Source organism: Spirosoma pomorum (genome assembly GCF_054776615.1).
The window spans coordinates 1-57,671 of sequence record NZ_BAAHBP010000003.1 but is presented as its reverse complement, the minus strand read 5'-3'; the positions used below and the strand labels follow the sequence as shown (position 1 = coordinate 57,671).

The 57,671-nt window shown below is 52.0% G+C and carries 47 protein-coding genes and 1 pseudogene (1 of these 48 running past the window's edge); 19 read left to right on the top strand and 29 right to left on the bottom strand.

Annotation, left to right across the window (positions count from 1 at the left end; genetic code table 11):
• Window positions 1-2,537: the 5' portion of a DNA polymerase I gene (gene polA, locus ACYVAD_RS08310; RefSeq protein WP_461139031.1), read on the bottom strand. The gene continues 562 nt to the left of window position 1, outside the view; the window shows 2,537 of its 3,099 coding nt (coding positions 1-2,537); the start codon lies at window positions 2,535-2,537; its stop codon lies off the left edge, out of view.
• A gap of 221 nt (window positions 2,538-2,758) precedes the next feature.
• On the bottom strand, window positions 2,759-3,808 hold the full coding sequence (locus ACYVAD_RS08305) for a fasciclin domain-containing protein (protein ID WP_461139030.1): 1,050 nt from the start codon (window positions 3,806-3,808) through the stop codon (window positions 2,759-2,761).
• Between the two features lie 314 nt (window positions 3,809-4,122).
• On the opposite strand from ACYVAD_RS08305, the gene ACYVAD_RS08300 reads away from it, so the two are divergent.
• Window positions 4,123-4,488 carry a hypothetical protein gene (locus ACYVAD_RS08300; protein WP_461139029.1) on the top strand — a complete coding sequence of 122 codons (366 nt, stop codon included), beginning with the start codon at window positions 4,123-4,125 and terminating at the stop codon, window positions 4,486-4,488.
• Window positions 4,489-4,503: 15 nt separating this feature from the next.
• Here the strand turns inward: ACYVAD_RS08300 and ACYVAD_RS08295 are convergent.
• A pseudogene (locus ACYVAD_RS08295) lies at window positions 4,504-4,764 on the bottom strand (recombinase family protein); the annotation flags it as partial.
• Window positions 4,765-5,600: 836 nt separating this feature from the next.
• On the opposite strand from ACYVAD_RS08295, the gene ACYVAD_RS08290 reads away from it, so the two are divergent.
• The 3 genes from ACYVAD_RS08290 to ACYVAD_RS08280 are packed head-to-tail and all read left to right on the top strand — an operon-like array spanning window position 5,601 to window position 9,762.
• Complete coding sequence (locus ACYVAD_RS08290) at window positions 5,601-6,395, top strand: 2Fe-2S iron-sulfur cluster-binding protein (RefSeq protein WP_461139028.1); 795 nt, start codon at window positions 5,601-5,603, stop codon at window positions 6,393-6,395.
• Between the two features lie 22 nt (window positions 6,396-6,417).
• Window positions 6,418-7,422, top strand: coding sequence for an FAD binding domain-containing protein (locus ACYVAD_RS08285; RefSeq protein ID WP_461139027.1), 1,005 nt, complete (start codon window positions 6,418-6,420; stop codon window positions 7,420-7,422).
• A gap of 54 nt (window positions 7,423-7,476) precedes the next feature.
• Window positions 7,477-9,762, top strand: a complete 2,286-nt coding sequence (locus ACYVAD_RS08280; RefSeq protein ID WP_461139026.1) for a xanthine dehydrogenase family protein molybdopterin-binding subunit — start codon at window positions 7,477-7,479, stop codon at window positions 9,760-9,762.
• A gap of 405 nt (window positions 9,763-10,167) precedes the next feature.
• Here ACYVAD_RS08280 and ACYVAD_RS08275 read toward each other — a convergent pair whose 3' ends face one another.
• The gene (locus ACYVAD_RS08275; protein WP_461139025.1) at window positions 10,168-11,535 is read right to left on the bottom strand and encodes a sensor histidine kinase; all 1,368 of its coding nucleotides are present in this window, start codon (window positions 11,533-11,535) and stop codon (window positions 10,168-10,170) included.
• A gap of 266 nt (window positions 11,536-11,801) precedes the next feature.
• Here ACYVAD_RS08275 and ACYVAD_RS08270 point away from each other — a divergent pair, with 266 nt between their 5' ends.
• Window positions 11,802-12,230, top strand: coding sequence for a response regulator (locus ACYVAD_RS08270; protein WP_461139024.1), 429 nt, complete (start codon window positions 11,802-11,804; stop codon window positions 12,228-12,230).
• 372 nt (window positions 12,231-12,602) lie between these two features.
• Here the strand turns inward: ACYVAD_RS08270 and ACYVAD_RS08265 are convergent, their stop codons facing one another.
• Window positions 12,603-12,794 carry a cold-shock protein gene (locus ACYVAD_RS08265; protein ID WP_461139023.1) on the bottom strand — a complete coding sequence of 64 codons (192 nt, stop codon included), beginning with the start codon at window positions 12,792-12,794 and terminating at the stop codon, window positions 12,603-12,605.
• 289 nt (window positions 12,795-13,083) lie between these two features.
• On the opposite strand from ACYVAD_RS08265, the gene ACYVAD_RS08260 reads away from it, so the two are divergent.
• Complete coding sequence (locus ACYVAD_RS08260; protein WP_461139022.1) at window positions 13,084-14,067, top strand: tyrosine-type recombinase/integrase; 984 nt, start codon at window positions 13,084-13,086, stop codon at window positions 14,065-14,067.
• A gap of 112 nt (window positions 14,068-14,179) precedes the next feature.
• On the opposite strand, the gene ACYVAD_RS08255 is transcribed toward ACYVAD_RS08260, so the two are convergent.
• Window positions 14,180-14,731, bottom strand: coding sequence for an RNA polymerase sigma factor (locus tag ACYVAD_RS08255; protein WP_461139021.1), 552 nt, complete (start codon window positions 14,729-14,731; stop codon window positions 14,180-14,182).
• 747 nt (window positions 14,732-15,478) lie between these two features.
• Here ACYVAD_RS08255 and ACYVAD_RS08250 point away from each other — a divergent pair.
• From ACYVAD_RS08250 to ACYVAD_RS08230, 5 genes are all read left to right on the top strand, one after another.
• Window positions 15,479-16,057, top strand: a complete 579-nt coding sequence (locus ACYVAD_RS08250; RefSeq protein ID WP_461139020.1) for a Crp/Fnr family transcriptional regulator — start codon at window positions 15,479-15,481, stop codon at window positions 16,055-16,057.
• Between the two features lie 113 nt (window positions 16,058-16,170).
• Window positions 16,171-17,034: an alpha/beta fold hydrolase gene (locus ACYVAD_RS08245; RefSeq protein WP_461139019.1), complete on the top strand. Its 864-nt coding sequence runs from the start codon at window positions 16,171-16,173 to the stop codon at window positions 17,032-17,034.
• 12 nt (window positions 17,035-17,046) lie between these two features.
• Window positions 17,047-18,015 carry a zinc-binding alcohol dehydrogenase family protein gene (locus tag ACYVAD_RS08240; protein WP_461139018.1) on the top strand — a complete coding sequence of 323 codons (969 nt, stop codon included), beginning with the start codon at window positions 17,047-17,049 and terminating at the stop codon, window positions 18,013-18,015.
• Window positions 18,016-18,166: 151 nt separating this feature from the next.
• On the top strand, window positions 18,167-18,727 hold the full coding sequence (locus ACYVAD_RS08235; RefSeq protein WP_461139017.1) for a hypothetical protein: 561 nt from the start codon (window positions 18,167-18,169) through the stop codon (window positions 18,725-18,727).
• 213 nt (window positions 18,728-18,940) lie between these two features.
• Window positions 18,941-20,443 carry an alpha/beta hydrolase-fold protein gene (locus ACYVAD_RS08230; RefSeq protein WP_461139016.1) on the top strand — a complete coding sequence of 501 codons (1,503 nt, stop codon included), beginning with the start codon at window positions 18,941-18,943 and terminating at the stop codon, window positions 20,441-20,443.
• Between the two features lie 249 nt (window positions 20,444-20,692).
• Here ACYVAD_RS08230 and ACYVAD_RS08225 read toward each other — a convergent pair whose 3' ends face one another.
• Window positions 20,693-22,015, bottom strand: a complete 1,323-nt coding sequence (locus tag ACYVAD_RS08225) for an amidohydrolase family protein (RefSeq protein WP_461139015.1) — start codon at window positions 22,013-22,015, stop codon at window positions 20,693-20,695.
• A gap of 286 nt (window positions 22,016-22,301) precedes the next feature.
• Window positions 22,302-23,759 carry a S41 family peptidase gene (locus ACYVAD_RS08220; protein ID WP_461139014.1) on the bottom strand — a complete coding sequence of 486 codons (1,458 nt, stop codon included), beginning with the start codon at window positions 23,757-23,759 and terminating at the stop codon, window positions 22,302-22,304.
• Window positions 23,760-23,937: 178 nt separating this feature from the next.
• On the opposite strand from ACYVAD_RS08220, the gene ACYVAD_RS08215 reads away from it, so the two are divergent.
• Entirely contained in the window at window positions 23,938-24,402 is a 465-nt protein-coding gene (locus ACYVAD_RS08215; RefSeq protein ID WP_461139013.1) for an Lrp/AsnC family transcriptional regulator, read from the top strand.
• 200 nt (window positions 24,403-24,602) lie between these two features.
• On the opposite strand, the gene ACYVAD_RS08210 is transcribed toward ACYVAD_RS08215, so the two are convergent.
• The 5 genes from ACYVAD_RS08210 to ACYVAD_RS08190 form a co-directional block, all read right to left on the bottom strand.
• Window positions 24,603-25,610, bottom strand: a complete 1,008-nt coding sequence (locus ACYVAD_RS08210) for a ligand-binding sensor domain-containing protein (protein ID WP_461139012.1) — start codon at window positions 25,608-25,610, stop codon at window positions 24,603-24,605.
• Window positions 25,611-25,901: 291 nt separating this feature from the next.
• Window positions 25,902-27,380, bottom strand: coding sequence for an arabinose isomerase (locus tag ACYVAD_RS08205; RefSeq protein ID WP_461139011.1), 1,479 nt, complete (start codon window positions 27,378-27,380; stop codon window positions 25,902-25,904).
• Window positions 27,381-27,400: 20 nt separating this feature from the next.
• A complete protein-coding gene (locus tag ACYVAD_RS08200; RefSeq protein ID WP_461139010.1) occupies window positions 27,401-28,933 on the bottom strand; it encodes a family 43 glycosylhydrolase in 1,533 nt (510 codons plus the stop codon).
• A gap of 44 nt (window positions 28,934-28,977) precedes the next feature.
• The gene (locus tag ACYVAD_RS08195) at window positions 28,978-30,468 is read right to left on the bottom strand and encodes a RagB/SusD family nutrient uptake outer membrane protein (RefSeq protein ID WP_461139009.1); all 1,491 of its coding nucleotides are present in this window, start codon (window positions 30,466-30,468) and stop codon (window positions 28,978-28,980) included.
• A 5-nt stretch (window positions 30,469-30,473) separates the two neighbouring features.
• A complete protein-coding gene (locus tag ACYVAD_RS08190) occupies window positions 30,474-33,650 on the bottom strand; it encodes a SusC/RagA family TonB-linked outer membrane protein (protein ID WP_461139008.1) in 3,177 nt (1,058 codons plus the stop codon).
• Window positions 33,651-33,911: 261 nt separating this feature from the next.
• Here ACYVAD_RS08190 and ACYVAD_RS08185 point away from each other — a divergent pair, with 261 nt between their 5' ends.
• Window positions 33,912-34,814: an AraC family transcriptional regulator gene (locus ACYVAD_RS08185; RefSeq protein WP_461139007.1), complete on the top strand. Its 903-nt coding sequence runs from the start codon at window positions 33,912-33,914 to the stop codon at window positions 34,812-34,814.
• 201 nt (window positions 34,815-35,015) lie between these two features.
• On the opposite strand, the gene ACYVAD_RS08180 is transcribed toward ACYVAD_RS08185, so the two are convergent.
• From ACYVAD_RS08180 to ACYVAD_RS08165, 4 genes are all read right to left on the bottom strand, one after another.
• Entirely contained in the window at window positions 35,016-38,744 is a 3,729-nt protein-coding gene (locus ACYVAD_RS08180) for a beta strand repeat-containing protein (RefSeq protein WP_461139006.1), read from the bottom strand.
• Window positions 38,741-38,887, bottom strand: coding sequence for a hypothetical protein (locus tag ACYVAD_RS08175; protein WP_461139005.1), 147 nt, complete (start codon window positions 38,885-38,887; stop codon window positions 38,741-38,743). The genes ACYVAD_RS08180 and ACYVAD_RS08175 overlap by 4 nt, the downstream gene beginning before the upstream one ends.
• Window positions 38,888-39,147: 260 nt before the next feature.
• The gene (locus ACYVAD_RS08170) at window positions 39,148-39,540 is read right to left on the bottom strand and encodes a hypothetical protein (protein WP_461139004.1); all 393 of its coding nucleotides are present in this window, start codon (window positions 39,538-39,540) and stop codon (window positions 39,148-39,150) included.
• Window positions 39,541-39,680: 140 nt separating this feature from the next.
• On the bottom strand, window positions 39,681-39,950 hold the full coding sequence (locus tag ACYVAD_RS08165) for a helix-turn-helix domain-containing protein (protein ID WP_461139003.1): 270 nt from the start codon (window positions 39,948-39,950) through the stop codon (window positions 39,681-39,683).
• Between the two features lie 447 nt (window positions 39,951-40,397).
• On the opposite strand from ACYVAD_RS08165, the gene ACYVAD_RS08160 reads away from it, so the two are divergent.
• From ACYVAD_RS08160 to ACYVAD_RS08145, 4 genes are all read left to right on the top strand, one after another.
• Window positions 40,398-40,784, top strand: coding sequence for a VOC family protein (locus ACYVAD_RS08160; protein WP_461139002.1), 387 nt, complete (start codon window positions 40,398-40,400; stop codon window positions 40,782-40,784).
• A gap of 287 nt (window positions 40,785-41,071) precedes the next feature.
• The gene (gene parS, locus ACYVAD_RS08155; RefSeq protein WP_461139001.1) at window positions 41,072-41,482 is read left to right on the top strand and encodes a type II RES/Xre toxin-antitoxin system antitoxin; all 411 of its coding nucleotides are present in this window, start codon (window positions 41,072-41,074) and stop codon (window positions 41,480-41,482) included.
• Between the two features lie 18 nt (window positions 41,483-41,500).
• Complete coding sequence (locus ACYVAD_RS08150; protein WP_461139000.1) at window positions 41,501-41,989, top strand: RES family NAD+ phosphorylase; 489 nt, start codon at window positions 41,501-41,503, stop codon at window positions 41,987-41,989.
• A 246-nt stretch (window positions 41,990-42,235) separates the two neighbouring features.
• Window positions 42,236-43,519: an amidohydrolase family protein gene (locus ACYVAD_RS08145; protein ID WP_461138999.1), complete on the top strand. Its 1,284-nt coding sequence runs from the start codon at window positions 42,236-42,238 to the stop codon at window positions 43,517-43,519.
• Between the two features lie 82 nt (window positions 43,520-43,601).
• On the opposite strand, the gene ACYVAD_RS08140 is transcribed toward ACYVAD_RS08145, so the two are convergent.
• The 4 genes from ACYVAD_RS08140 to ACYVAD_RS08125 form a co-directional block, all read right to left on the bottom strand.
• Entirely contained in the window at window positions 43,602-44,822 is a 1,221-nt protein-coding gene (locus tag ACYVAD_RS08140; protein ID WP_461138998.1) for a M43 family zinc metalloprotease, read from the bottom strand.
• 12 nt (window positions 44,823-44,834) lie between these two features.
• The gene (locus ACYVAD_RS08135; protein ID WP_461138997.1) at window positions 44,835-45,152 is read right to left on the bottom strand and encodes a hypothetical protein; all 318 of its coding nucleotides are present in this window, start codon (window positions 45,150-45,152) and stop codon (window positions 44,835-44,837) included.
• Window positions 45,153-45,405: 253 nt separating this feature from the next.
• Window positions 45,406-47,781 carry an ABC transporter permease gene (locus ACYVAD_RS08130; RefSeq protein ID WP_461138996.1) on the bottom strand — a complete coding sequence of 792 codons (2,376 nt, stop codon included), beginning with the start codon at window positions 47,779-47,781 and terminating at the stop codon, window positions 45,406-45,408.
• 177 nt (window positions 47,782-47,958) lie between these two features.
• Window positions 47,959-48,624: a recombinase family protein gene (locus tag ACYVAD_RS08125; protein ID WP_461138995.1), complete on the bottom strand. Its 666-nt coding sequence runs from the start codon at window positions 48,622-48,624 to the stop codon at window positions 47,959-47,961.
• Between the two features lie 141 nt (window positions 48,625-48,765).
• Between ACYVAD_RS08125 and ACYVAD_RS08120 the strand changes: the two genes are divergently transcribed.
• Together ACYVAD_RS08120 and ACYVAD_RS08115 are read left to right on the top strand one after the other, a co-directional pair.
• Entirely contained in the window at window positions 48,766-49,194 is a 429-nt protein-coding gene (locus tag ACYVAD_RS08120) for an antitoxin Xre/MbcA/ParS toxin-binding domain-containing protein (protein ID WP_461138994.1), read from the top strand.
• A gap of 3 nt (window positions 49,195-49,197) precedes the next feature.
• Window positions 49,198-49,665, top strand: a complete 468-nt coding sequence (locus tag ACYVAD_RS08115; RefSeq protein WP_461138993.1) for an RES family NAD+ phosphorylase — start codon at window positions 49,198-49,200, stop codon at window positions 49,663-49,665.
• A 313-nt stretch (window positions 49,666-49,978) separates the two neighbouring features.
• Here the strand turns inward: ACYVAD_RS08115 and ACYVAD_RS08110 are convergent, their stop codons facing one another.
• The 8 genes from ACYVAD_RS08110 to ACYVAD_RS08075 form a co-directional block, all read right to left on the bottom strand.
• Window positions 49,979-51,103, bottom strand: a complete 1,125-nt coding sequence (locus ACYVAD_RS08110; protein ID WP_461138992.1) for an LLM class flavin-dependent oxidoreductase — start codon at window positions 51,101-51,103, stop codon at window positions 49,979-49,981.
• A gap of 89 nt (window positions 51,104-51,192) precedes the next feature.
• Complete coding sequence (locus tag ACYVAD_RS08105; protein WP_461139170.1) at window positions 51,193-52,104, bottom strand: aldo/keto reductase; 912 nt, start codon at window positions 52,102-52,104, stop codon at window positions 51,193-51,195.
• A gap of 165 nt (window positions 52,105-52,269) precedes the next feature.
• Window positions 52,270-53,112: an aldo/keto reductase gene (locus ACYVAD_RS08100; protein ID WP_461138991.1), complete on the bottom strand. Its 843-nt coding sequence runs from the start codon at window positions 53,110-53,112 to the stop codon at window positions 52,270-52,272.
• A gap of 27 nt (window positions 53,113-53,139) precedes the next feature.
• On the bottom strand, window positions 53,140-54,048 hold the full coding sequence (locus ACYVAD_RS08095) for an NmrA family NAD(P)-binding protein (protein ID WP_461138990.1): 909 nt from the start codon (window positions 54,046-54,048) through the stop codon (window positions 53,140-53,142).
• Window positions 54,049-54,142: 94 nt separating this feature from the next.
• Window positions 54,143-54,889 carry an NADPH-dependent F420 reductase gene (locus tag ACYVAD_RS08090; RefSeq protein ID WP_461138989.1) on the bottom strand — a complete coding sequence of 249 codons (747 nt, stop codon included), beginning with the start codon at window positions 54,887-54,889 and terminating at the stop codon, window positions 54,143-54,145.
• Between the two features lie 71 nt (window positions 54,890-54,960).
• The gene (locus ACYVAD_RS08085; RefSeq protein ID WP_461138988.1) at window positions 54,961-55,755 is read right to left on the bottom strand and encodes an NADPH-dependent F420 reductase; all 795 of its coding nucleotides are present in this window, start codon (window positions 55,753-55,755) and stop codon (window positions 54,961-54,963) included.
• Between the two features lie 126 nt (window positions 55,756-55,881).
• Entirely contained in the window at window positions 55,882-56,133 is a 252-nt protein-coding gene (locus ACYVAD_RS08080) for an ArsR/SmtB family transcription factor (RefSeq protein ID WP_461138987.1), read from the bottom strand.
• Between the two features lie 406 nt (window positions 56,134-56,539).
• Entirely contained in the window at window positions 56,540-57,331 is a 792-nt protein-coding gene (locus ACYVAD_RS08075; RefSeq protein WP_461138986.1) for a hypothetical protein, read from the bottom strand.
• Window positions 57,332-57,671 lie beyond the last annotated feature (340 nt).

Sequence of the window (57,671 nt, the reverse complement as noted above, 5' to 3'; positions counted from 1 at the left end):
AAGACCTTGCTGGCCGTTTGCGTGTGAATATCAACGCCATTGTTAAAGGCATCGAGCATCGTTTTATCGCCACTGAAAGCGGCCATAATCCGCAGCTCAATTTGCGAATAGTCAGCTGACATGATCAGGTACTCCGGTCCCCGCGGCACGAACGCTTTGCGAATTTCCTGACCACGAGGGGTCCGGATCGGAATATTCTGCAGGTTGGGATTGGCCGACGACAGTCGCCCCGTAGAGGCCACGGCCTGATTGAATGACGTATGAATCCGGCCATCGCGCTTGCTAATCAGCAGCGGTAGCGCATCAACATACGTGTTCTTGAGCTTGATTAACTCGCGATAATCCAGAATCTTCCGGGCGATCTCGTGCTCTTCTTCGAGTTTGGAGAGAATCTCCTCCCCCGTCGCATATTGCCCGGTTTTTGTCTTTTTAGCGTTTTTGTCCAGCTTCAGTTTATCGAACAGGACTTCGCCCAATTGCTTTGGCGAACCGATGTTAAACGACTCACCAGCAATCTGGTAAATCTCCTGCTGAACTTGCCGCATATCGGTCTCCAGCGTCGCGGAAAGTTCGGCCAGCGCATTCGTATCGAGCGCCACCCCTTCCAGTTCCAGATCGGTCAGCACCCGGACAAGTGGCATTTCAACCCGATCAAACAGCTTGTGCAGGTTATCTTTTTCCAGTTGAGGTTCAAACGTTTGCTTGAGCTGCAACGTAACGTCCGCATCTTCTCCGGCGTAATCGACGATCTTCTGGATATCGACATCGCGCATCGTTAGTTGCCCTTTCCCCTTTTTCCCGATCAGTGATTCGATTTCAACCGGCTGGTAGTTCAGGTACGTCATCGCCATCATGTCCATATTATGGCGCATTTCCGGCTCAATGAGGTAGTGGGCAATCATCGTATCGAACAGCTTTCCCTGTACATTCACGCCGTACTTCTTCAGCATCAATAAGTCGTACTTCAGGTTCTGTCCGATTTTACCAATAGCAGGGTCTTCGAGCATTGGTTTGAACTCATCCACTACGGCCTGCGCTTCGGCACGATCAGCGGGAATGGGTACGTAAAACGCTTCACCCGCCTTGTAAGCAAACGATAACCCGACCAGATCCGCTTCAACCGGGTCAATCGCGGTCGTTTCCGAGTCAAAACAGACACTTTCCTGGAGATTCAGATACTTGAGCAGACTGGCACGTAGTTCGGGGGTATCGATGAGCCGGTAATCATGCTTCACCGACAGAATCGTTTTCCGGCGTTCGGGCTGGTTTTCGTCGATTTCGTAGTCGGGATATACGTCCAGGAAAGCAGGCGTTTCGGTTACTTCACCCCCGACTTTGTCATCGGTCGAGATCGTATTCGTTACCGCGTCCGGCGTCGCTTCGGCACCCGAGGAAGCGGGGACTGTTACAGCAACTGCTGCCCCCTTCGTCCGCTTTGCTTTAGTTTTGGCCGCTGGTTCTGCGGGGGTAGCCGCTGGCGTATCGGCGGAATCGAAATCGAACGGCAGGTCGTCGGCGCCCGACGGATTACTCATGCCCATGTTTGGAAACGGCAGAAAGGCCGGTGCCTCTCCACCGGGGGAGTCGAACAGATTCATCTGCCCCGAACCAGTACCACCAGCACGGAATGCTTCCGGCAATGGTGTTTCATCGTAGTTAGCGCCGAGCAGCCGGGTCTTCATCTGCCGGAATTCCAGTTCATCCAGCAATGAAGCGAGTTTCTGCTTGTCGTATTCGGTATGTCGTAATTGCTCCTCATCGAACGTCAGCGGTACGTCCAGGTGGATAGTCGCCAGTTGTTTTGAGAGCATTCCCTGCTGGCCAAAATTAATGACGTTCTCCCGCAGTTTGCCCTTGAGTTGATCCGCGTTGGCAATCAAATTCTCGACCGAGCCAAAATCAGCGATAAGCTTCTGCGCCGTCTTTTCGCCAATTCCCGGAATTCCTGGAATGTTATCGACCGAATCTCCAACCAGGCCCAGCATGTCAGTTACCTGGTCGATCCGTTCGATCTGCCAGCGCTCCAGTACTTCCTTTATACCCTGCTTCTCAGCGGGTTTCCCCATGAACGCAGGCTTATAAATATGCACATGTTCTTCTACCAGTTGCCCGTAATCTTTATCGGGCGTCATCATGTACACCTCAAAATCGGCCAGCGCGGCTTTCTTGGCCATCGTGCCAATGATATCATCGGCCTCGTACCCCTCCAGAATCAGAATTGGGATATTCATGGCCTCAATGATCTTCTTGATGTAAGGCGTCGCTACGCTGATGTCTTCGGGCTGTGACTGACGCGTGGCTTTGTACTGAGGAAATTGCTCGTGACGAAATGTCTTTTTCGACGAATCAAAGGCCACCCCGATATGAGTTGGCTTTTCTTTCGTCAAGACCTCGATCATAGCGTTCATGAACCCGAAAATGGCCGAGGTATTTACCCCCCGCGAAGAAATACGGGGCGATTTGTTAAAAGCAAAATGAGCGCGGTAGATCAGCGCCAGCGCATCTAATAAAAACAGTTTTTTCTGTGGTTTGGCCATTCGTCAGTAGTCGCAAAATCGAGTCCCAAAGGTCGACAGTCTTGCCGATAATCGGAGCGGTTCCTATTGATTAGTTTGTGTTGATTTTATGTTAAATCAGGTCTTTTATAACGATTTTGGCGGCTTTATGATTCCTCTTGTTAGCAACGGCACCCGTCTAAAACAGACAAGAGCCACCCATCAGGGCAGCTCTTGTTATGGCCGAATAGGTCGATCTCGTTTTACTGACCAGGAAGCAATAGGCGGTCAATGATGTGTATAACGCCGTTGGTGGCCGATATATCTGCCCCCGTTACGTTTGATGCGCTTGTTCCATTTCCCCGGCCAAGTACCGTTACACTGGTCGTACTGGTTCCTGCTGTGAGAACACTACTGGGCAGCGCTGTTGTCAGACTGGCACCGTTTGTGATCAGTGGTGTGTAAAGCCGGTTGTTAGGAATAATGTGGTACGCCAGAATTTGCTGTAGTTGAGCTGCCGACAGGGCGCTTACGGCCGCCACAGAGGTTAGGCTAGGAACCGATGCGGTAAAAGCCGCGTCAGTCGGAGCAAACACCGTAATACCGCTACTTGACGTTCCTGTCAGCGAACTGGCGACTCCCGCTTTAGCTACAGCAGCTGTCAGGTACGAGAATGAATTCGCCGATACTGACTGCGGTGCAGTTAATGCCAGTATTGTTGGAATAGCCGCAATAGTTGAAGCAACATTACCAAATATGGGGGGCAGCATAACGCGGTCGATAACGTGAATGATCCCATTGCTGGCCGGTATGTTGGCTTGCACAATACGAGCACCATTTACCGAAATCGTCGTTGATGTGGCTGTCGTCGTTGCGGGCTTGGTAATGTAAATGTTGGCACCGCTCAGCGTTGGTTGGGCAATGTTGACACCAGTAGCAATTGACGTAGACTCAAGCTTGGTGCTTAGAATATGGTAATTCAGGACCTGAGTCAGTAGATCGACCGGTGCGTTATTGATGGCCGCTTCCGTTGTGAAGCCGAGAAGCGCAAAGGCGGTGTTGGTTGGCGCGAATAATGTATAGGTTCCTGCTTGATTTAATGCCCCATTTAACTGAGTCCGTGCTAATGCTGCGTTTAATAGTGAGAACTGGTTCGTCCCACTTCCGTTCCCGTTAGCAATTGTTGACGCTATGGTCAGGCTGGTTGGGGTATTGTCGTCATTGGGTTTGCAGGATAATATACTGATGCCCAGCGCAATAAAGAGGGCGAACAATGTCCCCCATGAGGACAAAAACTGGCGGAGGTGATGCATGGATCGAGCTTGTTTATTTAGACTATAATCTGGCAATGCTATTGAGATACAAGATTACACAAATGGTAACAGGGGTTTATACGTTTTGTTGGTGATTATTTACCAAACGTCAACGTCGCCACCAGGCCAGATTTCGTTTTCGCTCTTCTGCTTAACTCATTTTGTTATAACCGAAGTCCCTAGATCGCAGTTAGTATACCAACTAGTTACATACAATGAAAGGTGTTCAGACCATATTATTCTTTCTATTGCTTAGCATGAGTTGCCAGCCTCGAAGGACTCAGGATGCCCCTTCAGGATCGGATGATTCAAGTATGTCAGTGCGGCCCACGGCTGTCCCAACCGATACGCTCTGCTTCCGGCAGGTCATCAAACGGGATACAACCACATTGAAACTAGTTGTTAAAGGATCAACCGTAAATGGCTACCTGGACATAAACCCGTTTGAGAAGGATCGGGCCAGAGGACCACTTACCGGAACGATGCGAGGTAATCAGATTCAAACCAACTGGCAGCGGTCGGGCGAAGGTGTTACGCAGCCCTACACGCTTACGCTGACACTCAACCCTGACACGGTAACCTGGCCCGAGGGTGAGCGTGTCGAAAAGAAAGGGCGCTGGGAGCTCAAATCGCCGATGGGTAACTACACGTATGCGCTGGCTAAAATTTCGTGCCCTTAGCGGACGGCACGAAACCAGCCCTACTCCCTGGTCTTCCAGATCGCTGACTAATTTTATCAGGTGTGCCAATGACCTGCCTAACCGATCCAGCTTCCAGATGACAATGGTATCGCCGGTTCGCAGATGATCGATGAGCCGGAGTAGTTCAGGCCGATCAGCATTACTGCCACTGGCTTTCTCCTGATAGATACGCTCGCAGCCGGCCGCTTTTAAGGCGTCAAGCTGCAGATCAAGGTTCTGTTCATGGGTAGATACCCGGGCGTAACCAAACTTCATGGGCATTGACGAAAACAAGGGTTGACGTAACAAGGACTGCCAAGCTTTTCCTAAGCAGTCATGTGATAGCTCATTAGCTCATTCATGCTGTATACAACACTTTGTAGTCTAATCATCGATTAGCGAATACAAGTGGGCAGAAAAAGCAGTTGGCATACTTATCAACTGTACAAGAAAATTGAACGGGTTTTCTAACCGTCAAAACCTACTTTTTGCTTTTTCTCTCCCACGCCGAGTTGAGTTCATTTAAACGTCCCTCAAGTAGTAGCGCCTTTGTTTCAGATGGAAGCATCTGTCGAATGAGGGAAAGGGTTAGTGTAAAGGAATAAGGAACTGAAAGATGAAGCAAGGGACGCCCCAAAGCGGTATGAGCGAATTTTGACATACTTAACCCATAAAGGGCCTTTTCTTATTTATATAGGGGTACGATCGTTACAATTTAGACGTAGTGCCAGCCGCAAGTAGATTGACGCCCAGAAGCGACGAAATAAACCCTCATTGAATGAGTAAACGTCTTTGTGGTTGTGCATTTACAGACTTGAATAGAACACATTAGCCAGAAAACGGCTTCAAAGGAAATGGGATAAGTAACATAACGATTCTATTATGTACAAGATAGCCCGGATAATGGTAAAGTACTATTTTACAAACAACACACTTTCAGGTTTACATAATAACTAAATGCAATTTTAGGCTGGGCATTTCCCTTAGTGATAGTGGCGTAGGATAAACGTAGCTCATTGAAGATTATCGTTACGAATAAAGTCCGTCAGACAAGGTCACTAAGGCATTGTTAGGTCTAATAAAGATGTATCTTTAGCTTTCAACCATACATCATGCAAGACCAACCCCAGTTTCCGGATCTGACCGACGCCGAACGAAAGGTGCTTGAAGATCTGATGCCCGATGAGATGAGCGAGATCATCACCGCCGGACTAAAGCGACGTCATTTCCTTAAACTCATCACCTATACCGGCACCAGCCTGCTGGCCACCCATCTTCTGGGTATCGAGCAGCTAATGGCCCGAACTACCACCGGCGCGCCACTTCCCCCGCCCCCGACTGGGATAGAGAACGGCGTCAACGTAACGGTCAACGTAAATGGTCGTGCGCAGAAACTGCTGGTGGATTCACGCATGACGTTACTGGATGCCTTGCGGGAACGCCTGGCCCTGACGGGTTCCAAAAAGGGGTGCGATCATGGTCAGTGCGGTGCCTGCACGGTACTTATTGAGGGTCGACGCGTACTGTCCTGCCTGACTCTGGCTGCTACCTGCCAGGATAAGGCCGTGACAACCATCGAAGGGCTGGCGAAGGAAGATACCCTTCACCCCATGCAGACCGCGTTTATCAAGCACGACGGTTTCCAGTGTGGCTACTGCACGCCCGGGCAGATCTGTTCGGCGGTGGCGCTGATGAGTGAAGCCAAAAACGGTGAAGCCAGCTATGTCACCCCCAATGTGCGCCAGACCGGCAAGTCCGTAAAACTCTCCGACGAGGAAATCCGGGAACGCATGTCGGGAAACATTTGCCGTTGCGGAGCCTACCCCAATATTGTGGATGCCATTCGTGAAGTGCATGGCGATAAAGCCGTTGCGCAAGTCTGGCAATTTGCCGACGGTACGATCTGATCCAACTTAGCAATCGACAAGCATGAGACCATTCAACTATTCGAATGCCAGTGAGCCAGCCACGGCAATCACCGCCGTGTCCGCAAATCCCGGTGCAAAATACCTCGGCGGGGGGACCAACCTGGTCGACCTGATGAAGGAAGATGTCATGCGTCCTTCGGCGCTGGTGGATATCACCCGGTTAAAACTCGCCGACGTTGAAAAGACGGCAGCGGGTGTAACCATCGGCGGAACGGCTACCAATTCATTCACCGCCAACCACGAACTTATCCGTACGAATTACCCGCTGCTTTCCATGGCCATTCTCGCCGGTGCCAGCGCGCAGATTCGAAATATGGCGACTAATGGCGGCAACCTCAATCAGCGCACCCGCTGCCCGTATTTCTACGACGTAAATATGCCCTGCAATAAACGCGAACCAGGTTCCGGTTGTGGCGCTCTGAAAGGCCTTAATCGTACCCACGCGATTTTCGGCTGGTCGGAAAAATGCGTCGCGGTTTACCCGTCCGATATGGCCATAGCCCTGGCAGCGCTTGATGCGAGGGTGCATGTAGAAGGTAAAAACAACGTGAAGCGCACGATCGAATTCGCCGATTTTCACCGTCTGCCGGGCGACACGCCGGAGAAAGACAACAACCTGAAACCGTGCGAACTGATTACGTCGATCGAATTGCCGGCCAATGATTTCGCCGAACGCTCGTATTATCTGAAAATCCGGGAACGCTCATCCTATGCCTTTGCGCTGGTATCAGTCGCTGCGACACTAGCCCTGGACGGAAACCAGATCAAACAGGTTCGGATCGCGTTGGGTGGGGTGGCCCATAAGCCCTGGCGGGCCTCGGTGGCTGAAAAATGGCTGATCGGTAAGGAAGCCACGGAGGCTAATTTCCGGGCAGCTGCCGAAGCCGAACTCAAAAACGCCAGACCGCTGGAGCACAACAAGTTTAAAGTAGCAATGGCCAGAAATGCCATTGCGCGTGCCTTACAGGGGGCCATGCAGGGCGGGGTCTACGGACTTGACGGCTAGCCGCCGATAACCGAATGGAAAAAGACTATCCTTCAACAGACAACGGATCCGATCATGAGTGAAATAGGTAAACCCATCAGCCGTATCGATGGCCGCCTGAAGGTGACGGGCAAGGCAACCTACGCTGCGGAATTCAACCAGCCGACTATGGCGTATGCGTTCCCGGTTCGGGCAACGATTGCCAAAGGACGAATTACGGCCCTTGATGATGCGGCCATCAGGAAAGAACCCGGCGTAATCAGCGTGATTAGCTATAAGAATGCCCTTAAGCTAAAGCCCCTCGACATGAAAGCGCAGGCGAAGGCGGGTGCCGCTTTCCTGGGCGAGAATCTGCCGCCCCTGCAGGACAATAAAGTGCATTACCCCGGCCAGTTCATCGCTGTTGTTGTGGCCGAGAGTTACGAACAGGCCCGCGCGGCTGCCTACAAACTTAAGGTGCGTTATGCCGCCGAGAAAGCGGCCACCGATCTGAAGACGGAACTGCCGAACAGTAAGAAGCCAGCGAAGTTGATGGGGGATGAAGCCCAGGTGAATGGGGGGAAGACCGCGACTCCGCTAGCCCAGTCGGCCCACCGGGTGGTCAATACATATTCGACCCCGGTCGAACATCATCACCCGATGGAGCCCCACGCCACGGTAGCGGTCTGGGAAGGAGCCGACAAACTCACGCTATACGATGCTACCCAGGGCGTAGGCCTTACCGGCGCTATTGCAGCTTATTTCCTCGGTCTACAGCAGGAGAACGTCCGCGTGATTGCTCCCTTCGTGGGGGGCGGCTTCGGTAGCAAAGGGCTTTGGCTGCACACACTGCTGGTCGCCATGGCCGCCAAAGCTGCGGGCCGCCCGGTTAAACTGGCGCTCACCCGGCAGATGATGCAGACCAACGTCGGGCATCGCGCGGCAACCATCCAACGCGTCTCGCTGGGTACGGATACGGCCGGGACATTGACCGCCGTTCGTCATCATACCGATACGTACAACAACCTGACCGAATTTTTTGAACCAAGCGGGAAGCAATCGCTGGTGCTCTACAAAGCTCCGGTGCGCGAGGTCACCTACGGCCTGGTCAAATTAGATCGGAGTACCCCGACCTTCATGCGGGCACCCGGCGAGACGCCGGGCACCTTTGCGCTGGAGTCCGCCATGGACGAGATGGCGTATCAACTTAAGATGGACCCGGTGGCGTTTCGGATTGCCAACCATACCGCTCAGGACCCGATGAACGGGCATGACTTCTCGAGCGAGTTTCTGGTTGACTGTTACCGGATCGGCGCCGAGAAATTTGGTTGGTCGGCCCGCAGTATGGAACCGAGGCAGAAACGAAATGGGAAATACCTGGTGGGATACGGCATGGCGACTGCCACGTATCCCGGTGGCCGGAGCGCGGCTTCGGTAAAGGTGTCCATGACCGCCGGCGGGGACGTAACGGTGATGACGGCATCGATCGACATCGGGACCGGAACCTATACCGTACTGGCGCAAACAGCGGCCGATGCCCTGGGGGTACCCGTTAACCGGATTCAGGTCAAGATTGGCGATTCAAGTTTACCGGCTGCACCGCTGGCCGGCGGCTCTCAAACGACGGCGAGTATTCATCCGGCCGCTATGGAAGCCTGCGTCCTGTTGCGGAAAGAGCTGACCGCGTTGGCGATCGCCGACTCCTCGTCAAAACTCCATGGCCGTACCGCTAACGAGATTGGTTACGGGGATGGTAAACTTTTCATCATCGGCGATGAGAAGAAGACCGACGCCTATGCCGACATCATGAGTCGGGCTAAACGGGCCGAGATGGACGCCTGTGCGACCACCCAACCGGTTTCCGGGGCGGGACTAACCGTACCCAGCGCCTTTTGTACCCCCCGGGAGCTTCCCGCCGAGCAGAACAGCGACGATAAACACTATGCGTTCCATTCCTTCGGTGCTCAGTTTGCCGAGGTTTGGGTGGATGAAGATTTGGGAACAATCCGGGTAAAACGCTTTACCAGCGTGCAGGATGTCGGTCGGATCATGAATGAAAAAACGGCCCGGTCTCAGATAATCGGTGGGGTAATTTTCGGCATTGGGGCCGCCCTAATGGAAGCCACGGAATACGATAAACGCTGGGGCAACCCGGTCGTGCGAACCCTGGCTGATTACCACGTGCCCGTCAACCTAGATGTGCCACCCATCGACGTTCACTTTATCGGGAAACCAGATCCCCATATTTCCCCCATTGGCGCCCGCGGCATCGGGGAGATCGGCATTACTGGTGTGTCGGCCGCCATCGCCAACGCGGTGTTCAACGCAACGGGTAAACGAATAAGGGATTTGCCCCTGACGCCGGATAAATTGATGCAATGAAGATGATGAGGGCGCTCATCCAGGGCGACTACGCCAGAGGAAGACAAAACACAAAAGCCCGGTTTGCAACCGGGCTTTCCAGATTTCTTTTTTTAACGTTGAGTGATACAGTACCGATCTATATTAAAACTGCGCATCAAGCAGTGAACAACTGAAGCTAAGGACATGTCCACTTTTCTACTTAGCGCAAATCATACCGATTAATTACAAAACTGATAAAGCTCTGACAGTCAGTTATTATAACTGTGACCTCACCTTTTTTAATGATATGAAACGGTGATACCGTTACTCAGTTTTGTGGGCAAAAACCCTCACCTTCCCTTAATTTATGAGCCATTCTCCTCACTAGTGTGCTACTTCGTTTTGAAAACAGCGCTTAGCCACACCGGGACCGCCCGGCCCAGGCTAGTTCGGTAAAAAGATACTGAAGGTGGCCCCCCGACCGGGCTGACTGGTCGCGCGGATGGCGCCCCCGTGATTCAGCACCACTTTCTCGCAGATGGCCAACCCGATACCCGTGCCGGCAAACTCGCGCTGACCGTGTAACCGCTGGAACACTTGAAAGATCCGGCTGGCCTGTTTCTGCTCAAAGCCAATACCATTGTCGATCACGTCGATCCGGTAGTAAAGCGGGGCCGACAGCGCCGTCCGCACCGAGGTGGGTAAGTCCCGGGCCAGAATCGTCTGCACCCGAACCTGAATGAAGGGGGCACGGGGCAGAACCGGCGGTAAACGCATAGACGGCATCGCCCGGCTGAATTTCAGGGCGTTACCCAGCAGATTCTGAAAAAGCTGACCCAACTGGATGGCATCCCCGACGACCTCGGGTAAAGGGTCTACCTCGACCAGGGCCCCCGTCTCGGCAATCACTAACTCCAAATCCGTCAAAACCGCCTGAACCACGGCTGAGAGCGGGACCAGTTGGCGACGTTCCTGGAGGGCAGTGATGCGCGAATAACTTAACAAATCCCGAATCAGTGCTGACATGCGGGTAGAGGCCGACTGCATCCGCTCCAGATAGGTACGGCCTTCGCCCAACTGGTCCGCATACTGGTCCTGCAGGAGCTTGCCGAACGATTGAATCTTACGCAGGGGCTCCTGTAAGTCATGGGAGGCCACCGAGGCAAACTCCTGCAAGGTATCATTGGCCCTGACTAGTCGTTCGTTCGCGGTTTGAAGCGCCTGGTTAGCCGCTGTCAGGGCCTGCGTGCGCGTTTCAACCTGCTCTTCGAGGGCGGCCGTCAACGTTTGGTACCGCTGTTCGCTCAGCAACAAAGCCCGGTTGGCTTTTCGCAGGGCCAGCAGCTTGACCACCTGGTTTGTCAGGCTGCCCAGGGCCGTCAATTGGCCCTCGCTTAATTGCCGGGGTTCGACATCCATCACGCACAGGGAACCCAGGGCAAAGCCGTCGGCATCCACCAGGGGTATGCCAGCGTAAAAAACAATGTGGGGCTCACCCGTCACAAAGGGATTGGTGGCGAAGCGTTCATCCTGCCGGGTATCGGGAACCAGGAACGGCTGGCTGGGCTGGCGGATCGCGTGGGCACAAAAGGAAAACTGGCGGGGCGTTTCGGCCACCGCCAGCCCCTGGGTAGCCTTGAACCACTGCCGTTCTTCATCCACCAGACTAATCAGGGCGATGGGTGCCTGACAGAGTTGGGCTGCCAGACTGGTGATTTGATCGTAGTCAAGCTCGGGAAGGGAGTCCAGTATCTCATACTCCCGTAGGGCTTGTAGCCTACGGGATTCCTGGGACGGTTCAGGCGGTAGCATAATTGGGGGTAGACTCAGTAGATAAGTTAACGATTTAACCCGTGAACAACCTGTAGGGGTAAGTTTGTTTTGTTCAGCCAAACGGATGTTGCCAAAGCCGGCTAACTTCCCCGAGCTTCCGGGCGGAAAGGCAAGCAGGCGGGGGCTCCTGATGCTGACCTTATTGTACTATATTTGACGTATTTGACGTCGCTGCTAGATTTGCCGCTGAACGACAGCGCATTATTTGCCACCGTAAATCATAACCCTACATCCGGTTGACTGCTATGACCAGTAAAGCGCCCATTGTGGTGATCGAAGACGATGCTGATGATCAAGTATTTATCGAACAGGCCATGGCTGACTTAGCCATTGAGAATCCAGTCGTCTTTTTTAGCAATGGCGTAGAAGCCATTGCGTACCTACTGGCTACCCCCGAGGCGCCTTTAGTGATCCTGAGCGACGTGAATATGCCCGCTATGAGTGGGATCGAACTGCGTCAGCTGATTGATTTGAACGAGTACCTAAAACTCAAATGTATTCCCTTCGTCTTTTTGACTACAGCGGCTGATCAACACCTGGTCAATACGGCGTATCGAATGACGATTCAGGGGTTCTTCAAAAAGGAGCGAACCTTCGCTGGGCTGACCGACCAGTTGCGTTCGATTCTGGATTACTGGGATAAATGTTTACATCCGAACAGTAGCTTTGATTAGCCGAACGAGCCACTCCTGTTGAGGACAGCTTGGGTTGACTAGTGGCAAGCAGTGGGTAGAAGTAATGAGGGAAAAATTACCTGACTCCCGACCTAAACGGGTATTCCGCTCATCGTAGAAATATACTATTTTAGAACCAATAGATTTTGCCAACTGATTTTGTCTATTTTCCAGTTTTAGTACAAACGATGCCTTGATTCTACTTATGGCGGAACAAGCTGATTAGCCTGGAATAAATAACTCAAATTTATCGCTACCAGTTGAGTACTCTCCTCATGTCAGCAAATAGTTTAGTCAACGTATAACTTGTCAGGCAAGAAAGACATGCCCTATCAGCATGTCTTTTGTCATTGAGTATAGCTGAGCTGCTTGCTAGAGCCGTTTGACGTTGACCGCGTTTAAGCCCTTCTTACCGCGTTCGACGGTGTAGTCCACTTTGTCTTTTTCCCGCACTTCATCTTGTAGTCCGGTAACGTGCATGAATACATCTTCGCTGCCGTCATCAGGCGTGATGAAGCCGAAGCCTTTCATATCGTTGAAAAATTTAACCGTTCCTGTTGCCATTGCTTATGTAAACGTTTTAAGCGAAGAACGAGCCAACTGCTCAGACCTTCTGGTTTATACTAGTTTTTGGAAAGGGGAATAAACGACGTTTCTACCTCCTGGTTCCAACTAGTGATACAAATCTGGTCGAGTTTGTCAGAACAAAGACAGTTTGAAAACTATATAACTAGTTAAACTAATTATATAGTTACTCGTGATAACATTTAATTATCACGAGTAATCCTATCTTTGTCAAAATAGCCAAGGTTTGCTGCTTTTCGTCAATGTATAGTACTCGTTCCCCTTTCCCATGAAGCGACCCGCCACTGAGCCAAACGCCGTAACCATCATGCCAGCCCAAGAGCAGCGCCTGTCGTTACGCATCGACGAGCAACTTCACGGGGAAGCCCGGGAGTACCTGCGGGCCGGCCTGCAGGGATCGGCCAACTCGCAACGGGCCTTTACCACGGACATCCGCCAGCATGGAGATTGGTGTGAGCAGAACGGGTACGAGCCAGTACCCCTCTCCGCCGTGGCGCTGGTCGAGTACGTCACCTTCCTGGGACGCACCCGCTCGTTCTTCACTATCCAGCGACACCTGGCTAGTCTGGCCAAACTCCACCGCCAGCAGGGATTCCCTTCGCCGACTACTGACGAGCAGTTCAAGGTCCTTATGAAGGGTGTCAAGCTCAAAAAGACCGTGCGTCAGAAGCAGGCCCCCGACTTTTCCGTCAAACAGCTGCGCCAGGCCATCGACAGCTTGCCATCGACCCCAACGGGGATACGCAACCGGGCCATTTTACTATTGGGCTTCACCGGCGCTTTCCGACGCAGCGAGCTAGCCAGCCTCGACGTGAACAATATCTTAATTGATGAGGCCGGCCTGGTCATCCGGCTGGATCGCTCGAAAACCAATCAGTTTGGGGAGGTCGAAGAAAAAGCCATGGCTTACGCCAGTGAACCCGAGTATTGTCCCATCGGCGCCTTGCAGCAGTGGTTAGCCGTGATTGACCGGCAGCAGGGGCCTTTGTTTGTCCGCATTCGCAAAGGAGAACGAGTGACCCAATCGCGTTTGTCGGATGAATGGGTGAACGTACTAGTTCAGCAGCAGTTGGGGGAATCCTTTACGGCGCATTCGCTCCGGGCCAGTTTTGTGACGGTGGCCAAAGCCAACGGGGCCGACGATCTGGAAGTGATGAACCAGACCAAGCATCGCACCACCGTCATGATCCAACGCTATGACCGACGGCGCAACATCCGCAAGCACAATGCGTCGGGTAAGCTGGGCCTGTAAGTAGGGAGCCGACGAACTAATCCCAGCTGTCTGGAGCCAGGAAAAGTAGTAGAGCGTTATTTATCAGTATTTAGTAGCTACTTATCGAACCATTTTCAACTAGGCTGCCTCGTTACCCAAAGTAAGCGGTATGCCGTTCGTAGAGCTTGTCGCGCGTACGCTTCAAGCGCATCTTGACGTTGCTTTCGGTCAGGTGATACAACTGAGCAAGCTCCTTGATGGACATATTCTGCTCGTACTTCAGCCGCAATAGCTCCACTTCCTGAGTGGGTATGCCGGCTAGTAACCGTTCAAGATTACTTAGTTTTTCTTCTTTCGAATCATCCTGGTCCAAATCCGCGAAGCGCTCGGGCAATTCGTCATCCAGTGATTGGGTCGGCAGTCGTTTGTCGATCTGTAAGCGGTCGTAGCAATAAAAGCGGGAGATGGAGTAAAGCCAGGTCGAAAACTTAGACCGCTGCTGAAAGGTGCCCAGCTTACTGAAGACTTTTATAAAGATATCCTGGGTATAATCCTGGGCCGCTTCCGAATCTTTGGTGATGGCCAAACACTGTTGATATACTTTACCCACGTAACGAGCGTACAGCTCCTCAAAGCAGCCCTCGTTGCTGGTTTCTTGGTATAGAGTGACGAGTTGCTCGTCGGGAAGTACCCGTTTTTTCATGGTAAAGGCGGTAGTGCGGTGGTGTTTGCTGAAGGTGAACGCAAAATTAGTTTTTTAACCCAATATGTAACTATATGTTTACAAATAAGTGTATATACACCTATTTTTTTTAACGTGATATTAAGAGTAGTACATGCTACCTGATGAGGCTGCTGTTTCTACCTGGGGGAATGGTCATTAACGAACGGCAGCTTGTTTGATAAAGCTATTTGGCTGAACCTACGGATCTGAGAGTCGTCTGATAGTGGCCGAGCAGGGGTGGCTGGTAGTACGGAAAGAGACCAGAAGGACGTTGTGTGGGGGCAAAAAGGGGATTAAGTTGTTTCATACGGTCGTTCCTACCCTGAGCGATCAAACTAAGAACGACCGTTGTTAAAACGTTATAAGTATGAATGGTAAATCATATTTACTATGAGTATGGCTATTCTCTCAAATGCAACCTGTCTGAGTAACTGATTACGACCTCAGGGTAACTAGTTCGAATCATGGATCTAATTGAGTAAGGTAGGAAGAGCGGAAGGGGTTAATGGCTATGTATGCTAAACTCATCTCCGTCTTTGTTTTTGAGATGTTGATTCGCGAGACGGCAATTTGAGAATGGATGGAGCTAGCGCCGACGCGTTCTGTATAGGTTTAGCCATTGACGCCAAACCGGGCGTTCAGAGCGACAAGAAGAACTCGAGGATAATACTTCACTTTTCGTTTAGCTTTGTGGCTTAGGTAACCTCCTGCCTCTCCTAGTTTGTAATGTCAATACAAATACTGATTAGCCATTTTGAAAGCTACATTCCACTTGAGGAAGCGGAGAAGAAAATACTGGAAGGCAGAGTTACTCAGCGGCAACTGAAACGAAAACAGGCGATCTTGCAGGAGGGCTTTCCCTGCAAACACTATACGTTTGTCGTTGAGGGTTGTTTGCGCATGTTTGCCCTCGATCACAAAGGCAGTGAGCACAACATGCTGTTTGCCCCCGAAAATGATTGGATTGCTGACATCAGTAGCTTTCATTCGGGTAAGCCAAGTAGACTATTTGTTGAGGCTATTGAGCCAGCCAATGTCCTGCAAATTGAACAGCAGGATCTTTACGTTCTCTATACCAACATTCCCAAGCTCGACCGAATATTTAAAGTCATCATCGAGAATAAGTATGTAGCCCTCCAAGATCGATTGCTACAGACAATCAGTTCGACGGCTCAGGAGCGATACCTTACTTTTTTGGCGCAATACCCCGATTTGGCCTTGCGATTACCTAACACACAAATTGCTTCGTACCTGGGCATCACCCCCGAATTTCTAAGCAGAATTAGGAAGGATTTAGCTTCCTAGCGGCTAACCGAAACACCGGTCCGATCTTAAACTAGTTTAAGCCTATATCTTAAACTAGTTTATTCCCGGTTAACTCGAATCAACGCAATTTTGGAGGATACCAAGACGCAGTAATGAAACTCCGATTGCTCTGTTTAGCGCTGCTTATCAGCGTAGCCGCATTTTGCCAAACGCCCAAGGAAATGCACGCATTCATGCAGCAGGCCCCATCTCCACAAGGGGCGATCCCCTACGGCAATAACCCTAGAGCGGGTCAGTATGTCAAGGCGGGCGATGCCCGAATTTATTACGAAATATATGGAAAAGGAAAGCCTTTCGTAATCCTACACGGTGGCGGAGTAGGTTCTACGTATGAAATGGCTCAATTTATTGACAGCCTTACCAAAAGCTATCAAGTCATTGCGATCTCGACGCGTGGACATGGCAAGTCTGAGATTGGTCATTTCACTATAACCTATGAGCAGAAGGCCAATGATGTGTACACGGTGATCCAGACCGTTACTAAGGATAGTGTTATTGTTCTCGGGTTTAGCGACGGGGCTTATACGGGCTATAAACTAGCCAGCATGTATCCGGCTCGGGTCAAGAAATTGGTAGCGATAGGGGCTGGTGAGCAGGTGCCTGGCTTGCGTAAAGTTATCTTGAACGTCAGGGAAATGTATGCGTTAGATAGCCTTTACTTTGAGCAACAATTTGCGCTAATGCCTGAACCGGGAAGACTACAGGAGTATTGGACAAACCTGGCCCATTTTTATAACACCATGACCGCCAGCAAAGAGCTGTTTACTAGTATTCATTGTCCGGTTCTGGTCTTATCGGGAGAGCGTGATTTGAACGCACCTCTGGCAACCATCATTGCGGCCTACCAGATGATTCCCAACAGCCAGCTTAGTATTATACCCAATGCCCCCCATCCGGTGTTTCTGTTCAATTTTCCAGCCGTATGGGCAAGTATCAAACCCTTTTTAAAGCCTTAACTCGTCCCTGCCATGAAAGCGGCTGTTATCTATCAACCCGGCCCTCCCGACGTATTCGTTCTGGAGGAACGAGTCATTCCCTCACCTGACGAAAATCAGGTGAGGGTCAAAGTCAAGGCGTTTGGGCTGAACCGTTCGGAGCTAATGACCCGTAAAGGTTACTCGCCGGGTGTTCAGTTTCCGCGTGTGCTGGGTATCGAATGCGTTGGCGAAGTCGAAGCTGATCCCTCCGATCAATATACTAAAGGCCAACCGGTTATGGCCTTGATGGGGGGCATGGGCCGGGATTTCGACGGTAGTTATGCTGAGTATACAGTCCTGCCCAAAAATCTGTTGCACCCTTTTGAAAGCGCACTATCCTGGGAAGTGCTTGGCGCAATCCCGGAAATGTTTCAAACGGTGCATGGTTCGCTGAATCTGGCCTTAACGATTCAAAAAGGAGAAACCTTATTGATTCGAGGGGGAACCTCTTCGGTAGGGATGCTGGCGGTTCAACTAGCTAATTTGGCCGGTCTGACTGTCGTTGCGACAACACGCAATCCAGCTAAGGAAAGTCTACTACGTGCCAACGGAGCCGCGCACGTGTTGATTGATACCGGCACGCTAAACGAATCCCTACGGGCTATCTTCCCCAATGGCGTGGATAAGCTGTTAGAATTAGTCGGCACATCGACCCTGCACGATTCGCTAAGTTGTCTTAGGCCCGGTGGTACGGGTTGTATGAGTGGGATGCTGGCCGAAAGCTGGACGATTCCTGATTTTGCGCCGATGGAGTTCATTCCTCCTACCGTTCGGCTCACCACCTATGATAGTGGTCAGATTGGTAGCCCGACGAACGCCTTTCAAGATTTCGTGCGTCAAGTTGAAGCAGGGCGGGTAAACCTAGCCATTAACCGAACCTTTACGCTAGATCAGATCGTAACTGCCCACCAGTTTATGGAGAGTAACCAGGGAGCCGGTAAGCTGGTAGTACTCCCTTGATTAAACGCACTAATTTCTTGCCATGAATCAATCAACTACAATGCAACGTAGCTTACTCGCTTTATCTGTTAGCCTATTATTAAGCTTATCACTGGTCAACGCGCAGACGATCAAGTTGGAGAAAAACAGGCTTTTACCTAATCAAGTGTCTATGTCTTTTGAACGAGTCGTGGGCAAACAGGCACTTAAAGTTGTCAAAGACTCGACCGTTCAACAAGTGGACGAACCTACCTTCGTGAAGATTAAAGGCGTAAATTTCACCAACGGTACTATCGAAGTAAAGGTATTAAGCCGACTGCTTAAAAACGCACCTGCATCGGCGCGTGGCTTTATTGGCATTGCTTTCCGGATTGACGAGGCTAATTCACAATACGAAAGCATCTATATCCGTCCGACCAATGGCCGAGCCGACGACCAAGTACGTCGTAACCACTCGATTCAGTACTACGCCTACCCCAATCATAAGTTCGATCAGCTTCGGATAGAGTCTCCCGAAAAGTACGAATCCTATGCGGATATGGGGTTGAATGAATGGATTACGATGAAAATCGTCGTCAATGGGCAGGAAGCCCGGTTGTATCTGAATGATACGAAACAACCCTCGCTGATTGTGAAGGATATGAAGTATGGCGCAACCGGATCGGGAGCTGTTGGTCTTTGGGTCGAAGTAGGAACGGAAGGCTATTTCGCAGATTTGACGATTAGCCGATAGGTATATGTCGTTGAAAAAACTATAAAAGGCTTATTCTCATAAATCCCTCCAAAGGGAGACAAGAGGAATTGTCGTATTCTTGATCCAGGCATTTGAAGAGACAATAAACAAGAAAGAATTTGATTAAAAACAGGCAGTCATACTTTTGTTGATCACCAGTAAAGGTCTACCCGAAGACGCAACCCAACCCCAATAATCAGCAGCATTGACTAGATGACATTGATGAAATACATATCCGCCTGGCTACTCATCCTCACTCTACTGGGTCGTGAGGGGAGGGCTCAACAGCTCCCGGGCCGACGGGACTCCCTTCAATCAACTAGCTTAAAGCAGAACATGACCTTTCGGGTCATCCTGCCTACTCAGTACAAGCCAGGGGCGGCCGATCGGTATGACGTGCTGTATGTGCTGGATGGAGATTACAATACCAAGCTGGTGCTGCCGCTTCAGGCCTTTCTAGAAGCAGAACAAAAAATGCCCCCTACGATCATTGTTAGTGTTTACAGTTCAGATCGTAATCGAGACTTTCTGCCTACCGCGGTGGCCGAATACCCCAACTCCGGCGGTGCGGACCTCTTCTTAAACTTTCTGGCCAATGAACTCCTTCCCTATATCAATACCCATTATCCCGCTACGGGCGATAATACCCTGCTGGGCCATTCATTTGGGGGCTTATTTACTACCTATGCCTTGCTGAAAAGGCCAACCCTGTTTAAATCCTACCTTGCGATTGATCCCAGTTATTGGTACGATCATGACTTCTTGCTAAAACTGACGGCGGATAAAGTGGCTGGTTTAACCAATTCGCAGACTACTTTCTTTGTCTCTGGAAAGGGAGAAACTGGCATGCGGGTTCCCGATATGGAACGGCTTCTGAGCACGCGAGCTCCCAAGGAGTTGATCTGGCAGGTGATGACCTATCCCAATGAAACCCACAGCTCCGTGCGGCTTAAAAGCATCTATGATGGGCTCAAGTTCAGCTATGGCGGCTATAAGAGTTATCTACAAGTGTACCCAGAAATTGGTATTCTGCTCAAGGAAAAACCCATCCACTTGTGGTATTTTGGGGATACGACGCGGGTCAGGTATACCCTTGATGGGACACCGCCGACGCTCAGCTCACCAAGGGTAAGTCCTGAAATTGAGTTGAATCAGGGGGCCAACGTGCTTATTAAGCACTTTACCAACCGGTCCCGTTATGATCATACGATTGGGGGCTCTTTTTCGACGGAGGACTATTTGCCAGCCAGTAAACGGATTCGGTCCCTGTCACCGGGCGGATTCGATTACGCTTACTATGAAGGGGATTGGGATCAGCTACCGGATTTTACGCGCTTGACTCCTGTCAAAATAGGCCGGGTTGATTCCACCTTCAGCCTGGATAAGCTACCGCGTCAAGCTAAGTTTGGTTTAGTGCTATCGGGGCAACTCGAAGTTCGGGAAGAAGGCTATTATTTGTTTGTAGCCGATAGCGATGATGGTTCCCGCTTTTATCTAGCCCATCGCTTACTGGCTGAGTTTGCGGGTATCCAGCCGATGGAGCATCCCAATAAATCGTTTATGGTTCCTTTACAAAAAGGCTTTTATCCAGTACGGATCGAATATTTTCAAAAAGAAGGGGATCGCAAATTGATGCTCGAGTACATTCTACCTTCGTCAATGGCCTCGAAACAGACAGTTCCCATCCCCCTGGACTTACAGTATGGCACCCGTTAAGGCGATCATGGCGATTCTATCAGCCATCTAGCCCTCTTATCGTTCTGAGAACGACTGGCTATTATTCTCACAAAATACTCCCATCAGCGATAGATAAAAGTCTCCGTATTCTCAATCTGGGCGTTTCAAGGTACTGCACCAGCATATAAACCAGAATGGCTTAAATGATCTGATTTCTTAGTCTACATTATAAAATGAACAATGGGCCTAATCACAGTAGCCTGATCACCCACTTAGTTGCCTACACCATCACTTAGAACCAGTTGGAAGATTCTTTCGGCCAGTCGATCTATCAGCAGGTGGATAAACCAGATGCCCGTCTTTCACAATCAGCTTGACGCTGAATAGCGATTGAGCAAAGTTATGCTCTAAGTCTCCGCTGAAAAAGACGATATCCGCTTGATGGCCTGCCTTGATGAGGCCGACCTTGTCGGCTATACCTTGGGCTTTGGCAGCATTATAGGTTGCATAGCGCAGTACATCACCCACTGGAATACCCGCTTCGTGGTAGGCCAGCAGTACATCAACCGCACCTTTGCCCCGTTCTATCAAAGCAATATCACCGTAGTAATCCGAACCGGCCACAATGGTAACTCCCTTCGCCACGGCCCTTCTCAGTCGATTGTGTATGGACTTGAGAAAGTTGTTGGCGTAGTCTTCGGCTTCTTTGCCAACCATGCCAATGCCAGCCACTTTTATATCAGCTGTTTGCTTTGATACGTCTGTGGGTACTAGATAAGTGCCCCGCTGAGCCATCAGCTGTAAGGTACTGTCTGACAAGCTATAGCCATGCTCAATACCATCCACGCCCACTAAAACAGCGTCTCTTGCCGACTCGTCATAGGTGGCATGAGCGGTGACTGAAAGACCCTGTTGATGCGCCCGCTCGACAATGGCTTTGATCTCCTCAGGGGCTAGTACGCGCTTGTCGTTGTTCATGCAGACCTTGATGACGTTGACCCCCCTCTGGATGTGTTCTTCCACAGCCGCTTTCGCATCGAGAGCCCCTTTCACCACCCGGTATTCCTGGTCGATTAAAAAACTGTCTGCGGCAGCAGGTTTGTAAAATTGGCCACCAGGAGGGCTGATGATGGGGCCTGAGACATACATGGTAGGGCCACTTGTGCGCTCATGGGCTAGCCTCTTCTGCAACTGTAGATCTAAGTATTGTCCCGAGTTGCCCAAGTCACGAACTGTGGTAATACCGGCTTCTAAGTTGAGTTTGGCAAACACTAGCCCTTGTCGAATGCGTTCATTAGGGGGCACCTTTGAGGCCATTTCCAGGCCATCTTTCCGCTGCTTTTGGTGGATCAACAGATGCGTATGCATATCCATTAGACCCGGCGTTGCAGAGCATTGACCCAGATTGATCACCTTGGTATTAACGGGCTTAGTTAAGTTTGGTCCAACCGCTTGGATAATGCCATTGACGACCAGAATCTGTTGATTAGTCAGAAACGTTTTATGCTCCGCATCATAGAGCTTACCGACTTTGAACAACCATTTTTGGGATGGTTGAGCCCAAAGAGAAATTGAGGCCAAAACCAGCAGGGAAGTCAAGAGAGGGCGCATAGAGGAGGGATTAGTGGAGAGAGATACTTACAGATTTAATCAAGTTGCTTGGAGGTACCTATCACAAAGAACTTGGTGATATTATTGCGTTGCCCAGTACTATGCAAAGCCTAATACATAAACGGTATTTTTTCTACACAAGAGGAATATGTGTAGATTCTTGGCTATCCGTCTATCAAGAGTAACAACTTGAAAGCAAGTGGTCTAGTCAACCAAGTCTCGACAACAAGATCACATCTTTGATTTCGCTAAACGCTCTATTATTAGAATAGATCTTCAAGGCCACTTACTTACGGTCCTTCTTAATTAAAGCGAAGGTAAAGCTCATTTCGACATCTTTACCACTTAAAAAGTCACTGATAGTTGGCTCAACCCAATAATCCGGCAGCGTTCCGTGGCCCGGATTGGCAGGACTTGCTACCGCCATGACATATTTGCGCATGGGTATCAATAGTTTGACTTTCGTGTTGGGCAGGATCATTTCCATCATATCGCCCCCGTTGATGCAGGAGTACCCGCCCCCGGTCTCTTCCCCAATAAACGTAGCTCGTTTATTAGAACGAGCTACCGCGCAAAACTCCGCCGTGGTGGAAAAGCATTTCCGACTAATTAGTATATAAACGGGTCCGTTAAAGCGGTTGGGCTGAGGATGCTGGTGTTTCAGATTGTTGTGAGCCGTCCACCGATATTGACCAGAGGGCGTTTTAATAATGTCTTTTACGTAGTCTCGATACTCGGTCTGCTTCCAATCCGTGTATTGAATAAACGGTAAATCTTGATCGGTTGTGACAACCGCTTCTTTGTAATAATGGAAAGGCTTCTCAGCCAGATAAGCGTATAGCCAAGCCCCCCAGGTGCCGTACCCCCCTGGGTTTTTCCGTAAATCAATGACTAGGTTTCTCACCTGTTTTTGCTGGATGAGCGTGAAACAGGAATCTAAAAACTGTTTGTACATGGTTTCTTTCGATTTATCATCGTTGAGGGTGATATAAAACTGATCTATTGTCAGCACAGCCGTTTCAGCGTTTGGTAAGCTGATGGAAAACGGAAGATCGCGTTTGGGGGAACCAGGGGATGAACCGCTGATTGATCGGGTAACTCGCTTGGTTGTAGCGGGTAGACTAACTACCTTACTAGGCTTGTTGCCCCTCCTGATGAGCAGTTTAAAGGTGTCGGGTTGGGCCATATGCAGGCCGTAATACTGATCAAACTTGGTATCTAAGTTCATATACCGGTGAGCCGAATTGATACCATCGGTGCTGATATGTTTGAACAGTTCGTCCGTAATGGCGGTCATTGATTGACCATTGATGCTTAACACCTCACTGCCTAATAGATTCGGATCATGGTCCTGGCTGGCAATAATGTAGGCTTTCCCTCTTAAAAACTTTACTTTGACGGGTACATAGCGGTTGATGTATTCCCGCTCCGAAGTGGGCAGGCCAACGGCGGTGTGACCACAGCCTAATTGAGAAATGATTGGGGACAACAAGGTAAAAAATTCAAAGGCCGTTAGATTATGGTCAAGTAGCCTACCGGTGCTGTCCCACAGGTGATCAAGCTTCTCTTTAGCGACCACGTCGTATAGGGCGGGATGCATTGTCTCAAAGAGTTGCCGGGTCAAGCCCAAGTCTTGCTGTAGCTGTTGCGGGGTAAACGAGTGTTCAGGCGTAGTTTTAGGCGTTTGTGCATAAGTGGGAAGCAGCGTCAATAGAATGACTAAACCGGTAAGTGCTGACTTCATTTGTACAGGCAAGCGCATAGGATACATAGTCTAACAAAGGGTAGGTCATCAATTGGTTAGGTACTAACCATATCAGAGCACCAGTGCAAAATTATTACACAGATTACGTTTTTTCCTTTCTACTTTCTGATCTAAAACGCAATTTTGTTTCATTCTCTTCACTCACTTTTTTCCTTTTATGGAACTGGATTCGTTTGATCGCCATATCCTTACCATTCTACAAGGGGCCAATACGACCCCACAGCGCTTGATTGGTGAACAAGTCAATCTGTCAGCCGCTTCGGTTCATCGCCGAATTAAAAAGATGGAAGAGCAAGGTGTCATTGAAGCCAATATTGCCGTGGTTGATCCGGCCCAGGTTGGGCATCGGATTACGATCATCGTGGAAGTGGAGCTAGTTAGTGAACAAATTGCGTTGATTGATGAAGCCAAGGAGAGCTTTTCTTCGGTCTCCGAAGTGCAGCAATGTTACTATGTAACGGGAGAGACTGATTTTATTCTAATTATCAGCGTAAGCAGCATGGACGACTATTCGTTGCTGATGAGACGACTTTTTTTTGGTAATGCCAACGTGAAACGCTTTCGTTCGTTTGTAACGGTGGATCGAGTGAAAGTGGGTTTATCGGTGCCCTTACCTGGCTAGTTAGTAGATAGCGTCGATGTTACGGTTGGCCTTAGTTTCCCCTAGCTCTATAAATAGCTGGTTATCGGCAAACAAGTTGTTGATAGCGTTCATCGCAACTTGTAGCCACGAGGCTGCTTAATCTCACAAAATGCTCCCGAGTGACAGATTCTAATGTCTGTAAATGGGGGGTTTACCGAAACAGCTACATTTTTAGTTCTTTACTTCTTAAAGTTGGTAATGCTCTTTCCATCATACCGATACGCCCCACCTGAACCGAACCAAATACTACCATCGCTTGCCTCTAAAATCCCAAATAGCATCCCTTTCGTATCATCAAAATCTAATTCTAGCTCGGTTACCGTGGCAGTTTTGTTGGCTAACGTTTCGCCATCATACCGGAAAAGCGACCACCCCCAGTTTGTTAGTGAACTCGTCCAGATATTGCCCTTTTTATCTTCATAGACATACGCCACACTACGCTCACTGAAATTGGTAAAGCTATGGCCGTCATAGCGCCAAAGCCCATACTGCCCCCCCAGCCAGATATCCCCTTTTTTATCTTCAATGATTGTACGAATATTCATAAACGGGGTGCCATCATGGGTTAAAACGGTAAATGTTTTTCCATCATACGTACAGGCATTGCCCCTGGTGGCAAACCAAAATTTCCCGGTTTTATCTTCAATAATCGAGTTAACATCATTATCATCCTGATTGGATAATCCCAGTAATCCTTCATTCAGTCTATAATTTCGAAAGGATTTTCCATCGTACCGGCTTGCTCCGCTTAGCGTGCCGAACCAAATCCTACCGGCTTTATCTTCATAGATATCAATAACCTGGTTATTGGCAAGTCCCTGCTGGGTGGTAAAGTGTTGGAAGGATTTCCCATCATAATAGTAGACCCCTTCACCAACCGTACTAAACCAGAAATTTCCTTTTCTATCTTCTAACACCGAAAAGAAACGGGCTGAACTTACTTGATGGGTAACATTGGTAAACGTTTTTCCGTCATATCGAAAAACACCCCCAAATGTCCCCATCCAAATGTTGCCCTTTTGGTCTTGCTTTAGGGTACGGGTGATATGGGAAGGTCCGTAGGCTGTACTTAGCTCTTTGACTTCGGCCTTGATTGTGTCTTTTGGCAGGTCGGTTTTGGCCAGTGCTTTTGCGGAAGTGTACAAAGTCACCAGCAAGACCAATGCATATCCGAGTACGTATCTCATGTCTATTTATTTTGTGGCTAAGGGTTTCGACAAACCTAATCATTATTGAGCTGAGCTTTTGTTAAGGGCTTGTTAACGAGAGGAAGCAACTCCAAAATGTACACTGTCTGATCGCACTTAAGAAAAAGCCAGCATTTTACAAGGTCCCACGATAACGCTCCCTGAAATAAGAAAGTACTTTATATAAATTTGTCTAGATAAGTGGGTATTTTAGGACCACAACTATAGTAGTGCTATCATTGGTTTTTGCTTGGAAAGATATCTGTTAATTCGACACGCGTCAGCCGACGGCTAAGTCACCTGAATCGTTTTGATTTGCAATAGATCCCCTATCTTTTTGATTTTAGATGCGATGTGCCCCACGCCGATTGCACAGTGGTGGGCAGGCCCATGACTATTCCAATCCGTTACAAACTGCCGTGCTCCCATTAGAAACCGGTACCGGCTGTTGGTGTTGCCAATTTCTAGGATAGGGCCCCCAACGGACTCGCCTTCGGCTACCAACAGAAACAATCCCCCTTTACCATCTTCCACGACCGACAGTAGGGTAACGGGGCCGTTTTTAATTGACATTTCAACCGATAGCCCCGCCCCAACTTTGCCGTGATATACTTGAAGGGGGCGCACTTTTGTTTTTCCTTCCGCAATGCCCATGTGCCCCGGTCCGTCGTGCCCCATCAGCACAATATCATCGCGATAATCCATTGCGTAGTATTCGGTAAATGATCCGCCAGCTCCGAGTGAATCAAGAATTTTCATGGCTTGAACATTCTTGATTTCGTATTCACCGGCTACCGGTATTCCTCGCCCCGTTAGCCAGGACGTACCCAGAATAATAGAGCTCATCGTATCCGCATTGGCCGGATTACCCGTGCCTTTATAATAATAGGCCAGTGAACCAAGCCCGTATTTTTCCACCAGTTCATCCAGTGCAACCGATGTTCGAGCCGCCCGTTCTAGTTCGAACTGCGAACAGTCAGCCTGTACGGCGAACACTTCATGAAAGAAATCAATCCGCTGGTGAACCGCCTGGCCACTCACTTGCTCCTTGAGGGCCGTCAACTCATCCACTTCGAGTAGGATAAGTTGCCCGCCGAAGGTTGTCAGCTGCAAGGTCGGGTCGGAGTAGATATCGAGCATCCCGCTGTAATAAGTACCCATCAGTCCGAGCTTATTATGGGCCATGATCTGGGTAACGTAGGCCGCTTCTAACCATTCGTTAATCTCCTGCCAGCAAACCGGATCGTCGTGGAGCATACCCGTTACCTGTTCATACGCTACGTCCGCCCGTCGGAGTACGTTGGTCAGCTCCGGCACTGAACAAGCCGAGCAGTGAGCCAGCCACTCCCCCGTCATCCGCGTACGGTCACCCAGCTGATTGATGTACGTGTAGTCAATGGCGGCTGCGGGCGCTAGATTAAGCAGAATAACCGGCACTTTTGTTCGTTGAACCACCGGGAGTACGGTGGCTGAGAGTGCATACGTGGTTACGTAAATAAACAGGATATCAACGTCCTGCTGGCGAAACTGATGACCCGCCTGCATGGCTTTATCGGGCGTATCGATCAACCCCAGATTAATTACCTGGGTGAAAGGACGCTGTAACTGCTCGGCGACTACCTGGACATAACCCAGCAGGCGTGACTGGAGTCCGTCGAACTGGGGCCAATACGTGTCAAGTCCAATACCAAATAACCCTACCTTTAGCTTGACGGGAATGGTAGTCAAGGAATTGTGTGCTGGAGGAGCGACGAATGGATAGGTAGTCATAAGTACGAAAAATAAGGAGGCTACTTCGTTTTCTGGATGGTTGTCTGAAAACGTACTGACGGCTTTTCAACTAGCCCACCTGAAGGGGTATTTTGCTTAGGCGTAGGGGATGGTCCCTCAGCATACGCTAGGCCATAGCAACCCGCCGACGTTGTCGAACTGATTTGCAAGGTATACTCTTTTCCAGCCTGAACCCGTACATTCGGATGAACCAATCGGCTCTTGGGGGACCAACTAAGTATATCTGCCGGTAAAGTCCCCTTGTACAATGGAGTAGCCGCTGAAGCAGCGCCATCCAATGCATATAAAGTTAGCAGAAGCGGGGCGTTGGGGTTATCTCTCTTATACGCCGTAATGGACAAGCTTTTCAATTGGCCGGTTTGTGAAGCCTGGAATACCTGCTGTTCCGAATGCGTACCGGTTATAGCGCAGCGGATCGAATAAAGAGGACCTGGAGCAGATGACCTACGCAACTCGGGCGTGGAGCCTCTACGGATGGTCAATTCAGGCGTTTTTGAACAGTCAATCGGTTTGATGGAGCCATCGGCATCAAATTCTAATGGCGTCCAGTAGTAGTTGGCGAGCGCTTCATTACGAGCGGCATTATTCCACAGATCGCTCCCGTACAAAAACAGTGAATCACGCCCTAGTTTAATAGTAGAGACAAAAGAAGGCTGCCCACCGCAGGAATTATCGCTGATCCGGCGCCCTTCCGACCAGGGGCCCAGGGGGGACCGAGCAGTGCGGTAGGCTGTACCAGTACCCGAGCAGTACCCACAATTAGGATCGGAATAGGTAATGTAATAAAGCCCCCTACGCTTGAAAAGGCCCGGTGCTTCCGTCTTGTCTTTTGTTACGGCGTTGATATGCTGACCCGTGCCCGATAGGTAATCAGCTGTCAGCTTTTCGATGACGATCGCGCCCTTGGCCCGCCAGTCGGTGTAGGCCAGATAAGCCGTACCATCTTCGTCCACGAATGTGTCATGATCGCCATTATTCAGCCCCGCTACGGGCGATGTACTGTTGACGGCCAGCGTCGGTTCAGCCACTTCGGTAAAGGGGCCGGTCGGAGCCGAACTAGTGAACACCCGAAAACCAACCCGGTTATCATACACATTGATCCACAATACGTACTGCTTGGTCTGCTGGTTATAAATCACATGGGGGCGAAAGCATCCGTACGTATTGCCGTTGCAGCGGGATTGCCAGACCGGCGTTTTGGCATCGAATAAATACCCCCGATCAGTCCAATTGATCAGGTCCGGTGAGGCATATACCTTGAATCCGCAGAACGGCGCTTGTTTGTTCTGCCACTCAAAGCCACAGTCGTAGCTGGTGCCATAGAGATAATACGTTCCGTCGAAGTACGCGATCTCACCATCGTGCGCGTCAATAGCGTCACCCACGGCATCGAACCGGGTAACCTGTTTCCCTGTTTCCGTAAAATTTCGTAGGGAAACGGGCGTTACGGGTTGCGCAGTCACTAGCTGGCGGCTGATCGACGCCAAAAAGAAAAATAAAACTAGGCAGGGTATACCTCGGAATAACTTCATATTTCTTAAATAAGCGTACATGTTGGTAGGTTAGCTCATTATCATTAGTACCCAGCATTTTGGGTCAGCTTGTCGTTGATCAGAATCTGGGGCGCTGGAATTGGCAGATAATATTCATACGAACTGTAGACGTAATCCTGCGCCGTAAACGATACGCCGTTCCGCGACACAGTTGGGTTGGCTTTTTCTTTAGTGCCGTACGCATTCATGAAAGCCGCCCATTCGGCGGGCGTCATGGTGCGTTTAAGATCAAACCAGCGATGGTTTTCGAACGCTAATTCGATCCGACGCTCGTTGAGAACGGCTGCTCTAAAAGCGGTTTTATCCAGACCGGAAACTTCCTTCAGGCCCGCCCGTTTTCGAACCTGATTCAGGTACCCATACGCATCCGTAGTGGGACCTGCTAATTCATTAATCGTTTCGGCCAGCATCAACAGCACATCGGCGAAGCGAAGAACAGGCCAGTTGTCGTCTGTACGACCGCTGATGGTATGAGGATGGGTGTATTTGATGATATAGGGGAGATTAACCACCACGCCGTTTAGGGTATAGCTTGTTTTTAATGACACATCCCGGCGCGAATCTCCCGCTTCGTAGGCAGCAATCAAGTCGTTGGTAGGAATATTTCGGCCGCCGGGCGGTGTACTGGCAAAACCCGTGATGGCACCCGCCGACGCGCGTGGAGCAAAAACGTACGCAAAATTGCTCCACTCGCCCAGATCATTGCCACCCTGGTACTGTACTTCAAAGATGGACTCAGGGCCGTTCTTCCTGGCGGGGTTGAAATTGTCAGCGTAAACGGGATTGAGCGTATAACCAGTCACCTGTTTCAACGTCGCTAAAGCATCGCTGTATTTTCTCTGGGTCAGGTACACCTTGCCCAGCAGACTTAGCGCGGCCCCCTTAGTGATGCGTCCTAGTTGGGCCGATGGATACGAGCTGGGTAGTTGCGGAACCGATTCGCCGAGGTCTTTTTCGATCTGCACCCAAACGGCAGCCTGCGGGGAACGAACCAAATCAAAGGCCTGACTTGGGCGCTCCAGGGTTGAGGTGACCAGTACGACATCGCCGAAATACTGCACCAGATGAAAATAAAAGTACGCCCGAAGAAATTTCAGTTGCCCTTCGATAGGTGCTTTTACCGCCGATCCGAGCGTACTGGCAGCTAGTTTCTCCAACGTATAGTTCGTATTGTAGAGCGCTGAATAGTACTGGTTCCACAAGTTGGCAATTTCCGTGTTGCCGGGGTTGACCGTCGAAAACTCGAACGCTTCCCAACGAACCGCATCGCCCCGGTCGAGGGGGTTGATGTCCAGCGTAGTGTTGTCGGATGGAAATTCCTGAAAAATGTACGCCGAGTTGGTAATCGTCTGTAATTGGCTGTACACACCACTTAGCGCCTGTTGAAACTGCACTTCGTTTTGGTAAAAAACATCCGTACCAATTCGGGTGGGATCAGTGGTCGTTAAAAAGTCCTCCCGGCACGAAAACTGACTTAGGACCAGGAGTGTTAGGAGCAGAAATTTAGGGTTCATCAGCCTTAGAAGTTAAGTTTAATGCCGGTGGCAATGGTTCGGGGGATCGGATAAGCCTCGTCGTCGATGTTGGGCTCAGTGGTGCTGCGGGTGCTTACTTCGGGATTGTTGCCGGGGTACTTAGTGAATAGAAACAAGTTGTTACCCGTAACAAACACCCTTGCGTTGCTGAATACCGAGGTAAGCTTAGGCAGCGTATACCCGATAGTAATGGTTTTGAGCCAGGTATAACTGGCATCGTACACGTAGCGATTGCTGCTCTCACGCGACCATTTAAAGTAGCTGGTTCCACCCTGCGCGTGCACATCAGTGGGATTTTGTCCGGGATTCTCGGCCGACCGCCACCGATCTTTAGCTTTGGTCTGCACGTTGAATACACCATCCATGTTCATCGTCGCCGATTCAATATTGCGGTAGATGTCAAAGTTTTGAGCACCCAGGAACAAGATGTTCAGGTCAAATTTTTTGTAGTCAGCCGCTATCGTCCAGGCCCAGGTAAAGGCCGGGTTGGGGTTACCAATCTCAACCATATCCTGCGTATCGTAGGTAATCACGCCATCGCCGTTCGTATCGTCAAAGCGCATCCCGCCGGGAATGACACCGTCCTGTTTTGGCGCAGCATCAATCTCCGCCTGGGTGTTGAAGATGCCCAGTTTTCGGTAGCCGTAAATCATGCCAACCGGACGACCGACTTTCTGAACGCTGTAGCCCGAATAGAACTCCCCGTAATACAGGGCGTCATTGGTTCCCTTAATCGCCAGAATTTTGTTTCGATTGAGGCTCAGGTTGGCGTTGGTGCGCAAATTTACCGGACCGAGATTGGTGCGAAACTCGCCCCCAATTTCAAATCCGTGGTTCTCGACTTTGCCAATGTTATCCAGGCTGGTCGTAAAGCCCGACACGGACGGGATCGACACCGGCAGGAGCATGTCGTTGGTAATTTTACGATAGTATTCCAGCGTAAAGACAAGCTTACTGTTAAACAAGGCTACGTCCAGACCTATATCGAGCTGATTCGACTTTTCCCACTTCAGATCCTGGTTGGCAAAGGAGCTGACAAGTTTACCGGGGGAGAACGTGTTGCCCAAGATGTAATTACTGGGGCTCACGAACGCCAAACTCGGGTAGTTACCAATCGCATTATTCCCCGTGACTCCCCAGCTAGCGCGCAACTTAAGATCGTTCAACCAGGTCGTTTTGGGCATAAACGGTTCGTCACTGATGCGCCAGCCCGCCGAAACGGCCGGAAAGTCACCGTACTTGTTTTGAGCACCAAAGCGCGAACTGCCCTCTCGTCGGTACGAGGCCGAAAACAGGTATTTATCTTTATAAGCGTAATTGATACGGCCCAAAAAAGCAAGTAATGACCAGCCGTATTCGGAGGAGGAGGCCGACCGGATGGAAGCCGACCCCAAAAAGGGAACCAGGTCGTCGGGATAGGTCGTACCAGTGCCGGTCAGTCCCCGGACCCGCTCCTGCTGAGCCGTATAGCCCACTAATACATCCAGGCTTTGGTTGGCCGGTAGCTGCGGCTTGTAGGTCAGGAGCTGATCAAGCGAATAGTTGGTCAGCTCTTCCGTTATATCTGTTTCAGTAGCATTGCGGGGCGGGGCTCCTGAAGAGCCGGGCGTAACGGCCAGACCAATGGTGGAGGGAATGTATTCCTTATACGTATTGTTGGTTAGCTTAACGTTGGCGGACGTTTTGAACTTGAAATCTCGCAGGAAGGAAAACTCCACAAAGCCGTTGGTTAGCAGATCCGCAACCGTGCGTCGACGCAGTACATTTTCTAGTACGTAGAGTGGATTAGGAAAACCAAAAACGCCATCTACACCCGTAATGTAAGGCACTAGCGAACCATCCGCATTGTAGGGGGTAGCCCGGGGATCCATCAAGAGCGCACTACCTACGACCGAGCCACGTCCCGTGGTATTGGCCAGATTCTGACGCGTGTACGTACCATTAATGTTCAGGCCAATATTGATGCTCTTTGATACCTGTCCACCCAGATTTGAGCGAACCGATATCCGGTCGTAGTTAGTGTTCTTGATGACGCCATCTTCCTTATAATAACCCACTGATACAAGTGCTTTGAGGGGACCCGTTCCTGACGATGCCGTCAGGTTAACATCTGAGTAGGGCGCATTCTCGTGCAGAATCAGGTCGAACCAGTTGGTGGAGTAGGGCGTCTGAGCCGGGTATCGGTAGCCGATCGGCACCTCATCAAGGGTTGGCTCACGCTTTTGGAGAATTCGGATTTGATCCTCAAAAATTTCTTTTTTAAACTGCGCAAAATCAACCCCATTCAGCATGGGCGTCCGGCGCGACCGGGGCAGTGTTTGAATACCATAATCCAGGGCCAAATTAACGGCTACTTTGCCATCTTTGGCTTGTTTGGTCGTAATTAAAACAACGCCGTTCGAGCCCCGGGCCCCGTAAATAGCCGTTGACGCAGCATCTTTCAATACCGAAACACTCTCGATATCATTGGGATTCAGGTTCTGCCCGACCGAGGTACCCACCACAAAACCATCAATGACGTAGAGCGGATCACTACCCGCCCCCAGGGAGCCGATGCCCCGTACCCGCACCTGAAATTCACCCCCTGGGGTACCACTGGTTTGTTTGACGGCAACCCCCGGCGCCCGGCCCTGGAGAACCTGGTTTGGATTACTAGCGGGTTGTTCGCCCACATCCCGCAGATTGATGACCGACACCGCCGAGGTAATATCCTGTCTGCGCTGCGAACCATAGCCCACCACCACGACTTCATTTAGCGTCTGATCGTTGGGTGAGAGGGTTATAGTGAGAGTAGTCTTGTTACCTACGGTCACCTCCTGTTTGGCATAGCCGACGAAGCTGAACACTAGAATCGTTGACGGATCGGGTATACTGATTCGGAAGCTGCCGGTTCCATCGGTCGTTGTTCCTTGGGTGGCTCCCTTAATAATAACACTTACCCCTGGTAAGTCAGCTCCTTTTTCGTCGGTTACCTTACCGGTGATGGCTATATCACTGGCAAGCATACCGGCTCGAAGCTGAGCCTGTTCACCTGTCCGGGGCAATGTAGATTTCCCCGTTGAATACGCCATTTGGCGGGGCTTTACTGGACCGGGTTGGCCAAACGAGTGGGCGAAAACGAGTACCACAGCAGCGGTAAAAATCAGATCATTCTTTTTCATCTTTTGGTAAGGGAAGGTCAATAAGTCAGCGTTAGCTAAGTCTATTTATAGCCCGTTAGCTCTATTTGTGCTATTGGTACAGCGTATCAAAAAAGACAAGCCCATTTTGATTTCAGGGAAAAGCAATCGACCTGTATTAAAGAATACGAAATAGTATTACTTTAGATGCATACTACTTAATTGCATAATTCTCCACAAAAGTAAAACTCTACCAATCCCCCTTTCAATAGCAATTTTGATTCATTATTTGGCTATTTTGATATGAGCAGTTACCGGAAATACTTTGATGACGACCAATTGACTAGTCTGGCTACGCAAACGCCCAGCTGGGGAGTTGATATTTTGACCGTGGGCCATAATGTTCATCAGGCCCGAAAGAATTATCCTGACCAAAATCACCCGAATCAATACTACTTCGACTGGGCGGAGGGGCGAACGTTAAATGAGTTTCAGCTTGTGTACATCGCCAATGGACAGGGCGTATTTGAGTCTCAACTGATACCGCCCACGCTGGTTGAAGGGGGGATGGCACTTCTCCTGTATCCGGGTTTATGGCACCGATTCAAACCCTCGCCGGATACGGGCTGGGAAGAGTTTTGGGTGGGCTACCGGGGGCATTATGCTGAATACTTAATGCGCCAAGAGTGCTTCGATCCGCAGCAGCCTATGATGCGTATTGGTTTTCGGGCTGAGCTGATTAACGTGTTTACCCGGCTCATTGATACGCTTAAACACGAAGGCATTGCCTACCGGCAGATTGCTACCTGTCAGGTCATTCAACTGCTGGGTTTGGTTTATTCATCGGCTCTGCTAAAGGACGTAGGTCGCAACCGGAAAGAACAGCTTGTGCACCAGGTACGCTATCACATCCAGGGGGCCTGGAATAAACCAATTGACTTCGAGTTGTTAGCCAAGGAAATGAGCGTCAGCTACGTGTGGCTCAGAAAGGTCTTCAAGGAGGTAATGGACGTAGCGCCGGGGCATTATCAGTTGAATTTAAAAATTGAGAAGGCAAGCCAACTACTCGTTGAAACGGACTTATCTGTATCCGAAATAGCGTATCAATGTGGATTTGAATCGCTTTTTTATTTTTCGAGGCTGTTTCGTAAAAAAAAGGCCCAGTCTCCCACCGAATACCGAACAAACAGTCAAACTAGCACTTGAGCGCAATAGCTAATTAGGCTCTCACTTGAGACAAGAAGAATTTTCGTGTTCTTGATATGGGCGTTTAAAAAGATGGGCAACCCAGCGTCCTTGGTGCGCGAAGTGACTTTCTGCCGCGGCGACCAATGGCCAAACCAAACAGTCAAGCCCGAATCAGTGACGATGCGGGCTTGACTAAACTATAACCTGATCTTCCTGTCGCTAGGGCCGCACCAGCTTGAGCTGCTGATGCTGGCCAGGCGTGCTGACCCGCAAAAGCAGTACCCCGCTGCTAGCACCCAAGGGCAAACGCACCCGTTCCAGGCTGCTCGCCTGATCAATCCGCTGCCCGGTCACTGACTTGCCCTGCATATCCACCACATCGAGCTGTAGGGGTTGGCCGCTGGCCCCGCTGATCTCAACCTCGGCCGTGCTTCCTTCCACCGGATTGCCCAGTACCCGAACCTGCAAGCGATTCCCCGCTTCGCCACTACCCACTCGAGCCGCTGGGTTGCACCCGGCTAGCCAGTTGTAGCGGAACGTGCTCACCGCTGTCCCCTGTTGGGCGCTGAGCGTAATGCTCGGATTGTCGGTGTACAGCCTTAGGCTGTAGGGACCCGGATTCGTGGTGGGGGCCAGTTCGTTAACCACCGAGAAGCTGATGGGCGCCCCACTCACCCCCCCGTACTGGGGGGTGAAACTCAGCCGACGCTCGCCCGCACTGAGCACCTGACAGCTCACCGTCGAGACACCCACGATGGCAAAACCCGTCGGCGGGGTCACCGGCATGGGACTCACCGTTAATTGAAAGCTGGTGCCAACCTGCAGACCACCCGGATCCAGCGCCGTCACAGTGACGGTGCTCACGCCGGTCTGAGAAGGTGTCCCGCTGATCACCGAGCCCGTTAGCCCTAAGCCCGCGGGCAAGCCCGAAGTCTGAAAGCTTAGCTGCTGGCCGTCGGGGTCCGAGAAATAACTCGTCAACGCTAACTGATAGCCCTGGCCCTGCACCAGGGTCTGATTAGGAATACCCGTGGTGGTGGGGGGCTGGTTGGGGCTGGTGCCGCTCTGGCAGGAAGCCAGCCAGTTGTAGGCGAAGCGGGCCTCCCCGTTCCCCGCCTGAGTCGCCACCAGGGTGATCACTGAGTTATCGGTGTACAAGCGTAGCGAGTAGGGGGCCGGGACCGTCGTGGGGGCCAGCTCGTTGACCACCGAAAAGGTAATGGGACTACTGGTCTGGCCCGTATACTGGGGGGTGAACTGCACCTGGTACTCGCCCCGGGCGGGATTGGTCAGCTGGCAGTTGACCATACTCACCCCCGTGATGGCAAAGCCCCCGGGCCGGATCTGCACGCTCAGCGGGGTGGACGAGCTGCTGGTGCAGCCGTTCAGGGTACAGGTGGCCGAGAGGGTATAGTTACCCGGCTGGGCCAGGGTGTAGGTGTTGCCGTTGGCTTGTCCCGTTCCGCCTAGGGCCGTCCAGTTGATCACTCCGCCCGGGCAGCCACCAGCTGTGACGGTAACGGGCTGGTTGGTGGTCGTCGGGGCGGGGCTAGCCGACAGGGTGGGCGCCGAGGGGGCCGTGGTGGTGCCGCTCACCGTGGCCATAGCCATGGCCACACAGCCGTTGGCACTCGTTGCCGTCACCGAGTAGGTACCCGCCACGCTCACCGAGATGCTGGTGGTGGTCTGGCCCGTGCTCCAGGTCAGGCTACTGGCCGACGAGTTGGCCGTTAGCAGCACCCGGGGGGCAGCGCAGGTCAGCGTGGCCGTGGCGGGGTCGATGCTCAGGGTGGGCTGGCTATTGTCCTGCCCCACCACCACGCTGGCGGTGCTGGTGCACCCCGTAGCGGTATTGGTCACCGTTACCGAGTAGGTACCCGCCAGGTTCACCATGGCTGCGTTGCTTGTTCCTAGCTGGGTGGCCCCGCTGCTAAAACGGTAGCTCAGGTCGTTGCCCGGGTTGGCCGTCAAGGTCACACTGGTGACCCTACAGCTCAGCTCGCTGCTGGCGACCAGCGTAGCGGGGGGCGTCGTCTGGTTTGATTCGATCAGAACCGGGCTACTGGTGGCCGAGCAGCCGTTGGCCCCCGTGGCCGTCACCGAATAGGTGCCCGCGGTGCTCACCGTGATACTGGGCGTGGTCGCTCCGTTGCTCCAGCGCAGGCTAGGCGCACTGGTGTTTGCCGTTAGGGTTAGGCTTGGATTGCCACAGGTGAGCGTACCGCTGGCAGGACTGATTGATACCGAAGGGGGCGTCTGATCGCTGCTCACCAGGGCGCTGGCCGTGGCCAGGCAGCCATTGCTGCCCGTCAGCGTCACCGAGTAGATGCCGGCCGTGGTCACCGGGATGGTGGCCGTTTGTGCTCCCGTGTTCCAGCGGAAAGAGCCGGTGCCTATCGCCCTCAGCGTGGCGGTTGGACTCGCGCAGGTCAGGGTGGCACTGGCCGGATCAATGCTGACCGGGGGCACGCTTTGGTCACCGGTGACGGTGGTGCTGGCGACACTAGTGCAACCGTTGCCCGCCAGTACTGTCACCGAGTACACACCCGCCGTGGTAACGGTGGCCTGGTTGGTGGTGCCCAGCTGCGATGCCCCCGGGCTGAACCGATACGCCTGCCCGCCGGGACTGGCCGTCAGCGTGACGCTGGTCAATGAACAACTGAGCGTACCACTGCTGGCTAAGCTAGCCGCGGGAGTCGTGTTGTCCTGGCTGATGGCGATACTCGTCGTGCTGGTGCAGCCCGCACTAGTCACCGTCACCGAGTAGGTTCCCGGTGCATTCACCACGGCCTGGTTACTGCCCTGACTGACAATACCCGGTCCGCTGAAGCTGTAGCTGGTGCCGCCCCCCGCCGTGAGCGTCAGGCTGGTCTGGGTACAACTGAGCACCGGCGAGGGGGAAGCCGTCAGGGTGGCTACCGGCTGGGCATTGACCGTTAGCTGGGCGCTGGCGGTAGCCGAGCAACCGTTGCCAGCAGATGTTCCCCGCACCGAGTAACTAGTGGATTCGTTGGCCACGACGCTGATGCTAGCCGTAGTAGCCCCCGTGTTCCAGGTGTAGGCGTCAGCCCCTGAGGCCGTGAAGGTCGCCGTTTGCCCCTGGCAGAGGGTCTGATTGGCGGGATTGATGCTTACACTGGGAGCGGTGGTATTGCTCTGTACCGTGGTGGTGGTGAAGGACGAGCAGCCGTTGGCACTCACCGTCACAGTGTAGGTACCCGCCTGAGTGACGCGGGCCGTGTTGCCGCCGTTCACTTGGGTAGCCCCCGCACTAAAGACGTAGCTGCCGCCCCCGCCCGCCGTCAGGGTCACACTGGGTTTGGTACAGGTGATCGGGCCGTCATTGCCCAGGGTGGCCGTAGGGGGTTGGGTAGCGGTGATCACCGCCGACCCTGTCATCGTCTGCTGGCAGGACGTACTCGTGTTGGTTGCCCGCACCGTATAGGTGCCGGCGGGTTGAGGGCCAAAGGTCAGGGCACTACCCGTACCCGGCAGGGGGCTGCCCAGGGGCGTGCCGCTTTGTAGGAGTTGGTAGCTGACCCCACTCTGTGATCCTGACAGACCCACCGCTTGTCCCGTAGCATTAGCGCAGTAGGAGCCGCCACCGGTCACGTTGTACTGGGTAGGCAGGGCATTGATGGTCACCGTTCTGGGGCCGGCTGTAGCCTGCTGACCGTTGCTGACCACTCGTAGCGAATAATTTCGCACCCCAGGGGAATCGTATGCGAAGCGAATAGCCGCCGGGTTATCTGACGTGGTTAACCGGTAGGTATCCCCCGAGTTGGTCTCGGTCAGCGTGTAGGAGTAGCTACCCGAGACGTTACCAACGGTGAAGCTAGCCGTGATGGCATCCCCTACGCAGGCGGAAGCGGGGCCAACGGTAAAGTTAGTAATGGTAGGTGGTGGTGGTGTATAGCTGATGACGACCAGACCGTTCCCCGTATTCACACCCGCAGTATTGGTTTGATTCGTGCCAGCGTTGTAGGAACCACCACCACCACCACCACCGGAGTAGCCACCCCCACCCCCGCCAGAGCCTGTGCCCGTACCGCTACCACCGCCCCCAAAACCGCCCAGACCAAAAATATCATTGTTGGTTGAGCCAGCTCCTCCATTAATGAAAGCTTTGCCACCCTGAGATGTTTCTGAGACCCCGTTTCGATTACTACTGCCTCCGTCGGTTAACAGCCCCCCACCCCCGGCAGCGGCTCCATTGACGGCGGGTCCACCCTGACCACTGCTTCCCCCATTGGCTCCACCTGTGCGACCGGCCTGACCATCTTTAGTGGCGAGATCGTTACTGGTCCCACTACCGCCCCCACCGCCCGCGATAATAAGGGGCTCGTTTGCGTCAGTAGTAACAAAGGAGCCGCCCGCCCCCGCCCCCGTTGCGGTTAGGGCTTTTTTGACCCACCAAGATTTTAAGGGTTTGTCCAGCGTTCACGGGAATAACACCGGCGATAAAAGCTCCTTTACCCGCCGAGTAAATTGTAGGATTGCCAAATTGAGAAGGCCCGTAACCGCCTTCTCCTCCTCGGGCGGTTATAGTCAATGAGGTTACACCCAAAGGTACCTGCCAAGTCACGATCTGACCGGTATAGGAAAAACTCTGCGTCGTGGTTACCGCCCCGTTCTGAGCCAGTAACCGAACTGACATAATCAATGTGCAATAGAGCAACCCACTTAACCGCAGCCAGCCCGGCCGGGTAAGGTGAAACGTCGCGTACGTAGTTGTTGAGTCCATAGAGTACCGGGCAGGGGGTTAGTCAACCTGCCGGGGCAAAACTAGGCTTAAACCTGGCCGGGGGGTTAGTACAAATGTTACATCGACTAGTAAAGATGTTACCTTGACCCAAAAAATGGGGCTTTTTTTGCCCCCCAGGGCTACTTGGCGGGTGTAGGCTCCTGGCCCCGCTGGTAGGCAGTGGGCGTCAGGCCGTATGGCTCACGGAAGCAGCGGGCAACGTAGCTGGCGCTCTCGAAGCCCACCGCGTCGGCCACATCGGCCACCGACTGGCCCGCACGCAGGCGCTGGCGGGCCAGTCCCAGTCGGTAGTTGCGCAGCAATTCGGTGACGGTGTATCCGGAGAGGGCTTTGACTTTTCGGTAGAGCTGCACCCGGTTCACGTGCAGGGCACTGGCCAGCTCGTCCACGTCAAACTGGGCGTTGTTGAGGTGTTGATCCAGTACCTGCTGCAGCGCCGTCCTGAACGGATCATCCGTCCCCGACCAGTAAGCAACCTTACCAACTGGGCTAGAGTCCGCAGGTCCACCCGTAAAGCAGGGTTGACCTATACTAGCAAACCGATTGTCTCTTTGTCTCTGGAAAACGCTCCAAAGCGGGACAAGAGGAGTTTTCGTGTCTTTGATCCGAGCATGTCGGTAGACTGCCCTTTAGGCCAAAGGCTATCAATCAAATTCGATAGCTCCTTTATAGTGGGCTAGCAGTTAGCGTAGCTTCCTTATACCACAAAATGAACCACTCGCTTTGATCAGTGAGGTAATAGCGAATCAGAACCGGCTAATGCAGCATCTAACTTCGGCCTGGCAACGGCCTAACTTTGCCATCTTTAACGACTATCGCTGACATTTTACTAGTTTATGAAGGCCGATCACTGTGGGTTCCAGGTTAAGAATATGGATAAAGCCATCGCGTTTTATACCGACATGTTAGGCTTTCAGCTTGATCATCGAGCGGTCAATCAGGAAGAGCAGGAAGAGTATGCCTTTTTATCGTTAGGGACGGCTCGATTAGAGTTAATTCAGGATTTAGTGAATGAGTATGTTCTTCCCGAGATCAAAAAGCCATTCTGTCCTCATTATTGCCTAGAAATCAGCGACATGGAGACTTCCTTAACTGACTTAAAAACTAAAGGTATTCCCATTGTTAAAGGCCCCTTGCTGATTGAGCAGGAAGAGACTTGGGTCTATTTTGCCGATCCTGACAATAACATCTTGGAGTACATTCAGTGGTTCAACAAGAAGTAGGTTCCACCCGGCTGGCAGAACGTTGGGGCTGCTGGGTTCATAGAGCAGCTAAATTATTTGTTGTTCCCTCAGTAATCGGTAGTATACGTTCTATCTCTGAGAACAGCCAGGCTGTAAAAACTGCTCAAACGTTAGTTAATCATCTTTTCAAACGCTCCTGTTCGAGAAGAAAGAGGGATTATATCTCTGCTATTAAAAGGGGAGTATGTTATGTCAGTTCGCCTGACCAAGCTGAACTTTGTGCGCCATATTGCGGTTATACCACCGACATAGTTCAGTGATCTCTTATGGCTTATATAACTCTTCCCGCCCATACAGCTGTTTACCCGCCCTACACGGTGATTGATAAGTCCCGCCAAGGAGTGCTTCGGGCTGAAGCGGACCAAGTGGCGGCTTTGGTTGGTTTGACTGATCTAGAAATGGCACGTATCCTCAACATGTCTGATCGTAATCTGCACCGGATCAAGCCGCAGGATCGACTATCACGTGATGCCTCTGAGCGGTTACTTTTATTGACGAATCTGCTCCGGCATGGCTTAGCGGTCTTTGACGAGGATGCTCAGACACTAGCCGACTGGTTACATGCCCCGATTCGAGAGCTCAACACGCAATCTCCTCTGCAACTGCTAGACACGACGACGGGCTTTGGCCTGGTTGATGACGTGTTGGGCCGAATTGAACATGGTATTGTTGGCTAAACTAGCCACTGACCCGGCATGCTCACTGTTTATCGAACCGTAAAAGCAACATACAGCAACCAACCGCTGGCTACCGAAGGAGCTCGTTTGTTCGGTGGCCGCTGGAACCCCAAAGGCTTTCCTTTACTATATACAACCTCCTCGCCGGCTTTAGCGTTGGTTGAGTCGTTGGTCCACCAGCCTCAGGTAAGATATGCGAAGCTGCCTAAACTGCAGCTGTTCACCTTGAGCATCCCCGATGATGTAACCACATATCCTGTAGAGGAACTCCCTGCCTACTGGCACGAGCAGAGCTATGAGCGCACCCAATGGATACTGCGCGAGTGGTTGGCTAACCCTACAACTTTAGTAGCGGCAGTACCATCGGTGGTGGTACCAATGTCTTACAATTACCTGCTTCATCCGTCACACCCTCGTTTCAAGGAGATTGAAGTCGTCAAGCAAGAATCATTTCCTATTGAGCGCCGGCTATGGCGCGATGAGGAGCAGAGCACCGAATCAGACTAGGCGTCAACGTGGAGACGATGGCTATCCTTAAAACGATTCTGCTAGCGGAGGCAGGTCAGTTTACCCGCTCAATCCGCCCGCCAATCTAGGGTTATCTATGTTGGATGGAAGTAAATGAAGGAGGAGCAACGAAGGAGACTGTGTCATAAATGGGGCGTTTTACAAGTCGGACTAAACACTACTACCAGCAAGGGAAAGATTGTATACTTTAGCCAGCCATAATTAGACGGAATACCGCTACTGCCCATGAGGAAAGCCCTAATCCTACTTTTTTCGCTCACTATAGCTATTGCCTGGGGGCAGCAGCCAACCCGATATGTCATCAAAACCGGCAAACTTTTCGACTCTGAAAAAAAGCAATTTCTCCGCAATCAATTCATCGTTGTCGAAGCTAATAAAATCATTAAGGTGGGACCCTCGGCAGATGACTACCGGCCAACCAGTCAATTTATCGACCTTTCCAAGTCAACGGTCATACCCGGGCTGATAGATTCCCATACTCATCTGCTCTTTATGCAGAAAAGTGGTACCCCTATGGAAAACGATCTCATTGAGCATTCCGATGGGGATCGGCTACTTCGAGGAGCTGGTATCGCCAAATCCTATTTAGAGGCTGGTATAACGACCGTCAGGGACCTAGGCAATTCGGGTCAATACTTAGATGTAGCCTTAAAAAGGGCAATCGACAAAAGCTGGGTTTGGGAGCCGCGCATGTTGGTGTCAGGACCCATCATCAGCCCGCCCAATGGGCAATTTGGCAAACTGGCTTACCTGCATAAAGCACTGCCTGCCCAGGAATACTCCATTGTTAAAAGCGTTGATGAAGCCCGCAGCGCTGTCAAAGAGCATCAGCTCAACGGAGTCGATATCATTAAGATTTGCGCCACCAACGATAACGGATTGGTCCTATCGCCTGAGCAGATGCGAGCGATTGTGGAGGTGGCCCACCAAAACGGTTTAAAAGTAACCGCTCACGCAACCTACGATGAGATCATTCGAGATGCCGTTGAGGCCGGAGTGGATGGCATTGAGCATGGCTACGGGATATCGGACAGCACCTTACAGTTGATGGCTCGAAAAGGCACGTATCTGGTTCCAACCGATGGCTCTTATGCGGGCTATAAAGGCATCGTTGATTTGGCCAAGAGTAACATATCCGACCAAGATATCCGGCAAGTTGTGGCCACCAACAAAGATCGCTTACTACGAGCCGTCCGAGCGGAGGTCCGCATTGTATACGGTTCTGATCTATACCTGTATACTCCCAGGGCCGTCGGGTCGGAAGCCAAGAATACGCTTGTTTCGTATGTAGAGGCCGGTCTACCGGTTGTCGATGTTCTTCAGATTGGCACCTACCATGGCGCTTCAGCCATAGGTAAACAGGCGTTAGTAGGCGTCCTAAAAGCAGGGGCTCTGGCGGACATTGTCGCCTTTGATGGCGACTTGGAAACGGACTTTGCGAACGTGCTCTATGACAAGGTGCATTTTGTGATGAAAGACGGAGTGATCTATAAGGGAGCCAACAAGTAAGCGTATTGAATAACGCTCCCTATGAGACAAAGGAGCGTCTGCATGACTGCCGCCTCGTTGGTGCCACAATACGCCAACGAGACTAACGTACAATTGACCCCGCTGCTGCCGCCGTTGACCCCACCCGTCCCCGCCGGCTAGAAGCGGCCCCCTCTGAGTGAGTCGGAAGGTAGTGGCCCCTGTCCAACATCAGCCGCATGAACCTTACTTGATCCTGGGTAAAGCTACGCCAGCCAGAAGCATAATCCATCAAATTATCCGCCACAAATACCGCCCCCTGGCAGCTGTATTTCTGCCCATGTTCGTCCCGCAAACTGCCCACATATTGGGGCACATCCTCAAACACACTACGGCCCCCACAGCTGGGCCGATACGTATGGGGGAGCCCTAAAAAGTGACCCAGCTCATGGGCAAATGTGCCATTGTCAACCACCCACGAGGAACGGGCTAAATGGATGGCCGGCAACTGATTGACTGACCAGTTGAGGGCCGCTAACTCGTCACACGTGGGCCCCGACTCGGTGGCCGCCGGCAGAACAGGCTGGTAAGCATAATTTGTCTGGGCATCATAGGAAGCAATCCAGTTCAGCCCAACGAAGACGTTGATATACTGGCGGGGGCACCACTTCTTAAGCTGCTCGGCCACGATCCGCTCGGCCTCCGAAGGAGACGCCAGATCGCTACCCACTAAGGCGTGCAGGCCAGCTACCGCCAGCGGCTGACCTTGGGGGTCACTAGGGGCGGGGTAAAATTCTATGGCTGGATCTGCTCGGTTGGGATCGGCCCCGGCTAGCCGCTGGCGATAGAATTGATTGACCGAGGCCAAGAGTCGGGTGGGATCAACCTCAGCGCTCAACCCGTCGGGCACATGGATTACGACGGGAAGCCGAGCGAGCGAGTAGTGGCGGGCGGGGCGGGCTGTCACAGCCAACACTGTCGAGGGGACGCCAAAAAAGGTAGCCTCCAGGCGGTGTATACCCGCCGTCGAGGTCGAAAAAAAAGTCGGCTGGGGCTGGGTCTGGCCGTCGGCCCATAGCTGAGGGGTGGGATAGTCATCGGCGTTCAACCGATTGCCTTGCTTGGTGAGGAGTTCATAGGTCAGTGGTAGCCGACTGATCGAGTCGGCGTTGAGCCAGGGGACAGCGGCTTTGATGCGGACTGTCTGGAGATAATCAGCGGCTTTACTGACGGTAATTATCAGCTGATTGTCGCTGATGCGACTGTCAAGGCGAGCCGAGACGGTGTACTGGCCGGGGGCGGGAAAAACAAAGGAGTTGCCAGCCAGGGGTTGCCCGTTGATCAAGAACTGAGGGGGTTAGTTGAGTGGTCGGAAGAACTGGTTTTGATCGTAGTGATAGAGCTCGAAGCTTAGCTGCCGCTGTAGGGAGTCTTCCCAGAAGTAGACCGGTTTGAGGGGCTGATTTTGGGCCAAGACTAGTTGCAAGGTTGTCCCCTGGGGAAGTTTCTCTTCAGGCTGTCGGCAGCCGACAAGGGCTGTGGTTATGGCTGCTAGCCAACTGATTGACAAAACAAACCGGGTCACCGTATCCATCGTAGCCGTGGGGTTAAGGGGTACGGCTAAAAGCCAGGCGAGCGTGATGTCTACCCAGTCTGGTAGCCGTGGGAAGGGCACTGATTTGTCAATAGGATCACCCCTCAAGACCCAGGTTCTATTATTGATGTGTGTGGGCTGTTATACCAGCCTACCAGGATGCTTCTTTTAGCCGGATAAAACAAAAGAGGGCTTAGCGAAGCAATAGCCGCTCCCATCGAAGACTAGTCGGGTTAATCTCTGTATCAAAATACCCTCACCCATGAAACAGAGGAACTTCTGTGTTATCTACTTCTTAAATTGAGCATTTAAAGAGAATAGCTGATTGGTGATGCTACTCGCTTCTTAAGGACTTTACTGGATTCATTAAAGCCGCTTTGATACTCTGGTAACTCACCGTTACCAACGTAAGCAGTAACGCCCCCACCCCCGACCCCACAAAAATCCACCCCGAGATCGGCGTACGGTAGCTATAGCTTTGCAGCCAATCATGTAGAAAATACCAAGCAATGGGTGACGCTAAAAAGCAACCCAATACAACCAGTCCCACAAAGTCCTTAGCCAGTAGAGTCCATACCGTCAGCACCGTGGCCCCCAGTACTTTGCGAATACCAATTTCTTTGCGCCGTTGTTCGGCCGTGAAGGAGGCTAGCCCGAACATGCCCAAACAGGAGATGAAAATGGCCAAGCTGGCAAACAACGTGGCTAGTTTACCAATCCGCTCTTCTGCGCTAAACTTTTTACTATACTCCTCATCCACAAATTTGTAGACGAAAGGCGTACTGGGGTCATACTGATGGAAGATACCCGCAATTTTAGTCAGTGCTAGGCTGGTGGCTATGGTGGGGGAGAGTTTGAGCGTCAGCACGCCCACCGATGCATCGTATAGGACAAAAAGCGATGGCGTAACCTGCCCAAAGGGGCTGTCCTTGATGAGGTCATTGATAATACCAATGATGGGTAAATCACGACCGTTCCAGTTGATCATCGTATGCAGGGGATCTTTCAGGCCCATCAATTTTAAGGCAGACTGGTTCAGCACCACCCCCGACGAATCGCCCCGGAAAGCCCACGAAAAGTCACGGCCTGCGCTTACTTGCCAGCCGATGGTCTTACCAAACTGGGGGGAGATTTGATTGGTCATGAACAAGGGATGTAAATCGGGCGATTTGCCAGGCCAGGAAACATTGGTCACCCCCGTCTGATCCACCGTCACCGACCCGTTGGAAACGGCCATCTCTTGAATGGCCCCCGTCGCCAGCAAATCGGTTCGCAATGCCTCGAAATGACCCATTAGGGCCGGCGTTCGCATGTTGACCTCGATGAGCCCCTGACGGCTATAGCCCGTAGGCCGGTCTTTGGCATACTTGATCTGGTGGAGCACAACGGCTGTACCAATGATGAGCGTTATCGAGACGGTAAACTGAAAAACAATAAGCGCCTTACGGGGCAGGCTACTCCGCCCCCCAGCGCTGAAACTTCCTTTCAAGACCCGGATGGGCTGAAACGAGGATAAGTAGAGTGCGGGGTAACTAGCCGCAATTAGGCCGGTCAGCAAGCTAAAGCTGACGCCAATCACCCAAAAGTAAGGATTGGTCCAGGGAAGAGAAATCTGTTTGTCAGCCAGTTGATTGAAGAAGGACAAACTCAGTTGCACTAGTACGAGCGCTAGGAGGAAAGCCAGGCTGGTAAACAACAGAGATTCCCCCGCAAACTGGGCAATCAGTTGGCCTCTCAACGAACCGACTACTTTGCGCAGACCCACTTCTTTAGCCCGCTGCTGGGAGCGGGCCGTGGAGAGGTTCATGAAATTGACGCAGGCCAGCAACAGCACAAATCCCCCAATCAAACTAAACAGCCACACAAATTGAATTAATCCCCCGATGTTAACCCCATTGTCGAAATCGGAATACAGGTGCCATTTGGTCATCGGATGCAGGAAGAATTCGGGCTTATACGGCGGTGGGTTGTCGCGTTTGATCCGAACATCTTTGATCTTCGCCGAAGCTTGTTCTAGGGAAGCCCCCGGTTTGAGCTGGGCGAAGACTTGATATGAGTTTTCATCCCAATTATCTTGAGCCTTCTTCGCCCCTGGATTAATTCCCAGGAATAAGGACCAGGGGGCTAGGTAATGCACGGCACTCCAGGTACTGTTAGGGGGGAAGTTCTGGTAAACGCCCGTCACCCGCAGGCTCACTTTACTATCGAGCCGAACCAGCTGATTGAGTGGATTCGTGGAGCCGAAGAGGGTTTTGGCGAGCGAACTGGACAAGATGATCGAGTTGACATCCGCTAAGTTCTGGTGTGGTCCCTGGAGCATGTGAACCCCCATCATGGGCAAGAAATCAGCCTCTACGAATCGACCCGTTGGGGTGAACTGGTTTTCTCCCGCCGTCAACGCCACCTCCCGGTCAGCGGTCGCCAGGGCTACTCGATTAAAGTCAGGATAGTTCTGGCGCAGTTCCCCCGCCATCGGAATTGCGGCTACGTTATAAGCCGCCTTTTCGCCATCAAATTGAACAATCTGCCACACTTGAGCGATGCGATCTGCGTTGGAATTCTGTCGATCAAAGGAGAGTTCATCGTAGACCCAAAGTGCAATCAGAATGGTTACAGCCATGCCCGTAGCTAAGCCAGCGATATTGATGGCCGAGAATACTTTGTAACGGGCCAGGTTTCGCCAAGCGATTTTGACGTAACTGCGTACCATAGTCGTTTTCTAGTAAGCGGTCTGATTGGTCATTTAGAGGCGATGGTCAATTATTGTACCACCCTGCTGAAAAGGTCTCTCCGGCTCAGATACGCCTATTGGTCAAAAGTGCCTGTCCATTTTTGGACATTGACAGTTCGGAAGTGGACAGGATAAAGCGTCTTTTTAAACACCCGTTCAATGAAACAGTATTGCTTGTGAATCAGTATTTATCTTTTCTTCCTGCCAAGCTAGATACCGATAAACCGTCGCTCGGCTGAGGTGAAAGAGTTGACCAATCTCTAAAATCGTATGGGTCCTGAGCCCATGCATGGCTTTGACAGCTCGCGCCTTGACTTGTGCTTCGGTGGAGAGGCCTTTGGGACGTCCACCCACTCGGCCCCGGGCACGAGCAGCTACCAAGCCCGCCTTGGTCCGTTCCCGGATCATGTCGCGCTCAAACTCCGCTAGGGAGGCAAACAGATTGAAAACTAGACGCCCTTGTGCGGTGGTGGTGTCAATGGCATCGTTCAAACTACGAAAGCCAATACCTTTGCGTTGAAAGTCATCGACGAGGGTGAAGAGTTCTTTTAATGATCTGCCCAGACGATCTAGTTTCCAGACGATGACCGTATCCCCTTCCCGAAGAATATCCAGCATTTTTTGGAGTTGCGGGCGGGCCTTGGCTGAAGACACCTTTTCCTGAAACACTCGCTGGCAGCCAGCCTTCGTCAAGTCATCCAGTTGCAGATCGAGGTTTTGGTCTTGCGTTGATACGCGGGCGTAGCCAAATAACATTGCCATGAAATAACCTCCAAAGTGAGTGTTGATATAGATTAACTTGGAAGAGATGCAGGCAGACATCAGTTAGTTGCATTGATTGAAGCAACAGTACCAGTCTGCATAGCAAAATCTATAGATTGTCGTACTCATGCATCCACCAAACTAATTGAGAACTTAATGGAGTGAATTTTTGTAGTTGGCTTAGTTGCAAACTTCATTCCCATGGCCATTGCCCTGCCTTTGTTGCCCCCTAACCAAGCTTTGCTGAACCGCCTTCTGACCGAACAGGAAATTATCGCCCGCAGTCGAGAGGGTGTACTGCGAGCCGAAGCGGACCGCGTAGCGAGTTTAGTCGGCTTGACGGATAAAGAACTGGCCACCATGCTGGGTTTATCAGCTTCGTACCTGCATAGACTAAAGGTCAACCAACGTATTAGTCAGGATGCCTCCGAACGGTTACTGCTGTTAGAGAATCTGCTCCTACACGCCTTAGATACCTTTGACGGACGCGCTTCCACTGTTCTCAATTGGATGCGTTCCCCTTTGAGAGAACTGGATTATCAAACGCCCATCCAGGTGCTGGACACCGTCACAGGCTATAGCTTGGTAGAGCGGGTGTTGGGCCGGATTGACTATGGCATCTTCGGCTAAGTGATGGCTATTGTTTATCGAGTAGTACGGCAGAAATATGCCGCCCACCCGCTGGACGTTACCGGTACCTGGCTCAATGGCGGGCGGTGGAATCCACCGGGTGTTGGCATTCTCTATACAGCAGAACATCCGGCATTAGCATTGGTGGAGATTTTGGTGCACATGCCTCAAGTCCCCTACGATGAGTTGCCCGCGTATCGCTTGTTTAGTCTGGAGTTACCCCCCGATAGTCAGCGCCTATTGGATGCCGCTCAACTACCCTCCTACTGGCAGGCGAACACCTACCATCAAAGTCAGCATATCGCAGCTGATTGGCTAGCTCGGCCCGATGTGTTAGCTTTAGGTGTACCTTCCTCAGTAATGCCTGACGGGATCAATTACCTACTGCATCCAGCTCACAGTAGCTATGCTTCCATTCGGATACTTGACGAGAAGCCTCTGGTGATTGATCCGCGGCTTTGGTCGAAATAAGCCGAGTCATCGTGCAATCAGTACTCCATAGTCAGGCGTGTCGCTCATACCACTTACAGATCTCGAAGAATGGTTGTTAGGCGCCCTTATCATGCCTTCAAACTCCGGCCTTTTTAAGACAAAGTGTTTCGGTAAATGGGCATCTAATTGGACGGCTTGTTTTAGTAACTGTCAACTACAATCCGTAGCACACGTATGGTGACTTCTTTTAATTTAATGACAGACGAGCATGGCCTATACTTAACTAAAGGTGCGCTATCACCATATTCGCGGTGGCATCCATAGCTGTTGCACAAGCACACTGGTTTGGCGATTAGATGGTTCGGAACGCTGGTTTGGGCAGCTCAAGATTTCCCCGCAGCGTGTCGGCCTCATATTCCGTATGGAAGAGGCCGCGTTCCTGCAAAATGGGCACCACTAGCTCAATAAAGTCTTGTAGTCCGTAGGGATGGTCTTGCTGAACCATGAGCATATCGATTGCCCCGGCTTCATACCACTTCTGTATCTCATTGGCGATGCGTTCGGCTGAACCCATGAATAAGGGAACGGGTCGGTGCGAATACGGACCTAAAGAACGGATTGCCTGATACTTCGCGTAGGCCTCGACATCGGTGCGGCCCACGATAGGATTTTGTGCCACTGACCGCACAAAGTCTTCCGGCTGCCTGCCTTTTTCGAGTAGCTTCATTGTCAGCGCATTGGCGAGGGACAAGGTCTCCTCGAAGGTGCTACCGGCCATAAAGACGCCGTCCGTGTAAGAAGTAGCTAGGTCCACAAAGGTGGACGAGCTGCCGGCCATGTACAGAACCGGTCGGCCCTGCACCGAGCGGCTCAAGTTCAGTGGCCCATCCACTGAGAAGTACTTGCCCCGGTAGTTAACCGAGTGCATCTTGCGCGGATTCAGAAAGATACCGCTCTCTTTATCTCGGGGAAAGGCATCATCCTCGTAGGTATCCCACAGGCCCAGCAGAATTTCCAGAAACTCCTTATGCATAGGGTACTGGTCCGCTTTGCCGAGGTGGCCCCGGCTGAAATTTACCATCCCGCCGGGGTTGGACGTGATGGCATTCAGCGAGGCCCGGCCCTTGCTGATTTTGTCCAGCGACAAGACTTGCCGGGCCAGGTTGTAGGGGTCGGTGTAAGAGGTCGAAGCCGTCAGGGAGAGGCCGATGCGCTCCGTTTTCGTGGCGAGGGCCGACATGAGCGTTCCCCCCTCAAACATGCTCAGGTAGTACGGGATGTTGCCGGGGCCGACGTGGCTCACATCGTACAAAAACAGGGTTTCGAATTTGGCCTGCTCCACCAGCTGCGCCTGCTGAATGAAGAAATCGATGTTTTCGCCGGCGTCAGCGGGCATATCGGGGTGGCGCCAGGAGGAAAAATTCCACCCCGGCCCATCAATGACTGCGGCCAGTTTTAACGTTTTTCTGTTGTTCATATCCAGGTGTATATAGGCGTGTTTTTGCCCCGGCAGAACCTGACGCTCACAGGCCGGGCGTCAGGTTCTGCCGGGGCAAACGGCGTTTCCTAAGACGCGTAGGCTGCCCCACTGACGCTGCCCACCGGCAGAATAGCATTCAGTTCTGCTAGCTCTTGCGGATTCAGGGTAATACCGGCCGCAGCCACGTTCTGCTCCAGGTAGGTGCGCCGTTTGGTGCCGGGAATGGGCACGACGCCCTGCGCCAGTACCCAGGCGATAGCCAACTGGGCGGCCGTCACCTGCTTTTGGGTGGCCAGGTCCTTAACTTTCAGCACCAGCGCCAGGTTTTTCTGGAAGTTTTCGCCCTGGTAGCGGGGCAAGCCCCGGCGGAAGTCGGTGGCATCAAAGTCTTCAAACTTGGTAATCTCGCCCGACAAGAAGCCCCGGCCCAGTGGCGAGTAGGCCACGAAACCGATGCCCAGTTCCTGGGTGAGTTGTAGCATACCGTCTTCCTCCGCCCCCCGGTCAAAGAGCGAGTATTCGGATTGCAGGGCCGTGAGCGGGTGCACGGCGTGGGCCCGACGCAGGATATCAGCCGACACTTGCGACAGGCCGATGTAGCGCACTTTGCCTTCTTCCACCAGCCGGCTCATGGCACCCACGGTTTCCTCGATGGGGGTCGCCGGGTCGAGACGGTGCAGGTAGTAGAGGTCGACATAGTCGGTCTTCAGGCCGCGCAACGAGCGTTCGATGGCCTTGCGCACGTATTCGGGGCGGCCGTTGAAGCCGCTGGTCATTTGCTCCTGGTCGTCTACTTCGAAGCCAAACTTGGTGGCGATAGTGTACTGGGCGCGCTGGCCGGCCGTGGCTTTGGCCACTAGCCGCTCGTTGAGCAGGGGGCCGTAGACATCGGCCGTATCCAGGAAGTTGACGCCCAGTTCGCGGGCGCGGTGGATGGTGGCCAGGCTTTCGGCCTCGTCTGGCTGACCGTACAAGCCGGTGCCCGCAAAAGGCGTCATGGCCATACAGCCTAAGCCTTGGGTGGGGACGTGCAGGCCCTGGCTACCCAGGGGTACTTGGGGTAAACTACGCATACTGAGGTGATGAAAAAGTGAAGCAGTAACTAAGTATGTGCTAGTAGGGGGCGATGGTAGCCTCCCGCAGACGGGTCAGGCCACCCCATCCTAGCCGATGCTATCCAGTGCCTGCATGTCCTGCGCGGTGAGTGGCAACGCGGCCGCCTTCATGTTCTCTTCCAGATGGTCGATGCTGCGGGTGCCCGGAATAGGCAGGATGTTGGGGGCATGGTGCAAGAGCCAGCTCAGAGCCAGCTGCCGCACCGAGGCCTGATGCCGCGCGGCTACCTGCTGCACCATTTCAGTATCCTTTACCTCGCCCCCGCCGATGGGAAACCACGGAATGAAGGCAATACCCTGTTCGCGACAATAGGCCAGCACGGGCTCGTGCTCACGGTCGAATAGACTGTAGCGGTTCTGCACCGAGGCCACGGGGAAATGCTGCTGAGCCAGCTTGATTTCCTCCACCGATACTTCCGACAGGCCGACATGCCGCACCAAGCCCTCTTGCCGGGCTTCCGCTAAAAAGGTAAACGTACGCTCGGCGGGCACCCGCGGGTCGATGCGGTGTAACTGATAAAGATCGATGTGATCCAGCTTAAGGCGACGCAGACTGCCGTACAGCGCATCGCGCAAGTGTTGCGGGATGCCATCGTTTAGTAAGCCTTTACTACCCGGACCGAAGCGCACTAAGCCACCTTTGGTGCCGATAACCACGCCGGACGCGTAGGGGTGCAGGGCTTCGGCAATGATTTCTTCCGACACAAAGGGGCCGTACATATCGGCTGTGTCGATGAAATTAGCGCCAAGCTCCACTGCTCGCTGCAACAGCGCCAGCATGGCGGGCCGGTCGGCAGGGGGGCCGTAGAGGCTGGGGCCCGGCACGCGCATTGCGCCAAAGCCAAGCCGGTTAACCGATAAGTCGTTTCCTAGGGAGAACGTGGTTTCCATGTGCAGTTTGTCCGAAGTATGAAAAAATTACGATTCCTTGGTAGCTGACTCCGTAATTGCGGCCTTGTGCTCCTCCAGAAATTCCCGGACTGTCTTGGCAGGCCTGCCCAGCACATAAGGAATATCGTTCTGTACCATCGACATATACGCCATTCGGCCGTCGAGCATCTGGGTCACAAAGTCAATGTTTGCCTTCGTGTACCAGCGCTCCGCCCCATTAGCCAGCAGCGTTTCAACCAGCTCTTTAAAGCCTTCCAGCCCTTTGTTTTCGTGCTTGATGTCAAGGCCGGTAACCTCGCTCAACAACTTTGCAATTTCCTGTCCGTTAAAGCTTTCCACGCTTAACCAGTAGTGCTGCCCACCGTGCCGCTGCGGGCCGTCGAGGAGGGCTTTGGCAGCCACCGCTGCGATATCACTGGAGGCTATGTAGCCGACTCTCCGGTCGTCCCAGTAACTGGTGTAGGTTAAATTCTTCGGAATGTAGAAACTAGTAAACACCTCCATAAACATATTTGGATGGAGGTGGGTCCAGGCAATACCGCTGGCCTCAATGTATTTCTCAATCATCTGGTGCCACGCAAAGTGCGCATCGGTCGTATCCCACTCCGCGAATACGCCTACGTGCACGATATGACTGACGCCGGCTTTCCTGGCTGCATCGACCAACGTTTTGCTCTGCGTAAGCATGGCCACCGTGTAGCCGGTTAATAGAAACACCCGGTCCACACCGGCCAGCGCCAGCGCGAATGTCCTTGGGTCATCCAGATCGAGGTATTTGCAGTCTTTTCCTTCGCGGCTAAGTTGTTCTACCACTTCCTGTTTACGCGAAGTGATTCGTACATTGACACCTTTATTTTCAAGCTCTTTTACAACTTGACGGCCGATCGTTCCGCTGGAGCCCAGGACAAGGATGGTCGGGTTTTGCTTATTTTCCATTTGAGTTTGCAATGAGTTTGTACTAAAAAAATGTAGTATATAGATATAGTTGGTTTGTCGGGCCGTGAGCAACTACGCGGGGTGCTGGGACCAACTACATCTTACCCCGCTGCTTGGCGCGGTTGCCGGCCACCACCTCTTCGCGCGTAGGCCACGCTTCGCGTTGAATCAGCTCCAGGATAATCTCATCGCGTATCTGCGGTGCCTTGCCGGGCACGGCGTTGGCCAGGGCCTGGGTCAGCTCGGGGGCCGTTAGCTCGGTGCAATAGGCCGGCGTGCCCGGCTGCTGCCGCCACGAGTCGGCCAGGCTACCCCCGTCCACCACGTCGTAGCCGAGGTCGTTGCAGAGGTCGGATAGAATTTGTTTGGCGCGCTCATCATCGCCCGCAATGGAGAGGGCAATGCGACCGGCTGTGCCGGGCGCGGTACCGCCAGTGGCAATTGTCTCGGCGAGCAGGTTGTTGAAGGCTTTCAGGATGGGGCGACCCAACTGCTGGGCCGCCAGCACGCTCTCCGGCTGGCCTTGCTCCAGTGTGTCGATTTTCCCATCCCGGTGGGGGTAGTAGTTGCCCGTATCCACCACAATTACCTCAGGGGGTAGCGACCGGAACAAGTCTTTGGGAAACTCGTCAAGCACCTTAAAAGGCACAGCGATAAAAACGAGGTCCACCTCCTGCACCACGTCTTGTAGGGTGGCGGGGCTAGCCCCCAGCTCCTTCGCTTTCCGGGCCAATTCGGCCGGCTGGCGGGTGTTGGTTACTTTCACCTGGTGGCCGAGGGCCGCCAGGTTTTTAGCGAGGGAGCCGCCGACAGGGCCGGTTCCGATGATTCCGATTTTCATGAAATTAAGAATATAGTAAACCGTATTTTAGTCAGTAAGACGCTGGCGTGCGCCACGGCCAGGTAAGTAGGCTACGCTGGCTTTTGCCGGCTGGGATAGCCGTAATAGTGCCGCAACACGTCGATGCCCCGGTCCACAAACCCCGTAGGGTAGTTGCCACTCACGACTATTTGCATGTACTCCTCGCCTAGGTCAGCCAGCTTTTGACTGATGATGTCCCGGTTAGCCGGGGCATCGGTCCGCACGGACCGCGCCCTGGCGGCTATGGCTTCCTCCAACGGCAGGTCGGTGCAGTAGGTTGGGTTACCAGGCTGCTGCCGCCACGAGTCGGTTATGGGGCCTGCATCGTATCCCTCGAAGCCGGTCTGGTTGACCAGTTCGATGACCGTTTGCTTGGCCGCTTCGTCGTCGCCCGATACGCTCAGGGCAATCCGGCCGGGGGTGCCAGCGGGCTGGCCATCGGAAAAAAAGCTGTACGCCCCAATGTTGTTGAAGGCCTTAATAACCGGGTGGCCCAGCACTTGCTCGACCCATGCACTGTTGGTCAGCCCCTGCTCAATAGCGGCTATTTCGCCATCGCGCTCCGGGTAGTAGTTCATCGTTTCTACGATGATGACCTCTTTGGGTATGTCCCGAAAATCGGCTTGCACATCTGGCGTTTTCCCCAACGGAATGGTGAGAATGATAAGCTCCGCCCTCTGCACTGCCTCACGGACGGTCACGGCCGTGACGCCGGTTTGCTGGGCAAAATCCCGCAGTGATTCGGGGCCGCGCGAATTAGCCAGGCGCACTTGGTGGCCGTGCCGTTGTAGTTTGCGGGCAAGGGTCTTGCCGATGTTACCGGCCCCAACAATTCCAATATTCATAGTGCTTTTTATGTAAGGTGCTGTTATTTAATAGGTTATAGGATAATTAATTAATTAATAAATACATAATTAAGTGTTTATCTATTTATTAACAGAAAACCACCGTCGGCCGCCAGTCAAAATGGCTTACATAATTTTTAATGACTGTAGGAAATCTTCTAACTCCTGTAGTTTAGCTGGATTAATCGATATAAACATATTGCGGCCTTCCTTATGAGACTCGATCAACCCTGCATCGGATAGTGCTTTCAAATGTTGGGACATAGACGGTTGGCTAATGGGAACGGCATCAAACAAATCGGCACACCCCCGGTTTGTCCCTTTTGCAATTTCCTTGAGCAGTTGCAGGCGGTGGGGATCGCTGAGGGATTTAGCCATTTTAACGAGGGATTTGGTATCCATTATCTGTCTAGGGTTTAATACATGCGCATCGGTTAATGTATGTCAACCTCTTCAGTCCTGAGTTGGTTCCTGTTTGATATTGAAAATTGGTTTTGAACCGAATAGCTATCGTTGGACAGGTTGTAAAGATTAATTAACATGAGTTCCAGGATCTGCTTAAAGAGCCTAGCTATTTCTTTTTTCAGTTTTTCACAACAGTCTCAAATAAGGCTCTCAAATGAGACGGGGGTGCTGTCTATCATAGACCTGCTTCTTAAACTGTGCGTTTTGTTACACTAAACATATACGCTTCAAAGTAACATCAGTCTCTCAAGCGCAGTAAACGTAAAAGCGCCCGGTCATTTTGACCAGGCGCTTTAATAGTTAATCGCAACGTGTTTCGTTAATACGCTTCGTACTCAAACGTAGCTGTGCTTTGCAAGCGGATTTCAGGCTCTTGGTAGTTAGTGACTACCGACGTTAGCAGCCCTGCGTTATTGTAGGTGTATTGATTCTTTGGATCAATGTAGTTGTTTCGGCTTATCAGTATACCTACGTAGTTTTGAACCGTGTAATAAGGGTTGGGTTTGTCATCATAGGTCGCGTAGGTGTATTTCACAGAGGTAGACAAGGAGATATCGTTGAATTCCGAAATATTACCGTTCACGTAGGAATAGGTCCTAACGGCGGGAAACGGGGTTGGATTGTTGACGGGGTCAGGTGTTGGCTGATCCGTGGTTTTGCTGACCAGTTTTTGCTCGTTGTATTCCAGCGTACGCGTATTGTAGAGCGTAGGATCCGTCTGACCAGTGAATGTGCGGTAGTAACGGATCGTCTTGATCAGACCACTCTGATCATAGTCGAAGGCAATAAGTTGTTTGATGAAATTCGTCCCCGGCACCAGTTGCCCCTCAACACTGGTCAGTTGCCCCTGATTGTTGTAGCTATATAAGAAGGGCTGGCCCACGTCGGGCAGGAAATTAGCGCTACCACTGGCGTAATCGACCCGCTTCTCGACCCTGCCGGCACTGTTATAGAAGTACTCACTGGCACTAGAAGCGCGGGACGCGGAGGTGCGTATTTTTTTAATCCGGTATTGGGTCGTTGCCACCGGGGGCAGGTGGTCGGCGCAGGAAAAGAGCGTCGCAATCATAATCAGGCACATGGCCCACTTGAGTAGAACATTGGCTTGCATTGGGTAATTGATTATGGAGTAAAATTCGCGTCTTATTACGCGCCAAGATAGCAGACCCAATCCGATTGTAAAGCGTTGTGAGACTAAGTAAATAAAAAATGCGAAACCTTATCCTTAAAGCGGGGATAGGGCCAAGAAGCAGGTGAACGATCGCTAGTCTATTTACTGATTGTCCCAGTATCAATGGTCAAACTGATAGTCTATCCTGCCAGGTAGCGCGGATAAGATTCTCTAGCGTGCTGTGGTCCTTATCTCTTTGACGCACCTCCTTGAGATGGTCTAATAAATCGGGACACTGCAAGTGCTTAACTTCGCAGAGTCGTGAAAGAGCAAAAAAACA

What these genes read in the sequence shown, in the direction of transcription:
- ACYVAD_RS08305 (WP_461139030.1), bottom strand. Translation starts at nt 3,808, where the DNA reads ATGCATCACCTCCGCCAGTTTTTGTCCTCATGGGGGACATTGTTCGCC.
- ACYVAD_RS08300 (WP_461139029.1), top strand. Translation starts at nt 4,123, where the DNA reads ATGTCAGTGCGGCCCACGGCTGTCCCAACCGATACGCTCTGCTTCCGG.
- ACYVAD_RS08290 (WP_461139028.1), top strand. Translation starts at nt 5,601, where the DNA reads ATGCAAGACCAACCCCAGTTTCCGGATCTGACCGACGCCGAACGAAAG.
- ACYVAD_RS08285 (WP_461139027.1), top strand. Translation starts at nt 6,418, where the DNA reads ATGAGACCATTCAACTATTCGAATGCCAGTGAGCCAGCCACGGCAATC.
- ACYVAD_RS08280 (WP_461139026.1), top strand. Translation starts at nt 7,477, where the DNA reads ATGAGTGAAATAGGTAAACCCATCAGCCGTATCGATGGCCGCCTGAAG.
- ACYVAD_RS08275 (WP_461139025.1), bottom strand. Translation starts at nt 11,535, where the DNA reads ATGCTACCGCCTGAACCGTCCCAGGAATCCCGTAGGCTACAAGCCCTA.
- ACYVAD_RS08270 (WP_461139024.1), top strand. Translation starts at nt 11,802, where the DNA reads ATGACCAGTAAAGCGCCCATTGTGGTGATCGAAGACGATGCTGATGAT.
- ACYVAD_RS08265 (WP_461139023.1), bottom strand. Translation starts at nt 12,794, where the DNA reads ATGGCAACAGGAACGGTTAAATTTTTCAACGATATGAAAGGCTTCGGC.
- ACYVAD_RS08260 (WP_461139022.1), top strand. Translation starts at nt 13,084, where the DNA reads ATGAAGCGACCCGCCACTGAGCCAAACGCCGTAACCATCATGCCAGCC.
- ACYVAD_RS08255 (WP_461139021.1), bottom strand. Translation starts at nt 14,731, where the DNA reads ATGAAAAAACGGGTACTTCCCGACGAGCAACTCGTCACTCTATACCAA.
- ACYVAD_RS08250 (WP_461139020.1), top strand. Translation starts at nt 15,479, where the DNA reads ATGTCAATACAAATACTGATTAGCCATTTTGAAAGCTACATTCCACTT.
- ACYVAD_RS08245 (WP_461139019.1), top strand. Translation starts at nt 16,171, where the DNA reads ATGAAACTCCGATTGCTCTGTTTAGCGCTGCTTATCAGCGTAGCCGCA.
- ACYVAD_RS08240 (WP_461139018.1), top strand. Translation starts at nt 17,047, where the DNA reads ATGAAAGCGGCTGTTATCTATCAACCCGGCCCTCCCGACGTATTCGTT.
- ACYVAD_RS08235 (WP_461139017.1), top strand. Translation starts at nt 18,167, where the DNA reads ATGTCTTTTGAACGAGTCGTGGGCAAACAGGCACTTAAAGTTGTCAAA.
- ACYVAD_RS08230 (WP_461139016.1), top strand. Translation starts at nt 18,941, where the DNA reads ATGACATTGATGAAATACATATCCGCCTGGCTACTCATCCTCACTCTA.
- ACYVAD_RS08225 (WP_461139015.1), bottom strand. Translation starts at nt 22,015, where the DNA reads ATGCGCCCTCTCTTGACTTCCCTGCTGGTTTTGGCCTCAATTTCTCTT.
- ACYVAD_RS08220 (WP_461139014.1), bottom strand. Translation starts at nt 23,759, where the DNA reads ATGAAGTCAGCACTTACCGGTTTAGTCATTCTATTGACGCTGCTTCCC.
- ACYVAD_RS08215 (WP_461139013.1), top strand. Translation starts at nt 23,938, where the DNA reads ATGGAACTGGATTCGTTTGATCGCCATATCCTTACCATTCTACAAGGG.
- ACYVAD_RS08210 (WP_461139012.1), bottom strand. Translation starts at nt 25,610, where the DNA reads ATGAGATACGTACTCGGATATGCATTGGTCTTGCTGGTGACTTTGTAC.
- ACYVAD_RS08205 (WP_461139011.1), bottom strand. Translation starts at nt 27,380, where the DNA reads ATGACTACCTATCCATTCGTCGCTCCTCCAGCACACAATTCCTTGACT.
- ACYVAD_RS08200 (WP_461139010.1), bottom strand. Translation starts at nt 28,933, where the DNA reads ATGAAGTTATTCCGAGGTATACCCTGCCTAGTTTTATTTTTCTTTTTG.
- ACYVAD_RS08195 (WP_461139009.1), bottom strand. Translation starts at nt 30,468, where the DNA reads ATGAACCCTAAATTTCTGCTCCTAACACTCCTGGTCCTAAGTCAGTTT.
- ACYVAD_RS08190 (WP_461139008.1), bottom strand. Translation starts at nt 33,650, where the DNA reads ATGAAAAAGAATGATCTGATTTTTACCGCTGCTGTGGTACTCGTTTTC.
- ACYVAD_RS08185 (WP_461139007.1), top strand. Translation starts at nt 33,912, where the DNA reads ATGAGCAGTTACCGGAAATACTTTGATGACGACCAATTGACTAGTCTG.
- ACYVAD_RS08175 (WP_461139005.1), bottom strand. Translation starts at nt 38,887, where the DNA reads ATGATATTTTTGGTCTGGGCGGTTTTGGGGGCGGTGGTAGCGGTACGG.
- ACYVAD_RS08170 (WP_461139004.1), bottom strand. Translation starts at nt 39,540, where the DNA reads ATGGACTCAACAACTACGTACGCGACGTTTCACCTTACCCGGCCGGGC.
- ACYVAD_RS08160 (WP_461139002.1), top strand. Translation starts at nt 40,398, where the DNA reads ATGAAGGCCGATCACTGTGGGTTCCAGGTTAAGAATATGGATAAAGCC.
- parS (WP_461139001.1), top strand. Translation starts at nt 41,072, where the DNA reads ATGGCTTATATAACTCTTCCCGCCCATACAGCTGTTTACCCGCCCTAC.
- ACYVAD_RS08150 (WP_461139000.1), top strand. Translation starts at nt 41,501, where the DNA reads ATGCTCACTGTTTATCGAACCGTAAAAGCAACATACAGCAACCAACCG.
- ACYVAD_RS08145 (WP_461138999.1), top strand. Translation starts at nt 42,236, where the DNA reads ATGAGGAAAGCCCTAATCCTACTTTTTTCGCTCACTATAGCTATTGCC.
- ACYVAD_RS08130 (WP_461138996.1), bottom strand. Translation starts at nt 47,781, where the DNA reads ATGGTACGCAGTTACGTCAAAATCGCTTGGCGAAACCTGGCCCGTTAC.
- ACYVAD_RS08125 (WP_461138995.1), bottom strand. Translation starts at nt 48,624, where the DNA reads ATGTCTGCCTGCATCTCTTCCAAGTTAATCTATATCAACACTCACTTT.
- ACYVAD_RS08120 (WP_461138994.1), top strand. Translation starts at nt 48,766, where the DNA reads ATGGCCATTGCCCTGCCTTTGTTGCCCCCTAACCAAGCTTTGCTGAAC.
- ACYVAD_RS08115 (WP_461138993.1), top strand. Translation starts at nt 49,198, where the DNA reads ATGGCTATTGTTTATCGAGTAGTACGGCAGAAATATGCCGCCCACCCG.
- ACYVAD_RS08110 (WP_461138992.1), bottom strand. Translation starts at nt 51,103, where the DNA reads ATGAACAACAGAAAAACGTTAAAACTGGCCGCAGTCATTGATGGGCCG.
- ACYVAD_RS08105 (WP_461139170.1), bottom strand. Translation starts at nt 52,104, where the DNA reads ATGACGCCTTTTGCGGGCACCGGCTTGTACGGTCAGCCAGACGAGGCC.
- ACYVAD_RS08100 (WP_461138991.1), bottom strand. Translation starts at nt 53,112, where the DNA reads ATGGAAACCACGTTCTCCCTAGGAAACGACTTATCGGTTAACCGGCTT.
- ACYVAD_RS08095 (WP_461138990.1), bottom strand. Translation starts at nt 54,048, where the DNA reads ATGGAAAATAAGCAAAACCCGACCATCCTTGTCCTGGGCTCCAGCGGA.
- ACYVAD_RS08090 (WP_461138989.1), bottom strand. Translation starts at nt 54,889, where the DNA reads ATGAAAATCGGAATCATCGGAACCGGCCCTGTCGGCGGCTCCCTCGCT.
- ACYVAD_RS08085 (WP_461138988.1), bottom strand. Translation starts at nt 55,755, where the DNA reads ATGAATATTGGAATTGTTGGGGCCGGTAACATCGGCAAGACCCTTGCC.
- ACYVAD_RS08080 (WP_461138987.1), bottom strand. Translation starts at nt 56,133, where the DNA reads ATGGCTAAATCCCTCAGCGATCCCCACCGCCTGCAACTGCTCAAGGAA.
- ACYVAD_RS08075 (WP_461138986.1), bottom strand. Translation starts at nt 57,331, where the DNA reads ATGCAAGCCAATGTTCTACTCAAGTGGGCCATGTGCCTGATTATGATT.